This window comes from Thiomicrorhabdus sediminis, from assembly GCF_005885815.1.
Taxonomy (GTDB): Bacteria; Pseudomonadota; Gammaproteobacteria; order Thiomicrospirales; family Thiomicrospiraceae; genus Thiomicrorhabdus; species Thiomicrorhabdus sediminis.
Window position 1 is genome coordinate 980,418 of sequence record NZ_CP040602.1, and the last position, 57,671, is coordinate 1,038,088.

General features: G+C 45.5%; 50 protein-coding genes and 1 other RNA gene (2 of these 51 cut by a window edge). 33 read left to right on the top strand and 18 right to left on the bottom strand.

The window, feature by feature from the left end; genetic code table 11:
- The 4 genes from FE785_RS04440 to FE785_RS04455 form a co-directional block, all read right to left on the bottom strand.
- Window positions 1-39, bottom strand: partial view of a CopG family ribbon-helix-helix protein gene (locus FE785_RS04440; RefSeq protein WP_138564612.1) — the 5' end (the start) only. It extends 435 nt beyond the left edge of the window; 39 of the gene's 474 nt are visible here — the first part of the coding sequence; the start codon lies at window positions 37-39; its stop codon lies off the left edge, out of view.
- 26 nt (window positions 40-65) lie between these two features.
- Window positions 66-974: an ABC transporter ATP-binding protein gene (locus FE785_RS04445; protein ID WP_138564613.1), complete on the bottom strand. Its 909-nt coding sequence runs from the start codon at window positions 972-974 to the stop codon at window positions 66-68.
- Between the two features lie 22 nt (window positions 975-996).
- The gene (locus tag FE785_RS04450; RefSeq protein WP_138564614.1) at window positions 997-1,971 is read right to left on the bottom strand and encodes an ABC transporter permease; all 975 of its coding nucleotides are present in this window, start codon (window positions 1,969-1,971) and stop codon (window positions 997-999) included.
- A 219-nt stretch (window positions 1,972-2,190) separates the two neighbouring features.
- Window positions 2,191-2,922 carry a biotin--[acetyl-CoA-carboxylase] ligase gene (locus FE785_RS04455; RefSeq protein WP_168188910.1) on the bottom strand — a complete coding sequence of 244 codons (732 nt, stop codon included), beginning with the start codon at window positions 2,920-2,922 and terminating at the stop codon, window positions 2,191-2,193.
- 270 nt (window positions 2,923-3,192) lie between these two features.
- Between FE785_RS04455 and FE785_RS04460 the strand changes: the two genes are divergently transcribed.
- From FE785_RS04460 to FE785_RS04490, 7 genes are all read left to right on the top strand, one after another.
- Window positions 3,193-3,744: a peroxiredoxin gene (locus FE785_RS04460; RefSeq protein ID WP_138564616.1), complete on the top strand. Its 552-nt coding sequence runs from the start codon at window positions 3,193-3,195 to the stop codon at window positions 3,742-3,744.
- Between the two features lie 15 nt (window positions 3,745-3,759).
- The gene (locus FE785_RS04465; protein WP_138564617.1) at window positions 3,760-4,647 is read left to right on the top strand and encodes a TIGR01777 family oxidoreductase; all 888 of its coding nucleotides are present in this window, start codon (window positions 3,760-3,762) and stop codon (window positions 4,645-4,647) included.
- Between the two features lie 323 nt (window positions 4,648-4,970).
- On the top strand, window positions 4,971-6,338 hold the full coding sequence (locus FE785_RS04470) for a magnesium transporter (RefSeq protein WP_138564618.1): 1,368 nt from the start codon (window positions 4,971-4,973) through the stop codon (window positions 6,336-6,338).
- 13 nt (window positions 6,339-6,351) lie between these two features.
- Window positions 6,352-6,783, top strand: a complete 432-nt coding sequence (locus FE785_RS04475; protein ID WP_138564619.1) for an ATP-dependent zinc protease family protein — start codon at window positions 6,352-6,354, stop codon at window positions 6,781-6,783.
- Window positions 6,780-7,691, top strand: a complete 912-nt coding sequence (gene rimK / locus FE785_RS04480) for a 30S ribosomal protein S6--L-glutamate ligase (RefSeq protein ID WP_138564620.1) — start codon at window positions 6,780-6,782, stop codon at window positions 7,689-7,691. Before FE785_RS04475 ends, rimK begins: the two co-directional genes overlap by 4 nt.
- Window positions 7,692-7,751: 60 nt before the next feature.
- On the top strand, window positions 7,752-8,828 hold the full coding sequence (locus FE785_RS04485) for a succinylglutamate desuccinylase/aspartoacylase family protein (RefSeq protein ID WP_138564621.1): 1,077 nt from the start codon (window positions 7,752-7,754) through the stop codon (window positions 8,826-8,828).
- A gap of 57 nt (window positions 8,829-8,885) precedes the next feature.
- Window positions 8,886-9,506: a mechanosensitive ion channel domain-containing protein gene (locus FE785_RS04490; RefSeq protein ID WP_238696372.1), complete on the top strand. Its 621-nt coding sequence runs from the start codon at window positions 8,886-8,888 to the stop codon at window positions 9,504-9,506.
- 92 nt (window positions 9,507-9,598) lie between these two features.
- Here the strand turns inward: FE785_RS04490 and FE785_RS04495 are convergent, their stop codons facing one another.
- Window positions 9,599-10,645, bottom strand: a complete 1,047-nt coding sequence (locus FE785_RS04495) for an NADP(H)-dependent aldo-keto reductase (protein ID WP_138564622.1) — start codon at window positions 10,643-10,645, stop codon at window positions 9,599-9,601.
- A gap of 235 nt (window positions 10,646-10,880) precedes the next feature.
- On the opposite strand from FE785_RS04495, the gene doeB2 reads away from it, so the two are divergent.
- The 8 genes from doeB2 (at window position 10,881) to FE785_RS04535 (ending at window position 22,087) form a co-directional block, all read left to right on the top strand.
- On the top strand, window positions 10,881-12,044 hold the full coding sequence (gene doeB2 / locus FE785_RS04500) for a N(2)-acetyl-L-2,4-diaminobutanoate deacetylase DoeB2 (protein WP_138564623.1): 1,164 nt from the start codon (window positions 10,881-10,883) through the stop codon (window positions 12,042-12,044).
- Between the two features lie 90 nt (window positions 12,045-12,134).
- A complete protein-coding gene (gene ectB, locus FE785_RS04505) occupies window positions 12,135-13,385 on the top strand; it encodes a diaminobutyrate--2-oxoglutarate transaminase (RefSeq protein ID WP_138564624.1) in 1,251 nt (416 codons plus the stop codon).
- A 13-nt stretch (window positions 13,386-13,398) separates the two neighbouring features.
- The gene (gene doeA, locus FE785_RS04510) at window positions 13,399-14,679 is read left to right on the top strand and encodes an ectoine hydrolase (protein ID WP_138564625.1); all 1,281 of its coding nucleotides are present in this window, start codon (window positions 13,399-13,401) and stop codon (window positions 14,677-14,679) included.
- Between the two features lie 19 nt (window positions 14,680-14,698).
- Window positions 14,699-16,072: an NAD-dependent succinate-semialdehyde dehydrogenase gene (locus FE785_RS04515; protein ID WP_138564626.1), complete on the top strand. Its 1,374-nt coding sequence runs from the start codon at window positions 14,699-14,701 to the stop codon at window positions 16,070-16,072.
- A gap of 47 nt (window positions 16,073-16,119) precedes the next feature.
- The gene (locus FE785_RS04520) at window positions 16,120-18,315 is read left to right on the top strand and encodes an HAD family hydrolase (RefSeq protein WP_138565787.1); all 2,196 of its coding nucleotides are present in this window, start codon (window positions 16,120-16,122) and stop codon (window positions 18,313-18,315) included.
- A complete protein-coding gene (locus FE785_RS04525) occupies window positions 18,312-19,169 on the top strand; it encodes an HAD-IIB family hydrolase (protein WP_138564627.1) in 858 nt (285 codons plus the stop codon). The genes FE785_RS04520 and FE785_RS04525 overlap by 4 nt, the downstream gene beginning before the upstream one ends.
- 7 nt (window positions 19,170-19,176) lie before the next feature.
- A complete protein-coding gene (locus FE785_RS04530; RefSeq protein WP_138564628.1) occupies window positions 19,177-20,073 on the top strand; it encodes a PfkB family carbohydrate kinase in 897 nt (298 codons plus the stop codon).
- Between the two features lie 58 nt (window positions 20,074-20,131).
- Window positions 20,132-22,087: an alpha-amylase family glycosyl hydrolase gene (locus FE785_RS04535; protein WP_138564629.1), complete on the top strand. Its 1,956-nt coding sequence runs from the start codon at window positions 20,132-20,134 to the stop codon at window positions 22,085-22,087.
- Between the two features lie 113 nt (window positions 22,088-22,200).
- On the opposite strand, the gene FE785_RS04540 is transcribed toward FE785_RS04535, so the two are convergent.
- From FE785_RS04540 to FE785_RS04560, 5 genes are all read right to left on the bottom strand, one after another.
- Window positions 22,201-23,436, bottom strand: coding sequence for an L-lactate MFS transporter (locus FE785_RS04540; RefSeq protein ID WP_138564630.1), 1,236 nt, complete (start codon window positions 23,434-23,436; stop codon window positions 22,201-22,203).
- A 211-nt stretch (window positions 23,437-23,647) separates the two neighbouring features.
- A complete protein-coding gene (locus FE785_RS04545) occupies window positions 23,648-23,977 on the bottom strand; it encodes a P-II family nitrogen regulator (protein WP_138564631.1) in 330 nt (109 codons plus the stop codon).
- Entirely contained in the window at window positions 23,974-27,087 is a 3,114-nt protein-coding gene (locus FE785_RS04550; protein ID WP_202978324.1) for a DUF2309 domain-containing protein, read from the bottom strand. The genes FE785_RS04545 and FE785_RS04550 overlap by 4 nt, the downstream gene beginning before the upstream one ends.
- Complete coding sequence (locus FE785_RS04555) at window positions 27,084-27,830, bottom strand: hypothetical protein (protein ID WP_138564632.1); 747 nt, start codon at window positions 27,828-27,830, stop codon at window positions 27,084-27,086. The genes FE785_RS04550 and FE785_RS04555 overlap by 4 nt, the downstream gene beginning before the upstream one ends.
- A 1-nt stretch (window position 27,831) precedes the next feature.
- Entirely contained in the window at window positions 27,832-29,511 is a 1,680-nt protein-coding gene (locus FE785_RS04560) for an NADH-quinone oxidoreductase subunit 5 family protein (protein WP_202978325.1), read from the bottom strand.
- A gap of 565 nt (window positions 29,512-30,076) precedes the next feature.
- Here FE785_RS04560 and FE785_RS04565 point away from each other — a divergent pair.
- Both FE785_RS04565 and FE785_RS04570 read left to right on the top strand, forming a co-directional pair.
- Window positions 30,077-31,039: an ABC transporter substrate-binding protein gene (locus FE785_RS04565; RefSeq protein WP_138564633.1), complete on the top strand. Its 963-nt coding sequence runs from the start codon at window positions 30,077-30,079 to the stop codon at window positions 31,037-31,039.
- A 10-nt stretch (window positions 31,040-31,049) separates the two neighbouring features.
- Complete coding sequence (locus FE785_RS04570; protein WP_138564634.1) at window positions 31,050-34,208, top strand: bifunctional diguanylate cyclase/phosphodiesterase; 3,159 nt, start codon at window positions 31,050-31,052, stop codon at window positions 34,206-34,208.
- A gap of 191 nt (window positions 34,209-34,399) precedes the next feature.
- Here FE785_RS04570 and ssrA read toward each other — a convergent pair.
- From ssrA to FE785_RS04585, 3 genes are all read right to left on the bottom strand, one after another.
- Window positions 34,400-34,756, bottom strand: a transfer-messenger RNA (tmRNA) gene (gene ssrA / locus FE785_RS04575).
- Window positions 34,757-34,904: 148 nt separating this feature from the next.
- A complete protein-coding gene (gene smpB, locus FE785_RS04580) occupies window positions 34,905-35,381 on the bottom strand; it encodes an SsrA-binding protein SmpB (protein ID WP_138564635.1) in 477 nt (158 codons plus the stop codon).
- A 147-nt stretch (window positions 35,382-35,528) separates the two neighbouring features.
- Window positions 35,529-36,272, bottom strand: coding sequence for a hypothetical protein (locus tag FE785_RS04585; protein ID WP_138564636.1), 744 nt, complete (start codon window positions 36,270-36,272; stop codon window positions 35,529-35,531).
- A 201-nt stretch (window positions 36,273-36,473) separates the two neighbouring features.
- Between FE785_RS04585 and FE785_RS04590 the strand changes: the two genes are divergently transcribed.
- A complete protein-coding gene (locus tag FE785_RS04590; protein ID WP_138564637.1) occupies window positions 36,474-36,905 on the top strand; it encodes a type II toxin-antitoxin system RatA family toxin in 432 nt (143 codons plus the stop codon).
- Window positions 36,906-36,933: 28 nt separating this feature from the next.
- Entirely contained in the window at window positions 36,934-37,251 is a 318-nt protein-coding gene (locus FE785_RS04595; protein WP_138564638.1) for an RnfH family protein, read from the top strand.
- Between the two features lie 135 nt (window positions 37,252-37,386).
- Here the strand turns inward: FE785_RS04595 and FE785_RS04600 are convergent, their stop codons facing one another.
- Both FE785_RS04600 and FE785_RS04605 read right to left on the bottom strand, forming a co-directional pair.
- A complete protein-coding gene (locus tag FE785_RS04600) occupies window positions 37,387-37,743 on the bottom strand; it encodes a truncated hemoglobin (RefSeq protein WP_138564639.1) in 357 nt (118 codons plus the stop codon).
- A gap of 201 nt (window positions 37,744-37,944) precedes the next feature.
- The gene (locus tag FE785_RS04605) at window positions 37,945-38,373 is read right to left on the bottom strand and encodes an outer membrane protein assembly factor BamE (RefSeq protein WP_138564640.1); all 429 of its coding nucleotides are present in this window, start codon (window positions 38,371-38,373) and stop codon (window positions 37,945-37,947) included.
- A 257-nt stretch (window positions 38,374-38,630) separates the two neighbouring features.
- On the opposite strand from FE785_RS04605, the gene fur reads away from it, so the two are divergent.
- Window positions 38,631-39,041: a ferric iron uptake transcriptional regulator gene (fur, locus tag FE785_RS04610; protein WP_138564641.1), complete on the top strand. Its 411-nt coding sequence runs from the start codon at window positions 38,631-38,633 to the stop codon at window positions 39,039-39,041.
- Between the two features lie 101 nt (window positions 39,042-39,142).
- Here fur and recN read toward each other — a convergent pair whose 3' ends face one another.
- Window positions 39,143-40,813, bottom strand: a complete 1,671-nt coding sequence (recN, locus tag FE785_RS04615; protein ID WP_138564642.1) for a DNA repair protein RecN — start codon at window positions 40,811-40,813, stop codon at window positions 39,143-39,145.
- A 60-nt stretch (window positions 40,814-40,873) separates the two neighbouring features.
- On the bottom strand, window positions 40,874-41,752 hold the full coding sequence (locus FE785_RS04620; RefSeq protein ID WP_138564643.1) for an NAD(+) kinase: 879 nt from the start codon (window positions 41,750-41,752) through the stop codon (window positions 40,874-40,876).
- 344 nt (window positions 41,753-42,096) lie between these two features.
- Here FE785_RS04620 and hrcA point away from each other — a divergent pair, with 344 nt between their 5' ends.
- The 5 genes from hrcA to dapB all read left to right on the top strand — a co-directional run bounded on the left by hrcA (window position 42,097) and on the right by dapB (window position 48,299).
- Window positions 42,097-43,122 carry a heat-inducible transcriptional repressor HrcA gene (hrcA, locus tag FE785_RS04625; protein WP_138564644.1) on the top strand — a complete coding sequence of 342 codons (1,026 nt, stop codon included), beginning with the start codon at window positions 42,097-42,099 and terminating at the stop codon, window positions 43,120-43,122.
- A gap of 136 nt (window positions 43,123-43,258) precedes the next feature.
- Window positions 43,259-43,819, top strand: coding sequence for a nucleotide exchange factor GrpE (gene grpE / locus FE785_RS04630; protein ID WP_138564645.1), 561 nt, complete (start codon window positions 43,259-43,261; stop codon window positions 43,817-43,819).
- A gap of 234 nt (window positions 43,820-44,053) precedes the next feature.
- The gene (gene dnaK / locus FE785_RS04635; protein ID WP_138564646.1) at window positions 44,054-45,967 is read left to right on the top strand and encodes a molecular chaperone DnaK; all 1,914 of its coding nucleotides are present in this window, start codon (window positions 44,054-44,056) and stop codon (window positions 45,965-45,967) included.
- Window positions 45,968-46,284: 317 nt separating this feature from the next.
- Window positions 46,285-47,451: a molecular chaperone DnaJ gene (dnaJ, locus tag FE785_RS04640; RefSeq protein ID WP_138564647.1), complete on the top strand. Its 1,167-nt coding sequence runs from the start codon at window positions 46,285-46,287 to the stop codon at window positions 47,449-47,451.
- Between the two features lie 47 nt (window positions 47,452-47,498).
- Complete coding sequence (gene dapB / locus FE785_RS04645) at window positions 47,499-48,299, top strand: 4-hydroxy-tetrahydrodipicolinate reductase (protein ID WP_138564648.1); 801 nt, start codon at window positions 47,499-47,501, stop codon at window positions 48,297-48,299.
- Window positions 48,300-48,369: 70 nt separating this feature from the next.
- Here the strand turns inward: dapB and FE785_RS04650 are convergent, their stop codons facing one another.
- Entirely contained in the window at window positions 48,370-49,410 is a 1,041-nt protein-coding gene (locus tag FE785_RS04650) for a GGDEF domain-containing protein (protein ID WP_138564649.1), read from the bottom strand.
- Between the two features lie 195 nt (window positions 49,411-49,605).
- Here FE785_RS04650 and FE785_RS04655 point away from each other — a divergent pair, with 195 nt between their 5' ends.
- The 8 genes from FE785_RS04655 to FE785_RS04690 all read left to right on the top strand — a co-directional run.
- Window positions 49,606-50,115 (top strand): C40 family peptidase, encoded by a 510-nt coding sequence (locus FE785_RS04655; RefSeq protein ID WP_168188911.1) that lies wholly within the window; start codon window positions 49,606-49,608, stop codon window positions 50,113-50,115.
- Window positions 50,116-50,502: 387 nt separating this feature from the next.
- Window positions 50,503-51,636 (top strand): glutamine-hydrolyzing carbamoyl-phosphate synthase small subunit, encoded by a 1,134-nt coding sequence (carA, locus tag FE785_RS04660; protein WP_138564651.1) that lies wholly within the window; start codon window positions 50,503-50,505, stop codon window positions 51,634-51,636.
- 15 nt (window positions 51,637-51,651) lie between these two features.
- Window positions 51,652-54,864, top strand: a complete 3,213-nt coding sequence (gene carB, locus FE785_RS04665; RefSeq protein WP_138564652.1) for a carbamoyl-phosphate synthase large subunit — start codon at window positions 51,652-51,654, stop codon at window positions 54,862-54,864.
- Between the two features lie 148 nt (window positions 54,865-55,012).
- Window positions 55,013-55,489, top strand: coding sequence for a transcription elongation factor GreA (gene greA / locus FE785_RS04670; RefSeq protein ID WP_138564653.1), 477 nt, complete (start codon window positions 55,013-55,015; stop codon window positions 55,487-55,489).
- A gap of 130 nt (window positions 55,490-55,619) precedes the next feature.
- Complete coding sequence (locus FE785_RS04675; protein WP_138564654.1) at window positions 55,620-56,090, top strand: DUF4149 domain-containing protein; 471 nt, start codon at window positions 55,620-55,622, stop codon at window positions 56,088-56,090.
- 120 nt (window positions 56,091-56,210) lie between these two features.
- Window positions 56,211-56,567: a hypothetical protein gene (locus FE785_RS04680; RefSeq protein ID WP_138564655.1), complete on the top strand. Its 357-nt coding sequence runs from the start codon at window positions 56,211-56,213 to the stop codon at window positions 56,565-56,567.
- Between the two features lie 68 nt (window positions 56,568-56,635).
- Complete coding sequence (locus FE785_RS04685) at window positions 56,636-57,433, top strand: ferritin-like domain-containing protein (protein WP_238696373.1); 798 nt, start codon at window positions 56,636-56,638, stop codon at window positions 57,431-57,433.
- Window positions 57,433-57,671: the beginning of a class I SAM-dependent methyltransferase gene (locus FE785_RS04690; protein WP_138564656.1), read on the top strand. It continues 430 nt past the right edge of the window; only the first 239 of its 669 coding nucleotides appear in the window; the start codon lies at window positions 57,433-57,435; its stop codon lies beyond the right edge, outside the window. The genes FE785_RS04685 and FE785_RS04690 overlap by 1 nt, the downstream gene beginning before the upstream one ends.

Below are 57,671 nucleotides of genomic sequence, written 5' to 3' on the forward strand. Positions count from 1 at the left end.
AAGAGACGCACTTGTTCTAACTAAATTACTTTGAGACATCGTTGTCTTCCTTCTGTTAAATGGCGTTAAAAAATATCCGGTACTTCGGAATTAACCGGAACCATACGAACCATGCTGAGCTTGTCATCCATATCAATCTCTTCATGTTCGGGATGAACCAGCTTTTCCAAATAAGCTTTGGTCGCTAAAAATTCAGGGCTAAGCAAAGTGTCGGCTTTTCTCGGACGAGGTAACGGCACTTCTAAGGCTTCAACGACTTGCCCCGGATTGGCTTCCAAAACCAGAATACGATCGGCGAGATAAATCGCTTCGTCCAAATCGTGGGTGATAAAAAAAATGGTGATATCGATGTTCTGCCAGATTTCCAATAGGTATTGCTGCATCTTCAAACGGTTTTGCGGGTCCAAGGCGGCAAACGGCTCATCCATCAAAAGGATTTTCGGTTGATTGGCCAAGGCGCGAATAATCGCGACACGCTGCTTCATCCCCCCGGATAACTGATGCGGATAAGCATCGGCAAACTTGGTCAAGCCGACCAGATCAATCCATTGAAACGCTTCGGCTTCGGCAGTGTTATAAGCCATGCCGGCCTGAGTCAGACCAAACATGACGTTTTGCTTGATGGTCAACCACGGAAACAGCGAATAACTTTGAAACACCATACCGCGATCAGGGCCAGGGCCTGTGACGGTGTTGTCATCGATGACAATCGCACCTTGTTCATGGGTTTCCAATCCGGCGATCAGGCGCGCCAAAGTCGATTTACCGCAGCCAGAAGGGCCAACCACACAGATGAACTCGCGCTTGTAGGCGGTGAAGTCGATCTCGTTCAATACCTTAACCGGCGTGCCTTTATGATCAAAGCTTTTATGTAAACCTTCGATTTTCAAAGCCGCAGGGCGTTTTAGAATGCGTGCGCTACGATCTGCAATTTCAGGAGTAAACCATTTGTATAACGGGTGTTCTGTATTCATCTTCGGGTTGCCTCTGTATTGCTTATTTTGCGTTGTGCCATGGGAACAGGCGTTTACCAAGTTTTGCCAGAATCAGGTCGGTAATCAGACCGATCATGCCGATAATCAAAATGGCGGCAAAGACATTGTCAAAATTCTTATAACGGGCTTGCTGAGTAATAAACCAGGTAATACCCGAGCTGGTTCCGATCAATTCGGCAACGATCAGGTAAGTCCATGCCCAGCCTAACAGAATGCGCATATCACGATAAAGGTCCGGCAGGATGCCCGGCAGGATGACGCGACGAATCATGGATAGACCGCGGCAACCTAAAGTTAGAGAAGCTTCGATCAGTGCCATATTCAATTTACGGGTAGTCGCTGCGACAATCAGTACCATCTGGAAGAAGGTTCCGATAAAGATAATGGCAACCTTCGGGGCATCGTAGATACCTAAGATCGCCACCGCGAGCGCCCCAAATGCCGGAGCAGGCAGATAGCGAAAGAATTCGGTAAAGGGTTCGATAGCGTGTGAAGCGGCATTATATGTCCCTGCCAAAACTCCTAAAGGCACACCAAACAACATCGCCCAAAAAAAGCCCCAAGCGATGATCTGAATAGAGTGCCAAAGACTTTCATGTAACCAGGGTTCATTGGCGCGTTTCGGTTCTGTGGTAAAAGCGGTATAGAATGCGGTGACTACCTCGTGTGGCGCCGGTAGATAGACCGGGTTGGACGGAATTCCTTGCGGCAGTTGCTCGGCAGTCAGTTCAGGGTTGGCTTCAAGTTTTTTATTTAATTCTCGTTCGAAAACTTCTTTATCGACCAGGTTGCCTTCTCTAAAAAAGCTCACACCACCAGAATGGGTGATCTCCATTTGCGGGTGCCAGATAAACGGCGCATAGCTGACCAAACACCAAAGCAGTATGGGTACAGCGAAACTCGCGAAAGTGAGAATGCGAACGGATTTTTTATCGAGTTGTGTTCTTGGGGTGGTCCAGCTTGAAGAGCTCTGCATCGTATCGATTCCATTTTTTTGTGTATTACAAAATTATAAAAACGTAATAAGCAGAGGGTGTGCCAGTATTTAAGGTGTATTGCTAAGCTGTTGTTTAATATGTGTTTTTTATGTTGATATTAGGGGTTTTAGGTGTTTTTAAAGCCACCTAAACCCATTTTAGTGGTTGGTGGTGCTCAAATGGTGCACTCTAGTGGTGCGCTGTGCCTTTTACATGGATTAATTGAGTTTTCGTAAAGAGGATTGTCCGGAAGAGAGCGTTTTTAATTGATGCTCGAGTAGCACTTGTGCGGCGCCTTGTTCATCAATGCCGATATATTGGACAAGCTGACTCTGTTGTTGTTCGATCAGTTGTAAAGTTTCTTGATAAGCGAAGTAGTCGTGCGCCTGCCAATAGCCGTGCAAGTCATCGTAATCGATCTCTGTCAGCGGTTGTGCGATGAGCTTGTCATGCAGGGTTTGAAAAAAGCGCTGGTCATCAAAAAACGCTACGGCACCGACTTGCTCGATTGCAGACAGCATTTGATGAGTTTGCTCGCTTTGGCGGTTGATGCCGACACCGATAATCAGAGCCTGATAGTCATTTTTAATGACTTGTTCGATGAGAATGCCGGCAATTTTACCCTGAGCGTTGTACAGGTCGTTAGGCCATTTCAGTTTGATCGTTTCAGTGGGATTAAGGCTCACTAAGGTTTGCTGAATCAAGCTGGCGAGATGCAAGCTTACCAATCCGTTAATCCTCTGTTTAGTGGCTAAAGGATAAGCAATGGAAAATATCAGCGAATCTTTATTGCTCGACCAACTGCGTTGCAATTGACCATAACCGGCGGTTTGTCGGTGGGTTTGGCAGAACAGCATTTTGTCGGGTAGTTGCTGTCGACAATAATCTTTTAAATAACGATTGGTGGAATCGACCGAATCGAGCTCGATGAGTTGATAATTTTCTGGCATGGTCATAGCGGTGGTTAAATCTATCTTGTGGGGTTTTTTATCTGTTCTGTCTGTTGGTCATTATATCGTTAACGCCAGCAAATAAACGTTTTATGGAGGCGTCTTAGCGGGTGAGGTTTTATCTATTTATGGTTTAATTAAGTCAGGGTTTCAATATTGTCCGCATGATTTTGATTTTAAGCTGTTTTATAGTGAAGCCTATTACGCTGTTGTAAACATTGAAATAATGGTTCAGGGTTTCAATGCATCGTTGTGCGAAGGGGAGATGATATGTTTTATTTAGGCCAAAAACTGCCTTTTTTATTGGTATTGGCATCGGTCATTTTATGGGCGCTGGTGTTCAGTCAAACTTCTCGAGCGGATACGTTAAAGGTTGGCGATCAGGCACCCTTATTCAGTTTGCCAAACCAGCAAGACAAACCCCTCTCTTTAGAAGCGTTTCGTGGTGCTTGGGTGGTTCTGTATTTTTATCCGAAAGACGAAACACCGGGATGTACCACCGAAGCCTGCAGTTTTCGCGATAATATCAATCGTTTGATTGCCCAGGATGCGAAAGTTTTAGGCGTTTCCTTGGATTCGGTGGAAAGTCATCGTAAGTTTGCCGCCAAACATAAGTTACCGTTTGACCTGCTTGCCGATGTGAAAGGCGAGGTGGCCTCCGATTATGGTGCTTTGCTGGATTTGAAGGTGATCAGGTTTGCCAAACGCCACAGTTTTATTATTGATCCACAGGGAAATATTGCCAAAATCTATCGTTCAGTGGATGCCGATAATCATGTACGTGAGGTGTTAAAAGATTTGCAGCTATTGCAGAGTCGTTAATTTTTCGGAGGTACCATGAAGATTGTTATTCTGGGGGGGACCGGATTTATCGGTCGACATTTACAGCAGTTTTTGATGCAGCACGGTCATCAGGTAAAAGCTTATGGCCGTAAAGTGTTCACAGACGGCGAGCAAGCTGGTGCCGCCCTGATTGATGCCGTTAATGATCAGGATCTGGTGATTATGCTGGCCGGAGAAAATATCGGTAAGCGTTGGAATAAAGCCTATAAACAGGCGCTGCTTGACAGTCGAATCAATACTGCGAAACAGTTAAAGGATGCGTTATCTTTATGTGCGAAACCGCCGGCACAGGTTTTTGCCGCATCAGCTGTCGGTATCTATCCGCAAACCGCTTGTGATGATTTATTGGATGAGTACAGCGCGACCAGTGATAGTGGGTTTTTAGCGCAACTCGGACAGGCTTGGGAAGCGCAGAGCAAAAACCTGGCGGATAAGGTGGTGATTTTCCGTTTTGGTGTGGTGCTGGGTAAAGATGGTGGCGCTTTGGCGAAAATGCTACCGGCTTTCAAACTTGGACTGGGAGGTCCGGTTGCTGGCGGTCAACAGTGTTTCAGTTGGATTCATATCGATGATTTGTGTCGTGCTTTGCTGTTTGCCATAGAGAAAACTGGCTCGGCCGAATGCGATATACACGGTATCTATAATCTGACGTCACCTAAGCCTGTCAGTAATCAAGTTTTTGGCCAGGCCTTAGCCAAGCAGTTGAAGCGTCCATTTTGGTTGCCTTTACCGCTGTGGCAGCTAAAAATAATGTTTGGTGAAGGAGCTCAGGTGTTGACGCATTCTGCGGCGGTCTACCCGACTAAGCTATTGCAGGCTGGGTTTACATTTGACTATGCCGATATTAACGATGCTTTGGCAAACTTATGTGCCGACAAGTGATGCTCTATCAGGCCGCTAACAGCGATTAAAGCCGGTTATTCAGCCTTCAATGAATGTGGTCAAAAGGCTTCGACAAAGGTAAAAACGCTGGAATTTTTCGGGTATAGTAAATTTATTATTAAAATTGTCTTTATTAGGGCTTTTCTTTCTGCAAATAACGGGTAGAATTCGCGCTTTCGCAAAGCGACCACCCTTGTCATTCCTTGACGATATTGCTTTTTAACAGGCCAGGCAATTGGCTAACGTGACTCACCTAGTGACGTGATGAAAGATTCGTTTAAATTTGATTGAATAAGAGTTGCTGTCTATATTGGGGAGAATAGATGTCTGCACAATTGATTGAAGAAGAGTTGTTTGAAGCGACTGACCACTTGGTGCAATTACAGACTATGGTGGAAGAGGCTGACGATAAGCAGACAGCAGATTTTATCAACGATTTGACCGCAGCGGAAATCGCGCGATTATTGAGCGCCTTCCCTCCCAAAGAGCGTGTCGCCTTATGGGCTCTGATCACTCCTGAAAACCGCGGTCATGTGTTGGTCGCCTCAAGTGATAATATCCGAGAACAGTTATTAAGCCAGATGGGCGCCAAGGCGGTGTTACGTATCTGTCGAACCTTGTCTTCCAGCGATATGGTCTGGATTCTATCGGTCGTTAACGACACCATTGCCGAAGCGGTGACCTTGGCGCTGGATAATGAGCAGCGCGAGCAGGTGCAAAGTGTGCTGGCCTACGATGAAGACCAGGTCGGTCGTTATATGAATCTGGATACGGTAACGATTCGCGCCGATGTACGTCTGGAGGTGATTCAGCGTTATCTGCGTATCAGCGGTGGTTTGAAGCACGGTAACCACGACTTGATGGTGGTCGATATTGACGGCGTATTGGTTGGAACCCTGAATGTGATCGATCTGTTGAACGGTGAGCAGAGTGCACAGGTCAGCGAATATATGAATGAACCGCAAAGCATTTTCGATACCGCATCGGTGGATGAGTTGATGGTCTATTCGCGTGCCGCCCATTTGAATTTTGTTCCGGTGGTTGATGGTGAGGGAGTTTTGCTTGGACAGATCAATGCCGAAGATATCAACGAATTGAGCATCGAACGTGCCGAAGCCACCATGATGAATATGGCCGGTATCGGTGAGAATTCAGAACTGTTCTCCGGGATTCGCAGCGGTGTACAGAATCGTTCCACTTGGTTGGGAATTAATTTAATTACCGCTTTTTTGGCAACCTGGGTAATCGGTCAGTTTGAAGAAGTCTTGGCCCAAGTGGTCGCTCTGGCGATTCTGATGCCGGTGGTGGCGAGTATGGGTGGCATTGCCGGTAGCCAGACTCTGGCGATTACCGTACGTGGTTTGGCGATGGGCCAGATTGTCGGTTCCAACCGCAGCTGGCTGCTTAATAAAGAGTTATGGATTGGCCTGATAAATGGTTTAGTATGGGCTTTGGTGGTCGCTTTGCTGGCTCACCTCTGGTTTGAAAACAGCGCTATCAGTACTGTAATAGGTGCGGCGATTTGGATTAATATGGCAATTGCATCAATTGCTGGTGTGATTATTCCAATGGTGTTGCATCGAATGGGACAAGATCCCGCTCTGTCGGGTGCGGTGATTTTAACCACCGTATCTGACGTGGTTGGCTTTATGTCTTTTTTAGGCTTAGCCACTGTGTTTATTTTGCAATAAGAGGCAAACAATAATGCAAAAGACAACCGTGGGTTGGAAAGAACATGTGGCTCTGCCGGGGCTGAATTTGAATTTGGAGTGCAAGGTCGATACCGGTGCAAAAAACTCCGCTTTACATGCTTTTGATGTGCATTCGTTTCGTAAAAAAGGCAAAAAGTGGGTGCGCTTTAGTATTCATACAAATCCTGATAACCTAGAAGAGTTTGTTGAATGTGAAGCTGAAGTGATCGACACGCGTCCGGTTACCAATTCAGGTGGTGTGGCGCAAAAACGTTATTTCATAAAAACCGAACTGCATATTGGCGAAGACCGTTTCCCGGTGGAAATGTCATTGACGCGTCGCGACAATATGGCGTTCAGGATGTTGCTAGGGCGTACCGCCTTGCGCAAAGGAAATTTTTTGGTGGATTCTTCAGCAGAATATTTAAAAGGAAAACCTAAATGAAAATTGCAATTCTATCCAGAGGACCAAAGCTTTATTCGACCCGTCGTCTTGTCGAAGCTGCTGAAGAACGAGGCCATGAGGTTCGTGTTATCGATGCGTTGCGTTGTTATATGAATATCAATTCGGTCAACCCGGAGATTCACTATAAGGGCGAGATTCTCGATGGCTTTGATGCGGTAATCCCACGTATCGGTGCGTCGATTACTTTCTACGGTACTGCGGTTTTACGCCAGTTTGAAATGATGAATGTGTTTCCGTTGAATGAATCGGTGGCGATCAGCCGTTCACGCGATAAGCTGCGTAGTTTGCAGTTGCTGTCGCGTAAAGGCGTTGGCTTGCCGGTAACCGGTTTTGCCCACTCTCCGGATGATATCGATGACTTACTGAAAACCGTTGGCGGTGCGCCGGTGGTGATTAAGCTACTAGAAGGTACCCAAGGTGTGGGTGTGGTATTGGCCGAAACCAAGTCGGCGGCCTCTTCGGTAATTCAGGCGTTTAACGGTTTGAAAGCCAATATTCTGGTGCAAGAATTCATTAAGGAAGCCGGTGGTGCCGATATTCGCTGTTTCGTAGTTGGTGGCAAGGTGATCGCGGCGATGAAACGCCAAGGTAAGGAAGGGGAGTTCCGCTCTAATCTGCACCAAGGCGGTTCGGCATCATTGATTAAAATTACTGCGGCGGAACGTGCCACGGCGGTGAATGCGGCGAAAATCATGGGCTTGAATGTCTGTGGTGTGGATATCTTGCGCTCCAATCATGGTCCGGTGGTGATGGAGGTGAACTCTTCGCCTGGCCTGGAAGGTATTGAAAAAGCTACCGCCAAGAATATTGCCGGTATGGTGATTGAGTTTATCGAGAAAAATGCCACCAAAGGTGTGAATCGCACACGTACCAAAGGTAAAGGTTAAGTCTTAATATTAGATTGGTGTGGCGCACTGGTCTGCGCCTTTTAGAGGGTTACGCTCAAAATGAGTGCTCAACGCATCAAAAACACATCCATCACAATCGGTGATGTCACCGTTAATCCCGGTGAGCGCAAAACCATCGATTTGCAGATCGGTCAGCTTTATACCCACAGTGAATTGATTATGCCGGTGCAAGTCTGGTGCGGCCATCAGGCCGGACCGGTTTTATTTGTGTCCGCAGCGATTCATGGTGATGAACTGAATGGAGTGGAAATCATCCGTCGCCTTTTAAAGGTAAAATCGCTAAAACGTCTTAAAGGCACCTTGATTACCGTGCCGATCGTGAATCTGCACGGCTTTATCAACCATAGTCGTTATTTGCCTGACAGACGTGATTTGAATCGCTGTTTTCCGGGTTCGAAAACCGGTTCGATCGCCGGGCGTCTGGCTTATACGTTTTTAAACGAGATCGTGCAAAAGTCAACGCATGGTATCGATCTGCATACCGGGGCGATTAATCGCACCAATCTTCCGCAGATCCGTGCCAATCTGGAAGACGACGAGACCCGTAAAATCGCCGAGGCTTTCGGCTCGCCGGTCATCTTAAATGCCGGTTTGCGAGATGGTTCTTTAAGAGCGGCGGCGGTCAAACAAGGCATTCCAACGCTATTATACGAAGCCGGTGAAGCTTTGCGCTTTGATGAGGTCTCCATTCGTGCCGGAGTGCGCGGCATTATCAATGTTATGCGAGAGCTGGGAATGCTGCGCCAGTTGAAAAACAAAGTTGAGCACAAGACCGTCGAAGCGCGCGCCAGTTTTTGGATCAGAGCCGAGCAGAGCGGTATCTTTCGTTCTCTGGTCAGTGATGGAACTCGCGTGGTTGCCAATAAAACCTTGATGGGGATGATTTCTGACCCGTTTGGTGAAACCGAGCTGGAAATCTATGCGCCCTATAACGGTTTGGTGATCGGGCAGATGAAAATGCCATTGGTCAATGAAGGCGAAGCTTTGTTTCATATAGCGCGCTTCCCGCGCAGTGATATTGCCGAAGGTTATGTCGAAGGTTTCCAGGAAGAGATTATCGCCGATGCCGATTTGCCTTATCCAACAGATGATATTCCTTCTTTAGAACGTAGTTAACAAAGTTTATATAAAAGTGCTTGCAACAGAGATTTAACCCTAAGGTTTGCAACGGATATGATGGATACGATAAAAGAGATTCTGCAACAATTGCCGGTAGTTCAGATTTTACTGACTTTGCTTTTGTTTGCCGTGTACCCAACGGTAAAGTGGAGTGTGTTCAATCTCGTTCAGCGTTTTGGCGACCAGAAACAGGTGACCATGAGTCGAGTGGAACCGATTCTGCGTTACTTTAGGATTCTAACCTGGATTGTCGCCTTACTGGTGGTGATGATGATCTGGGGTGCGGACTATAAAGGCTTGTTGGTTTTTGCCTCATCAATTGTTGCCGTATTGGGGGTGGCGCTATTTGCCCAGTGGTCGATATTGAGTAATATCACCGCCGGAGTCATTGTGTTTTTTGCCTTTCCCGCACGAATTGGCGATAGGGTCGAGATTATTGACGGTAATGCTTCGGTGCAGGGTGAGATTTTGGAAATCAATATGTTCCAAGTCATTTTGCGTGATGATCATGATGAGAAGATCATTTACCCGAACAGCCTATTGTTGTTGCGTCCGGTGATTAAGAAAAGCGTCGACTCGAAAACACGTTATAAGGGCGATAAGACGCCGGATTTTGATGCTAAAAAATCGCACGACGCTATCGGTTTGGCTCAACGGATGGCGAGTCGCCGCTAGGATTGTTGGATAGGTAAATGAAAAAAGCCGCTTGTTACTTAACTTAACAAGCGGCTTTTTTATGGTTTTTAATTTAAGTTTATCGCCTTCAACTAAGGTGATGGGTAGGTATAGCGCTGGTGAATCTGTTCCAGCTGCTCAAGCAGTTCATGGTTGAGCGCTACCTCGATCGATGCGATATTCTCTTTAAGTTGATCCATTGTGGTTGCTCCGATAATATTCGATGTCACAAACGGGCGCGAATTGACATAAGCCAGCGCCATGGTGGCAGGGCTTAAGTTATGCTCTTTGGCTAAGTCGACATAGGCTTGAGTCGCGCTGTCCGCCTGTTCGTTAAAGTAGCGGTCAAAACGTGAAAACAAGGTGATACGAGCGCCTTCCGGCCATTGGTTATTGAGGTATTTTCCGCTTAAAACCCCGAACGCCAGCGGTGAGTAAGCCAGCAGCCCGACATTTTCCTGATGGGCGATTTCCGATAGGCCGACTTCATAGCTGCGGTTCAGCAAGCTATATGGGTTTTGTACCGAAACGATTTTCTCCAAGCCCATTTTTTCCGCAATTTGGATAAACTTCATGGTCCCCCAGGCGGTTTCATTGGATAGACCTATGCTGCGGATTTTGCCTTTTTCAACCTGTTCAGATAAAGCCGCCAAGGTCTCTTCAATCGGAGTTAAATTGGTCGAGTCCTGTTCAGGGTAATCAAAACCCAGTTTGCCGAAGAAATTGGTTGGTCGTTCCGGCCAGTGGAGCTGATAAAGATCCAGATAATCTGTCTGTAATCGTTGTAAAGAAGCATCCAATGCCGATTCAATGGTTTTTTTATTGAAACGGGTTTGGCCGTTACGGATATGCTCGACAAATTCGGCGGGTCCGGCAATTTTAGAGGCGAGCACCACTTCATTACGGCGACCATGCTTGGCAAACCAGTTACCGATAATGGTTTCGGTCGCACCATAGGTTTGCGCTTTTGGCGGTACCGAATAGAGTTCGGCGGTATCCCAAAAATTAACGCCTCGATCCAAAGCGTAATCCATTTGTGCAAAACCTTCGGCTTGGCTATTTTGTTCGCCCCATGTCATGGTGCCCAAGCAGATTCGGCTGATTTTAATATCGGTGTGACCCAGTGTTGTGTATTGCATCGTAATGATCCTTATCGCTGTTTTGCTAGAGGGTAAAACAATCGCTCGTTTTTATAAAGTTTAACGTATGGTGAAACTATTAAATTTTCTCATTAGACTTTAAAGATGCGTTTTAAAACGCTAGGATGAAAAAAGGCTTTATCTTTTATCTGACAATTGTTTAGCTTGTCAGAATGGATTAAACCGGCAGCGAAATGACTTTAATTTCGTGTCGGTTTATTTGTAGGAGTATTGAGTGGATTGGCAAAAAGCGGTTAAGCAGGCGATTGAATTGCGCCATTGGTTTCATCAGTATCCCGAGCTGAGTTGGCAGGAAGAAAAAACCGCAGCGAAGATTCGTCAATGTTTGGATGATTGGCAAATCGCTTGGCGTCCTTGTGCCGAACTGGGCACGGTTGCCACCTTGAATGCCGATGCTGAGGGTGAGCATATTGCGTTAAGAGCCGATATGGATGCCTTGCCGATTAATGAGTTAAGTGAGCTGGGATTTCGTTCCAAGAATGCCGGCAAGATGCATGCTTGTGGTCATGATGGTCATATGGCGGCGTTACTCGGTACCGCTTTATGGCTCAAAAGTCATGAAAAGCAATTAAACGGTCCCGTTTCTTTATTGTTTCAGCCCGCAGAAGAGGGCGGGCACGGCGCCAAAAAAATGATTGAAGATGGGGCTCTAGAGCGGGTTGATAAGATTTTCGGTTGGCATAACTGGCCAGCCATGCCGTTTGGTAAAGCGGTCTGTCCGGATGGAGCGGTGATGTCGGGTAATGGTAGTTTCCATATTAAGGTGCATGGCCTTGGTGGTCACGCTTCGCAACCGGAGATCTGTCGAGATCCGGTATTGGCCGCCGCCGCCATTACTCTTAATCTCCAGCAGATTGTCAGTCGTCGTTTACCGCCGCAAGCCGCAGCGGTCGTCAGTGTCACCCATCTTTATGCGCCAAGTGAAGTCAATGTGATTCCGCAAACGGTTGAGCTTGCTGGCGGTATTCGACTTTCCGCGCCGCGCTGGCGCAAACAGATCAATCAATTGATTACCCAGATAGCCCAGGATACCGCCGCCTCTTATGGTGTTAGTGCCGAGGTGGATATCCAGTCTCGTTATGAGGCGACCGTGAATCATGCCGAACCTGCCCAGCAGTTTCGAAACTTATTAGTCGAAGAATTAGGGGAAGGGTTTGATAATGTCGATTTAATGGTGCCGATTATGGCCTCGGAAGACTTCAGTTATTACCTGAATGAAGTTCCGGGTTGTTTTGCCTTGATCGGTATGGCGGAGCAAGAGGATATCGATGCCAAATACCATTTTTCTTGCCATAACCCGAGTTATCAATTCAATGATCGCTTAATTGATTTGGTGATGCGTCTATTTTGTAAAACAGTAGGTCTAAAAGTGTCTTAGCATTGCCTTGGTCTATTTAGTGCTTTAATCCTATTGTTCGCCCTAAAAAGGAAAGAATCAACAGAAACCTACTCATATTAAGGAGGTATTATGGATTGGTTTGAAGCTTATGAGTCCGACATTAGAGCCTATAGTAGAGCTTATCCTGCTGTATTTGTATCAGGAGATAACGCTCGTCAAGTTGATGAGGAGGGCAAAGTCTATATAGACTTTTATTCTGGTGCAGGAGTGCTTAATTTTGGACATAATAATTCCAAAATGACTGATGCCATGGTTGATTACCTGCAATCCGGCGGCGTTATCCATACTTTGGACATGATGACGCCCCCGAAACGAGAGTTTATCCAAGCTTTTGTTGAAACCATTCTTAAACCCCGCAATATGAATTACAAGCTCCAGTTTATGGGGCCAACCGGAACCAACGCCGTTGAAGCGGCACTCAAGTTAGCACGTAAGGTCACAGGTCGCGAACAGGTGGTCGCTTTTACCCAAGGTTTTCACGGTATGACTCTGGGGGCACTGGCTTGCACCGCGAACCGTTATTTTCGCAATGCCGCCGGTGTTTCTCTAGAAAACGTTTATCGATGGCCATTTGAGACACATGATGGCGGCGGTGTTGAAAGTATCGAGACCTTAGCTGCTATTTATAAAAACAGCTCTTCCGGTACCGAATTGCCGGCGGCCTTTATTGTCGAAGTGGTTCAAGCCGAAGGCGGTGTCAATGTCGCTTCAAGCGAATGGCTGCAAGCCTTGCAAAAACTCGCCAAAGAACTCGGTGCCTTATTGATTATTGATGATATTCAAGCTGGTTGTGGTCGTACCGGACATTATTTCAGTTTTGAAGAAATGGGGGTAGAGCCTGATATCATCACCCTAGCCAAAGGTATTGGTGGTATGGGAACGCCGATGGCGATGAACCTAGTTAAACCGGAACATGATAAACACTGGCAGCCGGGGGAACATACCGGCACCTTTAGAGGCCAGAACTTGTCGTTTGTCGCCGGTCGTGAAGCGCTGCGTTATTTTGAAGATGATGATTTGCTTGATGAGGTGCATCGTAAAGGCGAAGTGATGCGCAATGCATTAGAGGCCATCGCTGAAAGATATCCCAATGAAAACATGCAAGTTCGCGGTAAAGGCATGATGCAAGCCTTGGATATCGGCGATGGCACCTTGGCTAAGGCGGTCGCCAAAGACTGTTTTGAACACGGCATGCTATTTGGCCCTTGCGGTATAGGTGGTGAAGTGATGAAGCTGATACCACCTTTGACTATCCCGGATGAAGACCTTTATGAAGGTCTTGAGATTTTTGCCCAGTCTATTGAACGTCAACTGAATTGAAAAGGAGAACACTATGCGTGAAAGAGATGATATGACTTTTCCTTTTTCTGAATATCAGCGTCGCGTCAATGAGCTAAGAGGCCGCATGGCAGAACGTCTATTGGATGCGGTGATTATTTCCGATGCAGAAAATATTTTATACTTGACCGATTACCAGACCACCGGTTATTCATTCTTCCAAGCCTTGGTTGTACCCTTGGAAGGCGAGCCCTTTATGGTGACTCGTAAGCTCGAAGAATCCAATGTTATTCACCGTACCTGGGTGGAAATCACCCGTCCTTTTCCAGATACCGGTGATGCGATTCAGGTTTTGATCAGCTCTTTGGTCGAATTCGGCTTAGCCGGCAAAACCATCGGTTATGAACGCAATTCCTACTATTTTAATGCCTATCACCAGGATGTATTCCGCACCTCGTTTGTGCGCAGCCGTTTAATGGATTGTTTCGGGATTGTCGAGCAGAGCCGTATCTGTAAATCCGAATACGAGCTTGAGGTCATGAGAAAGGCCGCGCTAGCCACCAAGGCGGGAATGAAAGCCGGGCTGGATGCGGTGCAAGCCGGTGTTACCGAAAACGAGATTGGCGGGGCGATTAGTCAGGCGATGTTTGCTGCCGGTGGCGAAATTCCGGCGGTGATGCCTTATGTGACCTCCGGGCCGAGAACCATGATCGGTCATGCTTCCTGGGAAGGGCGTACCGTCCAGCCCGGTGAACATGTGTTTATTGAAATAGCCGGTAGTTACCGTAAATACCATACGGCAATGATGCGCACCGCGATCTGTGGTGAACTTTCCGATAGTATGTATGAAGCGCAAGAAGTCATGAAAAAAGCGCTCAGTTGGCTGAGAAGTGAACTGCGTCCGGGCATGACGGTTTCCGATGTCGACCGCATGGTGCGCAGCATCCTGCATGAAAATAAAGTCGGCGCGCGTTTGATTACCCGTTCCGGCTATTCGATCGGCATCGCTTTCCCGCCGTCTTGGGATGAGGGGTATATCCTTAGTCTTAACCAGGGGCAATCCGATGTCTTAAAACCGGGCATGACATTTCATGTAATTCCTTGGTTATGGGGCGTTGATGGCGATAAGACCTGCGGTATTTCCGATACCTTCTATATTACCGAAGATGGCTGCGGTTCTTTCTTTGATGATTTTGATCAGGATTTTGTTATTAAACCTTCCGGTGCCTCGGCGTCTTCCGGCAAAAAAAGTTTGGAGATTGCCGGCAAAATTGAGCCCAAAACCAAGCTGGTGAACAAAGATTCTGCTGACAAAAAACACAAGAAAGTGAAATAAATCCTAAAAGGAGAGGTCGATGTTAATAGCAACCAATCCAGCCACCGGTGAAGAGGTGCATCGCTTTGCACCAATGGGTGACAAACAACTGTTACAAGCGGTGGAAAAATCCGCACAAGCCTTTAAATCATGGAGGCGTACCCGTTTTGCTGAACGTGCCGAGGTTTTGCAAAAAGCTGCGACCTTTATGCGTGAAGACAAAGAACGTCTGGCTCGTTTAATGACCATCGAGATGGGCAAGCCGATTAATGAAGCCTATGGCGAGGTGGAGAAAGCGGCCTGGTGCGCCGAGCATTATGCACAAAATGCCGAGCAATATCTGTCAGCCGTCAGTTTGCCTTCCGATGCCAGCGAGAGTTATGTGCAGCATTTACCATTGGGGCCTTTATTAGGGGTGTTGCCGTGGAATGCGCCTTTCTGGTTAGCGTTTCGTTTTTGTGCACCAGCGCTGATGGCGGGCAATACCTGTTTAATGAAACATGACGAACATGTTCCGGCTTGTGCCATCGCCATTGCCGAGGTGTTCGATAAGATCGGTGCGCCGCCAGGCATTATGCAGAATTTGCCGATTCATCGTGACCAGGTGGAAATGGTGATTAAGCATGATGCGGTGCAGGCGGTCTCCTTAACCGGTTCGAGCCGTGCCGGTTCTCAGGTTGCCGCTTTGGCGGCTTCGCAAATCAAACCGGCGGTATTGGAGCTTGGCGGCTCCGATCCGAGTATTGTGTTGGCTGATGCCGATATTGATGCGGCGGTCGAAGTATTGGCTCTGTCGCGTATTATCAATGCCGGGCAATCCTGTATTGCGGCAAAACGTCTGATTGTCGAAGCGCCGGTATATGATGAGTTTATTGCCAAATTGCACAGCAAATTAGCACTATTGAAAATGGGCGATCCAAGTGACCCGAGCACGCAGGTTGGCCCTATCGCTCGTCCGGATCTGCGTGATGGCTTACATCGCCAGGTGAAAATGAGCATTGAACAAGGTGCTAAGTGTCTGCTTGGTGGCGAGATACCCGATATGCCGGGTTATTTTTATCCGGTGACTCTGTTGGTCGATGTCACTCCAGAAATGCAGGCGTCTTGTGAAGAGACGTTTGGCCCGATTGCGGTGGTCATGAAAGCCGAGTCGGCGGAACAGGCGTTGGCAATCGCCAATGATACGCCTTATGGGTTAGCGGCATCCATTTGGACAGCCGATATTAGCAAGGCACGGGAGATGGCGACGCAAATCGAAGCCGGTCAGGTGACCATTAACGGTATCGTTAAAACCGATCCGCGTTTGCCTAGTGGCGGCATTAAACGTTCCGGTTATGGTCGTGAATTGGGTCCTCACGGCATTATGGAGTTTGTCAATGTCCAGCAAATCTGGATAGGGCCTAATACGCAATAGAAAATAGCCTGAGGGGGTATGGTTTGAGTGACAATTTGAAAGACAATTTGCATTCCGAATCCGAATCGAAATACGGCTCAAAAAATGGATTTCATATCGCTTTGATAAGCGTGCATGGCTTAATTCGTGGTAATAACTTGGAACTGGGTCGTGATGCCGATACTGGCGGGCAGACTCTGTATGTGGTGGAGTTGGCGCAAGCCTTGACCGCGCGTCCTGAAGTGGCCAAGGTTGAGCTTTTTACACGTTTAGTCAGGGATGAAAATGTTGATTCGGACTATGCTCAACCGGTTGAGCAACTCAACGATAAATTATCGATTGTCAGGATTGAAGCAGGTCCTGACGAGTATATATTCAAGGAACAGCTTTGGGATTATCTCGATAGTTTTACCGATAACATGATGGATTATTTTCGCGAGCAAAAATCCTATCCGCATATCTTCCATAGCCATTATGCCGATGCCGGTTATGTCGGTGGTCAATTAGCCAATCAACTTTCCATTCCTTTAGTGCATACCGGGCACTCTCTGGGACGGGTAAAACGTTCGCGGCTGATTGCCAACGGTTTGTCTTCAATAGAGATTGAAAATGTCTACCATATGAGTCGGCGAATAGATGCCGAAGAATTTGTTCTTGCCAGTGCCGAACGGGTGATTACCAGCACCAATCAGGAGATTGAAGAACAGTATGAAATCTATGATTTCTATCAGCCCGAGCAGATGCGAGTGATACCACCCGGTACCGACTTGAGTCAATTTCAGCCACCTGATTCGAATAACGCTGAGGAATTGCATTCGGAGTTACACCAGCGTATGACCTATTCTTTAACGCAACCGGATAAACCGATTATCCTTGCGCTTTCGCGTCCCGATCCGCGTAAAAATATCGCCTGTTTAATAAAAGCCTACGGAAAATCCAAAGCGTTGCAGCAGTTAGCCAACTTGGTGATTATTGCCGGTAATAGAGATAATGTCGAAGACTTGGAAAGTGGTGCCCAGCAGGTATTTAACGATATTTGGAGGATGATCGATCGTTATGATCTGTATGGCAAGGTGGCGATGCCTAAGCACCACTCACGCAATGAAGTCAGTAATATCTATCGGATTGCCGCAGCCTCCGGCGGGGTTTTTGTCAATCCTGCCTTGACCGAGCCTTTCGGTTTGACATTAATCGAGGCGGCCGCTTCCGGGTTGCCGATTGTCGCCACAGAAGATGGTGGGCCAAGAGATATCACCAAAAATTGCCATAACGGTATTTTGATCGATCCACTTGAAGCCAATACGATTGTTGATGCACTGTTAGAGCTTTTCCAGCAGCCGCAAAAACGTCAGAAGATGATTGAAAACGGCTTGCAGGGCGTGCATAAATATTATTCTTGGCAGGCTCATGCCGAGCAGTATATGACATTGATTACGCCATTGATTGAAAACTCTGAACGACTTGAGCGTCAGGTTATCGAGCGGCGTTCGGTACTTTATCGAGACCGCGCGATTGTCACCAGTCTTGACCAGAACTTGATGGGAGATCCGCAGTCGCTGCAGAAATTAATGGCGATGATCAAGCAGCACCGCAAATCGACTGCGTTTATCGTTTCCACCTCCCGGCGCCTGGATTCAGCGTTGCGCTTATTGAAGCATTATCAGATTCCCGAGCCTGATGTATTGATTACCAGTCTGGGAACCGAAATCAACTATGCACCGAAACTGACTAAAGATGAACATTGGAATAAACATATTGATTTTCATTGGCAACCCCATAAAGTGCGCGCCTTACTCGATGATCATCCCGGGTTGTACCTGCAACCGCGCTCTGAACAGACTCCCTATAAATTAAGTTATTACCTGAATGCCGATATTACCGATGTCGAGCATATCAAAGGCATTCTGCATGAAGAGGATCATGCCGTGCATGTTGAGTTCTCCTTTGGTAAGTACCTCGATATCGTGCCAATTCGTGCCTCCAAAGGGCAGGCGTTACGCTATGTGGCGGATTGCCGCCAGATTCCATTGGAGAGAATTCTGGTAATCGGCGGTTCCGGTGCCGATGAGGATATGATGCGCGGCAATACTTTGGCTGCTGTGGTGGCTAACCGTCATAACGAAGAGTTATCGCAATTGCATGATATTGAACGTATTTATTATGCCAAAAACAGTTATCAGGACGGCATTATCGAAGCGATCGAATACTATGATTTTTTCGGTGAATGTCGCGTCCCTGAAGAGAGTAGAGAGCAGAGCGCGTGAATAAAATCTTATTGTGTACCGATATGGACAGAACCGTGATTCCTAACGGTTTACAGCCCGAATCAAGCAATGCTAGGCAGCGCTTCAAAGAGTTATGTGCATTGCCATCCTTGCAGCTGGTTTATGTCACTGGCCGGCATTTGCAGTTGATGCAACAGGCGATTAGCGATTATGACTTGCCAGCGGCGGATTATGCCATCACCGATGTGGGAACACGTATCTATTATCGAGAGGATAGCAACTGGTGTTTATTGCCATCGTGGCAAGAGGAAATCGATCAGGATTGGGCGCATATCCAACCTAAGGAGGTATTTGACCGTTTAGCGTCAATAGTTGGAATGACGGCACAGGAAAGCGCAAAACAGAATAAACATAAAATCAGTTTTTATATCGATTTAAGGGTTTGCAATGAAAAGGATTGTTTGGCGCAAGTGGCGCAGCGCCTAGCTGACTTGAATATGCGAAGCAATCTGATTTGGAGTATCGATGAATTCACCGGTACCGGTTTATTGGATATCCTGCCGGCAACAGCCAATAAGCTGCACGCCATTAGATTTTTACAGCAACAACTCGGTTATGCTGATCGAGAGCTGGTTTTTGCCGGTGATAGCGGTAATGATTTGGAGGTTTTGAGTAGTTCGGTGCAAGCGGTCCTGGTGGCCAATGCCAGCGATGCGGTCAAATCCCAGGCACAAGCTTTGGCCGCTCGGCAGCAAAATGGCAATAGGCTGTATTTGGCGACCAATCAAAACGATGCTTGCGGTAACTACAGTGCCGGTGTGTTACAGGGGGTGTTGCATTATATGCCCGCATTGAAAAAGCAATTGGAAAATCATTTTTTGTCTAAAGGGTAAGGATGCAATGACGGCTATTACGATTTTTGGCGAGGTTTTATTTGACTGTTTTGATGAGGGCGATAAAGAGCTTAACGTGCTCGGCGGCGCGCCGTTCAATATCTGTTGGCACTTGCAGGCCTTAGGCGATAAGCCCGTTTTTATTTCCAGAGTCGGTAATGATGAACTGGGCCATCAAATTATCGAAAAAGCGTCTAACTGGGGGATTTCGGTTGACGCGATTCAGATAGATAAAAGCCATCCAACCGGGCAGGTAAAGGTCAATTTTATCGATAATGAACCGGATTACGATATCAAAACCAATAGTGCTTATGACTATATCGAACTGGGTGATCTGGACGAATTAAAGCAAAACCTGATGCCACAAAATAATGATAAGCCGATTTTTTATCATGGCTCCTTGGCATTACGAAGTTCGGTGGCGAAACAGATTTTCCAGCAATCCGTTTCGGCCGAGCAGTGGGATATTTTTCTGGATGTTAATCTTCGCCAACCCTGGTGGGATACGGTATCGCTTTTCAAATGGATCAAACAGGCACGCTGGGTCAAACTCAATATCAACGAATTGCGAGAACTGGGTTTTGCCCATCAAGATCTGCAGCAAGCGATGCTTGCGTTTCAACAGCAGTTTAATAATGAGCAGGTTATTGTCACCCAAGGAGAGGAAGGCGTGACCGTGCTCGCAGGCAACCAATTTTATGCGTGCAAGCCACCCCAAATCAGTCATTTTATCGATACGGTCGGTGCCGGAGATGCCTTTACCGCGGTTTATATGCATGGCCTTGTCAATGACTGGCCGATCGACAAAACCCTACAAGAAGCGCAAGCGTTCGCCGCCAAGGTTATCGGTATACGCGGTGCTATCGCAAAGGATAAAGGTTTTTATACAGAATTGATGTCTTGAATTAACAGGACAATCAAAAAACGCCAACCATTACTAAAACAAGGTAAGAAGAATCGCCATGTACGAGCAAATTTCTCACTCGCTGTTGAATGAAATATTGAACCAGATCAAACCGGATATCTACACCCAGGATTTACGCCATTTTTATACCCGTCTCGGAGCCAACTTTTATGCTATCCATGGCTTGTTTGCCAAATTGTATGGCAATCGTGACGACTTTGAACAACAGGCATTGCGTCTGGTTGAGACCATGGCCCATAAATATATCGAGCGTTCAGAAGAACTCAGGCAGTTGGATATCGATCGTGAGCGAGACCATAACTGGTTTGTTCACCAAAAATGGGTCGGTATGGCGCTTTATGCCAACGGTTTTGCCAAGGATCTAAACGATATTCAAGATCATCTGGGGTATTTGCAGGAGCTCGGAGTCAATCTGGTTCATATTATGCCGATCATGAAGTGTCCAGAAGGCCAAAGTGATGGTGGTTATGCGGTCAGCGATTTTCGTCAGATAGATGAACGTACCGGAACCCTGGAAGACTTACAGCGTTTATCTGAAGGGATGCGCGAGCGTGATATGTTGTTGGCATTGGATGTGGTTTTGAACCATACCTCACACGACCATGAGTGGGCTGAAAAAGCCGCTCAAGGTGACGCCAAATACCAAGATTATTATTACACCTTTAAAACCCGCGACATTCCGGATATGTTCGAGCAGAGCATGTTGGAGGTCTTTCCGGAAACGGCACCGGGAAACTTCACCTGGGATGACAAAATGCAGCGTTGGGTGATGACGGTATTCAATAATTACCAATGGGATCTCAACTATAAGAATCCGGCGGTATTTATTGAAATGCTTGATGTGATTCTCTATTGGGCCAATAAGGGCGCGGATATCCTACGCTTGGATGCGGTCGCCTTTTTATGGAAAAAACTCGGTAGTACCTGCCAGAATGAGCATGAATCACATTTGCTTTTGCAGCTCTTTAAGGATTGTTGTCAGGTCACAGCCCCGGGTGTTTTATTTATTGCCGAGGCGATTGTCGCGCCATCGGAGGTGACCAAGTATTTCGGCGAGGATGCGATTATCGCCAAAGAGTGCGAAATCGCTTATAACGCCACCTTTATGGCATTGCTTTGGGATGCGGTGGCGACCAAAAACACCAAATTGCTGACACAGGGCATTAAGAGTCTGCCCAATAAGCTGGAAAGGGCGACTTGGCTGAATTATATTCGTTGTCATGACGATATCGGTTTGGGCTTTGATGACAAGGATATTATCCAAGCCGGATACGATCCTCAGTCTCATAGACGTTTCTTAATCGATTATTTGACCGGTCGCTATGCCGATTCCAATGCTCGAGGTTTGCCGTTTGCAGAAAACGTCAAAACCGGAGACGCTAGAATATCGGGCTCCCTCGCATCTCTGGCCGGATTGCAGTACGCCATTGAAAGTGAAGATTTTTCGGCGCAAGAAAAGGCGGTTAAAACCATTATTCTGCTCAACAGTATGATTTTGGCATTCGGTGGTATTCCGCTTTTGTATTATGGTGATGAAATCGGCACCCTAAACGATGATTCCTATCTGAATGATCCGGATAAGATGGATGATAACCGTTGGGTGCATCGACCGAATATCAACTGGCAAAAAGCGCAAAAACGCCATACGCCGGGTACGATTGAATATGATATTTTTAACGGTATTAAAAAACTCATCACCATTCGCAAGGAAATCAATGTGTTTGCCGATTTCAATAACCGGGAGATGATTGATGTTGATAATGAAAACCTGTTTGTCTTCAGTCGTTTTAATCCAAGGCAGTGCAATGACAGAGTATTGGTGGTCGCCAATTTCAATGACCAGCCGCAAACGCTCGATCTGCAAGGCTTAACAGGGTGGGGTAATTATGAAAACGGAGATGTGTTTGATTTGCATACCCGTCAGGAACCGGAGATATTCAATCATACACTGGTGATTCCGGCACTGGGCTTTTATTGGCTCAGAGAAATGTAAGCGCCAAACAAACTTAGCTTGGTTTATAAAAAAAGGTGCCGGGCTTAATGCCTGGCACCTTTATAGCAACAACCGGATTGTATTTTCCAAATGCGTTCAAATGGAAATGGTGATCAGTGTCCCAATTGTTTACGGATGGCCTTGACATTGATTAACATGGCGATGGAAATCAATAACGCGACCACGAAGAATCCCGAGAACACATACAGGGTTTCGGCATAAGAGCCGGTGGCATCCTTCACCATTGATATAATCAAAGGTCCTACCAAGCCGGCCGCCGCCCAAGCGGTTAGGATATATCCGTGAATCGCGCCCAGTTCCTTGGTGCCGAAAATATCACCGATATAGGCCGGAATAGAGGCAAAGCCGCCACCGTAACAGGACATAATAAAATACAGGATGATCTGGAAAATAATGATTTCGGTAATCGATGGCAGCATATAAAACGCCACGGCCTGAGCGGCAAAGAAAATCACATAAACAACCGGACGCGTCAGATAATCGGATAAAGATGCCCAGAAAATACGTCCGGCACCATTAAATATCCCCATTAAACCGACTGCCGCCGCCGCAATCAATGCCGACACGCCCAATACTTCCTGCAGTAGCGGTGAAGCTACACCGATAATCGCAATACCGCAGGTTACGTTAATAAACAGCATCAGCCATAGGCCGTAGAATCGAGGCGTTTTAACCGCCTCATGAACACCTAGCATCGCCAAATCGGGTTTGATTTTCTTATGACCGGCTTCCACTTTTTTCTTGAAGCCTTCAGGCATATAGCCTTCTTCCGGTTTTTCCAGATACATCGCCGAGGCGAACATGATAATAAAATAGCTAATCCCTAAAACGATAAAAGTCGAACCGACACCAATCGAGCTAATCAGCACCTTGATGGTAGGCCCCCAAACCGCTGAAGCGAAACCGAAGCCCATAATCGCCAGACCGGTCGCCAAACCTCGTTTATCGGGAAACCACTTCACCAGGGTTGAGACAGGAGAGATATAACCGATACCCAAACCACAGCCGCCGAGTACGCCGTAGAAGAAGTAAAGCAACAGTTTCGATTCCATAAAGATGGCTAAACCGGAACCGGCGGTACCCAAACCAAACAAAACCGCAGCAATGATTGCCGAGACCTTAGGGCCGTTTTTCTCAACGAATTTGCCCATTAAGGCGGCAGACAAACCTAAAAAGAAAATCGCGATACTGAATGCGATAGTGACATCGGTCAAAGTCCAGTTCATGGAATCTTTAATCGGATTTACATAAACACTCCATGCATATACCGAACCGATACAGATATGAACACCAACAGCCGCTAAGGCCATCAACCATCTATTTTTCATCTATTAATCTCTCCAAATAAATTCCACAAAATTATAGCGGAAATTGATCGTAGATGTTTGTTATTGCAGGGGCAAAATTTTAGGGTAGACAAGTTGTATCGGAAGGTTGAAAGAGGAAGAGAAAAAAAGTTTCTGAAATAAGGTTAATGTCCTTATTTAGTGAGCCTTGGATGCCTACCTAGAAGTAAGGCATCCAAAGGACAAGCAGCGCTTAGTTTTTATTGAATTTTTCCAAGCGTGTCACTTGGATGTCGGAGACAAAAACCACCCCTGAGTGTTTATTGAAGAACGGTGCAAAGCCTTCCATAATCGGGTTGACCAAATGTTCAGGCACGGCGGTGATAATCATATTCAATACCGCATCTTCATTGAACATCAAGTGGCCCTCATGAAAGCCCTGGCTGCCTTTACCTGAAAGGTTATTGACAATGGTATAGCCTTTGACGCCAGCATGATCCAGCAGGTCGGTAACAAACTCCTGATGCTCACCTTCAAGGATGATCTCTAATTTCTTAAGTGGGCTGAACTTCAAGTTATTCATGATGCTTGTTTCTCCTCAGCAAGGGTTTGTTGAAGTTGTGGTGCCGAAATTTGCTGCCATGCACCGTCTTCAAATGAGTAAATGTTTTTGTCTTCAGGATCGATGACCAGCATACGAATCCATGCATTGGTCACCAGTTTTTTCACCGATACCACGCTTTCAATGGCATCTTTGGCTTTTTCAAACGGTGCTTCGATGACAGCAATCAATCGTAACGGTTCGTGATAAGGTTTACCATCTTTTAATACAGTTTGCGATGGCAGACCGGTGCGCAAATCACCTAGGTTTCCCGTCATAACCCCAAATCGGCCGGCGACGTTGTGCGATACCTTGGAGCCACTACCGAAGCTTTCATTATCAACCGCCGAGAAATAATGTTCCATATTGATCCATTGACCGACCACAAGCGGGCCGGTCAGGATATTTTCCAGCAGGCGGTTTTTATGGTCTACGCGGTAATCGTAGGAGTGCAGGAAGGCTCGGCTTTCCAATGAGAAATCCTGAGTCAATTGGCGGCGTCCAATAATGAAATAGGCGTTACGCGACAGACCCCATTCAGGGCGAACCTGAGACCAGTCCATCGAGTTGCGTTGTGCCAATTTATAGGCTTTGGCCGGATGACGTTGAATCTCTTTGGTCACCTCAAGCGATGGCATACGCTCCTGAGCACTTAGTCTCGATGCCGCATTCAAACCGCTGCGCAAACGATCCAGATAAACCAGATGTGAAGGTGGAATCAAATCAAGGTTATAGAGTTGAACTTCATCCGTGGTGGTATTGTGCATAGCCGGCACAAACCAAGTATCGTCAGGGATATCAATACCTTTGGTACGTAACTTACGACGAACATTAGGGCGGTTGGCCATTTGCGCCAGCACCTTGGCGCTGACAATACCGTGGTTACCACCGCAGGCACCGCAATCCAACGCCGACTCATAAGGGTTGTTTTCCGACTTACTGCCGTGACCGGTTATCAAGACAAAGCGTGAGAAATTGTCGGTTAAACCGATCGCGCTCAGCGCCTGTGCCACATAGTTGACCTGTTCATCGACGGTAAAGCCGATTCGACCTAATCTTTCCAACTGGTTGTCGGCAAAAGATTCATTGATACGATAAGCGGTTTGCAGACGCTGAATGAACTCTTTGGCTTTTTGCGCATCCAAACCTAAGTCGTCAGCGCATTCCAGCTCATAGTGGTTATTCATTGCCGCTTCACGCAAATCTCGAACCATGGCATCGTTGATGTCTTCGGTTTCTAGGCCTAAATCCTGTTCAATGGCTTTTTCAATCACCGCACGCTGCACCGCACGCAGAATCGAATCGGCCTGTTCACGGCTAAGCTTATCGACCAATAGACGAGTATGTGGCTTATGGTGATGCAGGTGTTTGCGTACATGATGATAGCTTTGTGGTGCGATGGTTTTACCGATCATGTCAAAACCAAATAGCAGACCAATCGCCTCAACGGTGACAAACGGTGTCAATACCGACTCTTTTAATTCATGCAGAGCTTTTTCCAAGGCGCTTAATGCCGGCGCATCCTGGGGGCCTGCAGCGGTAATTTCCGGTACCAGGTTGCGTGGGGTGACAATCACCGGAGCCAAATGGTTTTCACTGCCTTTGCCCAACTCCATAAAACTTACCGGCACACCGAAGAAACCGGCGATACCATAAGTTTGGTATTCACCCATACCTTCAAGGTGGCGACGGATCGGTTCAGAACGAGTATCGATACAGAACATCGCTTGCGCAAAAGGGCGTTGCTGCTCGTTTTCTTTAGGCGCATAGTTGATATTGCCCAGTAGCTTATCAATCGCCTTGCCTTCCATGGCTTTAAGCCACAGCATGCCTTCTTGCTCTTCAAACTTGGCCAGTAAACCAATCATTTCAGCCAGTTGTTCGGCGCTTAATTGCATCAGTGCGTCTTGCTGGTTGGCTTGAATTGCTAAGTTATTCAGGTTTCGTGCAAGCTGTTGCGCTTCTTGCACGCGTTTTTGTTGCACATATTTGGCAAAGGTTTCTTCAATCGTTTTTTGTTTGCCTGATGCGAGCGCTTTTTCCACTGCGAATGCCATTGCCGGTAATGTTTGTTGACTGAACATCTCCTGACGCAAATAGGTTTCAGCGGTATTGCTTTGAATCGCATTGCGAATGCCGTCGGTGGTGTGTTCATAATGCTTATGACCACGTTCATTAAGCAGTGCCAAAGCAAGCGTTAGGCGAATCGCCATCAAATCAACCAGATCACCCGGGAAGCGTTGGCTCCAGTGGTAACTCTTGGCGTTGGAACGCCAGCGAATAAATCCGGTCCAGCCGTGTAGGTGAGACAGTTCACGAGTGAAATAATCCATCCACATCTCTTCAGGTACACCAAGCGTTTGTAGTACGTGGCTAATCATGTCTTCGGCGGTATCGGCATTTTCCAGAATATGACCGATTTCCAGACCACGGATGATAAAAGGCACGTTGCGGCTGGCGATATTACGCCAAGCCATAAAGAAGCCTTGTTCGCGTTCAGGCATTTCCCAAACCGATTGACCTTCATCGAAGAAATCAAGGCAGCTTTTAACCACCAGTTCATCAAGCTCTTTACCGATATTGCTGCCATAAAGGGCATCCACCGCCTCATAAATAGGGCGGTCGGCCAAAAGCGTTTTTTCCAATTCATCGGCTACAGCGGTTTGACTGATTGCAGCGTGTTGTAACGTCTGGTCATGTAAGGCTTGATAAACCGCCTCGCTATCTGCCAAGGTCAGTTTGCTGATCACCGGGTTTTGGACTTTTGTTAGCACGCTCATAAACCAAGCCGACAGATTCAGGCCTGTCTGGTTTGAGTTGTCAGCGATAAATGTGTCAACTCCGTTTTGCAGAGCATTGTGCTGAATCTTACCGTCTTGTAGATATTCTTGATAAAGATCGCGTGGCAAAAAAGAGCGGCCATGAAACAGTTTGGCACCTTTTTTGGCGGCTTCGGCAAAATGCAAGTGTTCCAAACCGTGTAAAGGATTATGGTGAATAAAGGTACGCATTGGCCAGAAGAACGGGATCGGTTCTGCGGCAACGTGAATCATTGAGCGAATTTTTAGGCTATGACCTAGCGAAATCTTCATAATAATCCTCCAATGAAGAAGCTACCAGCAAGAGCTAAAACAACCAGTACTACGGCATAAAGCCAAGTGGCCTGAAGACTGATGTCAGGCTGTTTGTTTTCCGGTTCGGTACCGACAATCATGCCTTGGATAAAACGGGCCGCTGACCAGCTCCAGAGTAACCAAGTCAAACCGAGCATGACCATCAGCAAAGGTGTTGAAAGAACGCTTGCCTTAATCATCATAAAAAAGTTCGGAAAGCCTGGTGTCGCCGTAGCGGCCAATACTGTGATGACCAATACGCCGGCAAAACGCGGCATATTTTGTGCTAAACCGCCAAATAAACCGGCATAAGCGGCACCGTAACGAGTGACCAGAGCGTGAGCCAATAGCGTTAACACCACTAGCGGAATACTCATGGTCAAAGCGATATAAATCGCTTGCTCTGCCATTGCGGAGGCACTGAAAATCCATAGCAATGCCCAAGTGGATGTGGCCAGAAAGCTTGTCCATAAACCGACATCGCGGATTACCGTTAAACGGAAGGCATAGAACATTGCTGTCGCAGCGGCCCAGATAATAATCCACTCAGGAATATCAATCTGGCTGCTGGCTAGAATCAGCAGGCCGATTTGCGGCCAGATGACAAACAAAGCCATTCGCAGGTAAGGTTGGCTGATTTTTGCCATGATGGCGTTAAACAGCATACTCATTGGAAACAGCGGTAAAAATACGGCTGCAAGAAGAATCATTAGATTTGTCATATCAGCACCACTTGAACCATACATTGAGTTTTGCCGCTAATGCCAGCAGCTTTCGGTTTAGGCTGGCAAACAGGTCGGTCATATAGAACTCACGAGAAACCAAAGCATAGAAATTCATCCAAACATGGCTCTGTTTCGAGCTCTTGTTGGCATAGGTGCTGTGAGTGTAATAGACACGCAGCCAGCCAATAATAATGATGATTGCAAGTACACTGATTAGGGTGATAAACCATCCTAGATCGATACCGGCAGCGGCATATAGCTGATCACCGAATTGCTGATCAGGGTATAGGAATGAATCAAATGCATGACTGATTACCGTATAACCGATTACCACGACTATAAACGAGAACACGATCAGGGCAATCAAGCGCCATGGATTGCTGGAGCGCATGCTGTAGGTACTGAACAGCAATTGGGCACCGGTGACCCAGCCGAAGAACAATAGGATGATGGCACCTTGTTTCTGAATAAAGTCGGCAGAAACGAAATAGTGGGCGGCAAATAACACTACTACCGGAACTATTAAAGTGATCATCGCCATAATCAACCAAGGCTGGCGAACTTTAGGCGAGCGTCTTTCGACAATAAAGGTGTAGAGGTCGTCTTTTGGTATACCGTCGTTATTACGCGCTTCACCAATGACATTACCGGCACTTAAGAATAGCGTGCCTTTGAATAGACCATGCGCAATCAGATGGAAAATCGCCAAAGAGAAAGCCCCCAAGCCAACTTCCATAATCATAAAGCCCATTTGTCCCATGGTTGAGTAGCCCAAAGCCTTTTTAATATCGCTTTGGCTCAACATCAATACAGAGCCGATAACGGCGGTAATCAAACCGACGATAAAGAGCCAGTGAAGGATATCGTTGGTGTGCACAAAAATCGGTGCGAAACGGTTGATAATAATCCCACCGGCATTAACAATACCGGCATGCATCAAGGCCGAAACCGGGGTTGGCCCTTCCATCGTATAAGGTAACCAGATATGCAGGATAAATTGTGCGGAACGGGCAAATGCCGAGACCGCAATCAAAGAAGAAACGGTTTCGGTTAAAGAGAGTCCGAAGTAGGTGGTCGCATCTGGGTTTTGCGCGACAAAATCAAAGATAACATTCAAAGACCAGCTGCCGGTCGCTTGGAACAACAGCACTGCCGCAATCACCATGGGTACATCACCGAAACGGTAGGTGATAAATGTCCAGAAGCTATAACGGAAAGCCGAGTGGCTGCGGTTATCATGACCGAGAAGAAAATACAGAATGACCCCGACCAAATGCCAGGCAACCAAAAGCATAATCAAATCACCGGCAGCAACCATCAATATCAGTGACGCGGCCATCAGATCAAGCAAGACAAAGAAACGGCCATAACCGGCTTCTTCGGCCATATAGCGCACTGAGTAGACACGGACAATCAAGCTGATCCCGGAAATCACCATTGCCATCAAGGTGCTTAAAGGGTCAAACATCATGCTGCCCCAGTTACTACCCCATGAATAAACGGCGTTTGGCGCGCCCGACACATTCAGCGCAAACAGCACAACAGCAATGACAAATGTCAGCGTCGCTATACCGATACTGATTTGAGAAACCGCTCTGCCCATATTCTGGCTCAGCAGGTGCGTGAGTATGGCAGAGACCAAGGGCAATGCCGGTAAATATTTGATTAACTCTTCCAAGGTATGTAACCCTTTTCTAGTATTTATTTTATTAGTGGTTTAATCATTGAATTGGCCTAATTTTTTCGACGAATTAGGTTCAAAAATTAACAATCTCTAGACAAAGATGACACGAAGATAATGGCTTTCAATAGTCATGTCAAGCCATAACTAAAAGGTTATGCACGGACTGGAAAAAACGCAAATAAGCAAAGAAAAAAAGCTTATGTGTCCATTAGTTTTTTACTGTAGAGAGGGTGCAGTTTGTACTCATGTTTTATAAGGTGTTTTCAAGGCCAAGAGTATTTTACAGTTATTGCAGATATTCTGGTGTTTTGCGGCTTTGATCAAGCTGATAAGAAGTGAGTGGTTTTATTTTTTGCAAATATCAGGGGTTGGTTTGTCTAATTGTCCATGTATTGCAGTTCGCAGCCAATCTAAAAACGGTTTTTTGAGTAAGTCTAAGTTTGCTAGGTATAGGTGAGCCTTTATTCAATTTAACGGTTTTATCACACATTTTAAGAAAAAATGGTTTAATGAAAGCCAATCGTTTATTTCTACCTTCCAAAAGAAGGGGGTCAATATAGTGAGATATGTATTTGGAATTATTTTAATAGCGTTGACTGTTAGTTCTTGTTCGAAAACAGAACAGACAATAAATATCGCTGGAAATAACTGGCTGGGTTATCAGCCATATTATGTCGCGAATGCCTTTCTGAGAACAGCTCAAAATATCGATGCTCCGGAACCTGAGAGTGAAATTCAGGCGTTAAGAAGCAACTTTAATATCACCTCACTCAATTCTACCACTTCGGTAATGCGACTGATGTCTAATGGTATGTTGGATGGAGCCCTGCTGACTCTGGATGAGGCGATTCGATTTATCGACGAGACTGACATGGAGCTATGTATTGCTCAGGTGGTTGATTACTCATCTGGTGGTGACGCAATGGTTTCCAAGCAGGGTCTTTTTGAGAACAATCATAACGGTAAAATAAGAATTGGCCATGAGTCTAGTGCTCTTGGAGGTTATATGTTGAGACGAGCAGTCGAGCATCTAGGGCTGTCATGGGACGATATCGAACCTGTCCTTGTCGAACCAGTTGATCATGTCATGATGTTTGAGAAGGGGCAAGTGGACGCAATTATCAGTTTCGAACCTTTTTTGACTAAGCTAGTTGATGCTGGGGGGGAAGTTTCTTTTTCCAGCCGACATATCGAAAAAGAAATTATAGATGTTTTCGCAGTGCTCAAGGATTCATGGAAAAGTAATCGTAATCAATATATCAGTTTCATTGAAGTCATGTGGGCTTATGGGATGGAGCATGTGCTGCAAAAAAAACCTAGTTCATTGAATTTAATTAGAAGTAATACAGGCATGGACAGTGAACAATTTGACAACGCTTTGCAAGGGATTCACTTGGTCTCTGTTGAAGAAAATAAAGTGATACTTGACAGTCAATTAAGTGACTCTATTGAGAAAATGAGTGACTATCTTATCGAATCAGGCATGATCAACAATCGGGTTGAGCTAGGCAGGTGTGAGTAGGAATAATAATATGCAGCAAAAACCTCTTTGGTTTCTGAAGAGTATTCGTAATCGCATAACTCTAGCAGTATTGATCTTAACCATATCTCTTATGGCTTTGTTTACTTATGTCTTTGTGGATGATTTGCGTTCTGAATCAAGAGATAAAGCCTATAGTGAATTGGTGACCACGGGAACCCTTTTACAGGGCACTCTAAACCGAATGCTTAGACACGGCGGTCATAAATATGTCAATCAGGTGTTGTCTGAACTCTCTGTAAACCCTCATTTTAGTAATATCTCAATCACTGACAAAAAATGTAAATTATTATTCACGCCTCACTCTTACGATTTGGGAAGATGTCTCGGTGATATTCTTATTGGTGGAAGCACTTCCACCATTGAAAAAGTTGCTCGAAGTGGAGTCAGTGAATATGTTTTTCTTGATCAGTATGAAAAGTTCATAGTCTATGTGCCCTTGATTGCTCCAAAAGGCAATTTGTTAGACAAAGAAAGATATGTTTTGGTCATTGAATATGTACTTTTGGATCAGGGAATTCAGGCATTTTTGGATCATTCAAATGAATTGTTTGGTTTGATTTTAATAATGCTGTTTGTCAGTTTAATGCTTTGGCTTTATTTACACAACAGGCTTACTCAACCGTTAAAACACCTCTCCAATGCGGTAGAAATGATGAGTAATGGAGACGTTGTTGAAAACATCCCTTTCAAAACCGCTGATGAAATTGGTTTATTAGCTCGGGCGCTTGAATCGATGTCTATTGAACGTTCTCTTAACGAGCGTAAACTCCAACGTCTTTCAATGGCTGTTGAACAAGGTTGGGACAGTATTATCGTAACCAACTTAGATGCAAAGATTGAGTTTGTGAATGCGGCTTTCACGCGAAATACAGGATATTTGGCAGAAGAAGTTGTGGGGCGAAACCCGCGTATTCTTCAAAGTGGCGAAACTCCCCAAGAAACTTATGATGAAATGTGGCAAACCCTGATGAGAGGTGATGTCTGGAAAGGTGAATTAATAAATCAGAGAAAAAATGGTGATAAATTTATCGAGTATGCAACCATTAGCCCTGTTCGCGATAAGAATGGCGAGATATTTAGTTTTATTGGCATAAAACAAGATATTACGGAATTAAAGCAGCTTGAAAAACAAAGAACTGAGGCTGAACGCGCGGTCAATAGCTTTTTCAATCAAAGAATGTCGCTAAATATGATTGCTACCATGGATGGTAGGATTCAACGTGTAAACCCCGCTTGGGAACGGGTCTTGGGTTACAGCGTTGATGAGATGGAGGGGAAGCCTTTTATAAATTTTGTACACCCGGATGACAGGGAAAATACTGCAACCGAGCACCAGAACGTCATACTGGGTGAATCGACTTATGAATTTGAGAATCGATACAGAGATAAAGAAGGCAATTACCATACTTTTATTTGGACCTCGACGATATCTAAAGAAGACAACATAATATATGCCGTAGCAAATGACATTACTGAACGAAAAAAAGTCGAAGACAAGCTGCGTGATATTGCTGAAGTATTCCACAGCTCTGGTGAAGGCGTAATGCTTACTGATGAAAACTGCCTGATCAAGGATGTTAATAATGCCTTCATCAATATCACCGGGTACAGCAAAGAAGAGGTAATCGGAAAAAACCCAAAAATTCTAAGTTCTGGCCATCATGATCGAGCTTTCTATCAGTCAATGTGGGAGGTTTTAAAGAAGAGTGGCCATTGGAGCGGCGAAATTTGGAATAGACGCTGTAACGGTGAAGTTTATCCAGAGCTTCTTACTATCAGCAGCGTACTTGATGAATTAGGGAGTCTAAAAGGTTTTGTCGGTGTATTTTCTGATATTACGAATATAAAAGAGTCAGAACGAAAAATCCGATTTTTAGCACATCATGATCCCTTGACAGAGCTGCCCAACAGACTGTTGCTTGACGCAAGGTTAGGTCACAGTATCAATCACGCTTCTCGTAATAAACGAAAGCTTGCTGTGATGTTTATTGATGTTGACCGTTTCAAGTATATTAACGACAGCATGGGGCACTCTGTTGGCGATGAATTACTTCGAGAGTTGGCTTCAAGGTTGATCGGTTTGGTGCGTTCTGAGGACACGGTGTCGCGCATCGGTGGTGATGAGTTTGTCATTATACTGGAGGATGTTTCAGGAGCGGAAAGCCTCGTTAATATTACTAATAAAATTATGTCGGAAATCAGTTCGCCATTTGAGCTTTCAGGTAACGAAATTCGAATTACAGCCAGTGTAGGTATCGCTTTTTATCCTGATGATGGAGCAGATAGTAGTCAATTGATGAAAAATGCCGATGCGGCAATGTACCGTGCAAAAGATGCTGGCCGAAATATGTATCAGTTCTATACAGAAGATTTAACCAATATCGCATTTGAGCACATGTTTATCGAAAATGCTTTACGTGGGGCTATAGAGCGTGAAGAATTAAGATTGTTTTTCCAGCCTCAAATCGACTTACATAATAATGAATACGTAGGTATGGAGGTGTTGTTAAGATGGTTTCATCCTGATCAAGGTTTGATCTCCCCAGCACGCTTTATCCCAATTGCGGAGCAGACAGGAATTATTCGGCAAATAGGCTATTGGGTGTTGTTTAATGCGTGTAAACAAGGCAGGGAATGGCTTGATAGAGGTATTGATTTTGGGCGTATTTCTGTAAATGTTGCTGGCCCCCAATTGCAGCACCATGACTGTGTGGCACGACTTATTGATGTTCTTGAACAAACCAGATTTCCAGCGGAGCTTCTTGAGATTGAGGTTACTGAGGGGTTTGTAATGCGCAACGCAGAGGAGGCAATTGAAAAGCTCAATGTTTTCAGAAAAATGGGTATCAAAATCGCTATTGACGACTTTGGTACCGGTTATTCTTCTTTAAGTTACCTGAAAAGGTTGCCTATAGACAAGCTTAAGATAGATCAGTCGTTTGTCCGCGACATTTTGGAGGATGAAAACGATTTGGCGATTGTGCAGTCTGTTATAGCTTTAGGAAAAGCCATGCAGATGAATGTAATAGCCGAGGGTGTAGAGTCTGAAGAACAGGCAGAGCTTTTAAATAGTAAAGGGTGTGATCAGGCTCAAGGCTATTTATACGGTCACCCTGTTCCGCCGGAAAAACTTTGGTTTAATATCTGATTTGTGCAATGTTTTTTGCAGTAAATTGAGACGGTTTACAAGAACGTCGTTAACTCTTTTTACATTGGTTAGTCATGCAAGTTGTTAAGTAAATTGATCTTCAGATTGAAGATATTACAACCAAGAAAACGGCCGGTTGAAAAAAAATGGCAGAGTCTGTTTCACATTTTATTGCTGAATTATTGAAAATTTGGTGGAGCTGGGAGGAGTCGAACCCCCGTCCGCGGAGCCTCCATCTAAAAATCTACATGTTTATTTGGTCTATTAATTTAACCTGAATGCTGCCCGACCAGCAGGGATCACATTAGGCGAGTTTGTAAAGTTTAATGCCAACTACCCAAACACGCAGCGGACACGGTTCTGTGAGATATGATACAGCGTTAGGGGCCACAGACAGCTTTCCTAGGCTGCACCAGCGGGATTAAGCCGCTAGAGCGTAGTTATCGTCGTTTGCAACTATAACAAAATGAAATAAAGATTTACGTGCATCATTCAGGCACGACATGCATTTTAAACTTTGTACTCCCCGTCGAAACCAGTGCAGCCCCGAATAGGAAAAGTTTGTTTGCAAAGATATACAAACCAGACTTTTAAAGAACGTTTAATTCAGTGGGTATTATTGGGGCTAAGTCAGTAAAATTCAAGGGCAGGGTGCGATTATTGATGAAATAATTCGCCCTGAGGACGGGGATGCTTTTAGCGCGTCATTTTCATTAGGCGCTGTTTGTCACGATTCCAGTCGCGTTCTTTGATGGTGGCGCGTTTATCGTGCTGCTTTTTCCCTTTGGCGAGACCGATGGCCAGTTTGACCTTACCTTGTTTCCAGTATAGCTCTAGGGGTATAACGGTGGTTCCCTGAGTATCGACCAAACCACGCAGACGATTGATTTCACGGCGGTGCAGTAGCAATGGGCGAGTACGTAAAGGGTCGTTATTGGTATGAGTTGAGGCGGTAATCAACGGAGTAATCAAGGCGCCAAATAGAAACGCTTGATCGTCTTTGAAAATCACATAGCTTTCGCCGAGCTGTATTTTACCGGCCCTCAGGCTTTTCACTTCCCAGCCTTGAAGACTTAGTCCGGCTTCCAGAGTCTCTTCGATAAAATAGTCGAAACGCGCTTTTTTATTGACTGCAATAGAATTTGGGTTTGCGCCTTTTTTCTTTTTTGCCATGGTGTTCTTCTAAATCCTAAACTGAAATAAAACGATACTTGATTGTTTTAGCCTGTTATTGCTCAATGCGCAGGCATTATAGCAAAGATATCGTTATGGATTGCTTTGTTAAACGCTCGGTTTCAGGCAAATAACAGGTCGAGCCTTTTATTTGATTTTTCGTTTGGTCAGGCAAAACTCCATCACGTTTTGCGGTACCGCTTTTAGCATACGTTGGGTGTCTAAGTTGAATTGGCGCTTATGGCCGTTATCGCTGATTAAAGTGATATCCAGGTTTTCTTGGTTGGCGATCGCTTCATTCAGCTGTTCAAAGAAATCCCTGGCCTCGTCATTCGTTGTCGCTTGTCTAAAGCTGGGCATCTCTTCAAAGGTAAAAGAGAAGAATCCACTCATTCCCAGCAAACCTTCGCTTTGTTTGAGTTCCGTTTTAAACAGCTTGCTTAGGTGGTTGGTTTGTCCGCCAATGGAAAGACGATAACTCTCCGAGCTTGATTCGCTTTTGACTTTTAATGTTTGTTTGCTGTCATAGATATAGCCGTGTTTGGCATATTTTGACGAGGCATTGGGCAGTTCGCCGTCTTCCATTAAGTTTTTTTGTTGTTCGGTGTATTGTATGCTGAAGTTGGTGAAGAAAGGGTTGCAGCGCAAGAAAAAGGCCGCTTCTTGACTGAAGTCAGCGGGAATAAACAACACCTTGGCGGTATCGAGTTTTTCGCTAAAATCATCGCCTTCATAATTAACCACCCAAGTATTCTTTAATGGCTTGTGGGCTGGGTTTTCGATTAACTTTTCCTCAAAGGCGAGGGTGTTACCACTAATCAATATGGCTGAGATCAATAAGCCAAAGCAGAACGGAGTGGTAAATTTTGTCTGATGAGTGTTAGCTGCCATTTTCTTTTCCTGTTTGATCACCGGTTACAAGTCATGTGCAAATGCTGATTCATTCTAACATTGTTAATCAATAGGTTTGCAGCGCTTAAATTTATTCTCTCTTTGCTGCTTTAATAACGGTTGAATCAACGGGTTTGTTATAATGCCGCTAGTTTCAAATTGTTCAGCCCTATTGAGGCAATCAGATAATTTAGTTAAGTTATGAAAAAAATCGCAAGAACGGCACTGCTACCTTATTCGGCGCAACAAATGTATGACTTGGTAAACGATGTGGCCGCTTATCCGGAGTTTTTGCCGTGGTGTGGCAATGCAAAAGTCGTGAGTCAAACTTCTATGACCATGCAGGCTCAGGTGACCATCAGTAAAGCGGGTATCAAGCAGACGTTTGAGACCAAAAACCATTTGGTTCCGGCAGAAAGAATCGAGATGCATTTGGTGGATGGTCCTTTTAAGCATTTACGTGGCGAGTGGGTGTTTAAACCTCTGGATATTGATGCCTGTAAGGTAATGTTTGAGATTGAGTTCGAGCTTAATAGCGGTTTGTTAAATGCGGCCATTGGGCCGATATTCGAAAATATCACGACAACCTTGGTTGACTCTTTTTGCGAACGCGCCAAACAGGTGTATGCTTAATTTATTGTTATAGGACGTCGGGAGAATCATGTCAGAGCAAATCAATATTGAAGTCGCTTATGCTTTAAGGGATGAACAGTATCTTTTTACTGAAAAAGTCGCGCCCGGCACTACTATTGCCGAAGCCTTGGCGCAATCACGACTGCTGCATGAATTGCCTGATTTGAATATTGATAAGGTGGGGATTTTCGGTCGCTTGGAAAAGCCGGATACGGTTTTAAGAGAGGGCGATAGAATCGAGGTGTATCGTCCTTTAAAAGCCGATCCAAAGGATCGTCGCCGCAAACAGGTGGAGCAGGAACGCCAAGCGGAAAAACAATCGAAAGAAAACGCATCTAAAAAATAAGTCTCTCTCCTGTTAACAAGCTATTGAGGCTATGAATTTTTTCATCGGTCTCAATAGCTCGTTAATCTCTGTTTATCGAAGTTAAATCCAGTCAAGCTTGAATGGTTATCAGTGACTTCAGGCCAAAGCTTTGCACTAATTCAAGGTAAAGCTGTGTTTTAACTGGTAGAGCATATAAAGCACTTCTTCTTGTTCTCGTTGCGCGACCTGGTTGCGTTCTAATGCAAGCAGAACATCGTCTAAAATACTGGTGAATTCAGCCTCTTCCATGGCTAAATCCTGCTTCGTTTGAGCCAGCGTATTGTTATTGAAACAGTGCGGGCCGCCGGTAATGGTGGTAAAGAAGTTGGTGGTTTCCCTTTCAACTGTCGGGATATGTTTTGCCGAATAGCGGTGATGGGTATAAGGGTGCTGATAATGAATAGCAACAACGTCCGACGCAATTTGCCTAATCACTGCTTTGCCGCCCAATCTTTGATACAAGGTTGTCATATCTTTCTCCTTTATAGATTGCCAAAGTAGAAAGTGAACGGTAACGCTGAAAAAGGGATTCTCAGAGTACCGACGATTTCATTGTAGACCTCAACCAGTTGGTTGGATATGGCAGTTTGTCAGCCGAAGGGATCGCTAAAATGCCTACAAAAAACCCGCATGATGCGGGCTTTTGTTTTTTGATGGTTTGCAGTATTACTGTTAAAACCAACCTAGACCTAACCAGGATTTATCTTCTTTTAGCTCAACCTGTAAATCTTGCTGTTTCCAGTTGCTGAGAAATTTATTCTGATCAAAATTCAGCACAAGATGTTTGCGCACACGTTTTTTGTTTTTGGTTTCCGCGGTGCTGTAGTAGATGTATTCCCAGTGTAACGGATTGAACGGGTTGCTCCCCATTGGGGGCCCGAGTAGTTCTCTAACTTGTCCTTGGGTCAAGCCTACTTGCAATAAGTTGACCGATTCCGGAGTCATGATATTGCCTTGCACGGTTGGCGCTTTATAAGGTTCAAGGTAAGAACATGCGCTTAGGCTGGCTAGTCCAGCAGTGACAAATGCACCAATAAATAGAGTGCGCAAGGTGGTTTTGCATTTAGCGGTAAAACGAGTCAATTGCGTGAATTTCGCCATGGGTTCCTCAAGTTAACAAGCTCTTTTAGCGAGCTAGTGTAATATGTCTAGGAAATTTTGTGTAGTGATAAACGAATCTAAATTCTCGTTATCAGTGTTTTAAGGTATTATACACACTAAAATTCGTATAATGAGATTGGCTGAAGGGCTGATGGATTCCATTAAAGTGTCCATTCCCCGGTCATTTCTGGCAAGAATAAAATAATTAACGATAGAGCTTGTTTCAAGCGGCATAAATTAGGGCGTTAGAGGAATTTATGAGCGGAGAAGAGTTAAAGAAAGTCGGCCTTAAGGTCACTTTGCCAAGACTGAAGATCTTAGAGATTTTGGAAACTCAGGGAGAAGATCACCATCTGAGTGCTGAAGATGTGTATAAGATTCTGCTTGACCAGGGAGAAGAGGTCGGCTTGGCAACAGTTTATCGAGTTTTAACTCAGTTTGAACAAGCTGGCATTGTGCGCCGCTTAAACTTTGAAAACAATATCTCGATTTTCGAATTGGATACCGGTGATAACCACGATCATTTGGTATGTTTGAAAACCAGTCGAGTTAAAGAGTTTGTTGATCCGGTGATTGAAGAACGAATCAAAGAGATCGCTAAAGAAAACGGCTATGAGCTTTCAGGTCACAGTCTGGTGATTTACGGAACCTTTAACGGCGAACAATAACATACCGTTGTAAAAGACGATTAATAAGCCGGCAGAACTTACAGTTTGCGTCAAGTTCTGCCGGCTTTTTGCTTTCTGGATTTTTCTTTGCAGTTGTTGGTTTAAGCCACTTTGCCCTGGGCGACTTCAAGCATCTCTTTGGCATGGTTAAGGGTTTGTTCGGTGACTTTCAATCCACCGAGCATGCGCGCCAACTCCTCAATGCGGTGGCTGTTACTTAGTTGCGTGACCTGAGTTGTCGTCGAATCGTTTTGTGTCTGTTTTTCAATAAACAGGTGTTGATGCCCATGAGAAGCGACTTGCGCCAAGTGGGTGATCGATAATACCTGTTTGTGTTCGCCTAAGTTCTGCATTTTTTGCCCGACCACTTCGGCAATACCGCCACCGATGCCGACATCAACCTCATCGAAAATCAAAGTCGGCAGGCTGGCGACTTCGGCGGTGGCGACTTGAATAGCCAGACTGATTCGTGATAATTCGCCACCCGAGGCGACTTTGGCAAGCGGTTGCAATGGCTGACCTTTGTTAGCGGTGACCATAAACACGGCTTTATCAATTCCCAGTGCGGTCGCTTGTTCAGTGTTGTGCAATTCTATGGCAAATTGACCATTCGGCATACCTAGATTCTGCATGCCTTCGGTCACCAAATGAGCTAATTTTTTTGCCGCCTTAAGGCGTGAATCGCTTAGTTTTTTAGCCTCTTTTTGAAAGGCTTGCCAGGCATTGTTCAAGTCGATTTGCAGGCTTTCCAGAGAATCACTCGAGTGTTGTAATTGCGCTAGGTCATCATTGATCTGTTGATGCTTTTTCACCAGTTGGTCGGCATCCAAGTTGTATTTTTTGGCTAAGGCAAACAAGGATGAAAGTCGTTCTTCAACCGATTCAAGCTGCTGTGGGTCGAGTTCGATATGTTCGGCTTGGTGTTGGATTTCAGTGGCGGCTTCCTGCACTTCAATCAAGCTGCTATGGAGTTGCGCCAGTACCGATTCCAGTTTTGGGCTGAAATGGATAATGCTTTCCAAGCTGTGAATGGCTTGGTTGAGTTGATCGATGGAACCGTTTTCCCCTTCAATCGCATCGTAGGCCTGTTGGCAGGCAAGTTTGATTTCGCTGGCGTGAGACAGTTGTGATTGTTCCTCTGAAAGCTGTTCAAACTCTTCAGCCTGTGGATTGACCTGTTCAAATTCGTTTTGCTGGAAACTTAAAAGTTCCAATTTGCTCTGGTAATCGGCTTGGGCTTCTTCCAGAGTTTGCAGCTCTTTTTTAATGGCTTGCCAAGCTTGATAGCTTTGTCGGGTATTGGCCAATAAATCGTTGTGATTGGCATAAGCATCAAGCAGTTCCAGTTGATTGTTTGCCGTTAATAATCGCTGGTGTTCGTGTTGACCGTGAATGTCGATAAGAAAGCTGCCTAACGTTTTCAGCTGATTGGCGGCAACCGGGTAACCATTGATATAGGCTTTTGAGCGACCTTCGGCGGTAACGGTACGGCGCAGATAACAGCTATCGTCATCTTCAAGATCATGCTCTTGCAGCCAAGCTTTAACCTGAGCCAATTGCTTCACATTGAACTGCGCGGTGACATCGGCTTTAGGTGTGTTGTGACGAACCAGGGAGGTGTCTGCACGCTCACCTAAAGCGAGTCCTAAAGCATCCAATAAAATCGATTTACCGGCACCGGTTTCACCGGTAAGAGTGGTGAAACCGCTTTCAAAGGACAGGTTTAATTTTTCGATGAGCGCGAGGTTTTGAATCGTCAGTTCTTGCAACATATTTGAATACGCTTTGTTAAATTTCTCAATTCAGTGGTCTTTAATGGCCTCAAGTAGTCCTTAAGACAGTTTGTCGCCCCAGTGTAGCTTGGCTCGAAGCAGTTCAAAATGATCATGGCCTTTAGGGTGCAGCATTTTGACCATCTTTTTGTGACGCTTGACGGTGGTGCTGTATCCGAGGCTGATTTGGAACGACAACTGACCGTCACAGATCACTTGGGCTTTACCGGCACAGTTTTCATGTGGTCGAACTTCCACCACACTGTTTCCCGGGACCACATAAGGGCGTGTGCTCATGGTATGAGGGTTGATCGAAACCAGACTCATAACATCGAGACGCGGGTCCAAAATAGGACCGCCGGCGGAAAGCGCATAGGCGGTCGAACCGGTAGGGGTGTTGATAATCATCCCGTCTGAACGCTGGCTATTAAGAAAACGCCCGTCGACAAAGGTTTCAAATTCGATCATGCGTGGCGAATCGGTTTTATGGATCACCACATCATTAAAGGCGAATTCATTGAATAGTTCATTCTCGTCTTTACTGATTTTTACATGAATCAAATTACGTTCTTCGCACTCGTAATTGCCGGCTAATATATCGTCCAGCGTGGTCAGCATCTCTTTCGGTGAGATGTCGGCAAGAAAACCGAGACGCCCCAGGTTGATCCCTAAAATGGGTGTTTCGGAATCAACAATGGAGCGAGCCACATCCAAAAAGGTACCGTCACCGCCGACAACAACAGCCAGATCGATCTGTTGTGCCAATTGCTGACGTTCGATGACTTCAACGCCATAGCGCTCAACCGGAAAATCATGACAGGAAGCATCGTCCAACATAACCGTTTTATTGCTGGAGATAAGGTGTTGCAATAATTTGTCGATACTTTCCCAGGACTCGATGCCGGAGTATTTTCCAAAAATGCCGATGCGTGTAAACATAGATCTGCCTGTATTCTGGGTGCGCCGTTGCGTCAAAAATAAGTGGTTAAATTTAACCCATTAGTTTGCTTAATAACTCGATTTTACGCAACCATTATTTCGCTGTCAGCTTAATTGACAAATAATTTTCAGTCACAAATTTGTAACCAGTCATAGGATTGTCGAATTTAGCGCTTGAATAAGCCGCTAAAGCCTATCTATAATTTAGCACTCTAATTGTAAGAGTGCTGATTTAGACTTGAAATGAATTGAATCGGCACTATGTATTTTCCATGACATATTGAATTGAATGGCAGTCAAATCAGGCTGTCATTCGCAAACCACCCACAAGCCAGAGTGTTGCTATGTTAAATGACCGTTCACAGTTGTTGTTTAAAAACTTAATGGGGTTATACCTTAATGACGGTAAACCGGTTGGTTCGAGCACCTTGGCAAAACTGCCGGAAATTGGCTTGAGCTCGGCCACGGTGCGCAATGTCATGGCCGATTTGGAACGTATGGGGTTGATTCATTCGCCGCACACTTCGGCGGGGCGAGTACCGACAGACCAGGGATATCGCCTGTTTCTCGATTCGATTCTTACCTACAAGCCTTTGTCTAATCAGCGTGTCGAGAGTATTCGCAGTGAGCTGACATTGGGGTTGAATCAGGATGAACTGCTGGAAAACGCCTCCAAAGTGTTATCGGATTTGACCGGTTTGACCAGTTTGGTCTTGATGCCCAATAAGGAGCGTGAAGTATTACGCCATATCGATTTTATTGCCCTGAGCGACAAGCGTGTCTTGGTGGTATTGGTTTTTAATGATCAGGATGTACAGAACCGAATTATTGAACTGGATGGTGGTTTGTCGATTGATGAGTTGCAAAAAACCGCCAATTTCTTAAATGAGAATTGCCTGGGCAAAACCTTGTCCGAGGCCAAAGGCATGCTGGTATCGCGCATGGATAAGATTCGCGCCACTGCGAATGAGTTTATGTCATCGATTGTTGAGGCCACCGATTTTATCCTCACAGAGCAGCTGGAGAAGAAAGTGCCGTTTCTGGTGTCGGGAAAAACCAATTTATTGAATTACAAGGAACTTGCCGACTCGGAAAAGCTCAAAGCTTTGTTTAATGCTTTTGACCAGCATAATGAAGTGGTCAATTTGCTTGATAAAAGTATGCAAGCGCAAGGTGTTCAGGTATTTGTCGGTGGCGAGTGTGGTAATCCGATTTATCAGGATTGCAGTATTGTGACCACGCCTTATATTTCCGATGGTGAGATTCTGGGCGTTCTGGGTGTGGTCGGGCCAAGCCGAATGAATTATGAAAAAGTGGTGCCAAATGTTGATGTGACGGCGAAAATTTTAGGTTCGCTCTTGAAAAAATAGTCAATCATCACCACTAAAATCAGCATTAGAAGTATTACATCGGCTGAAATTTTGAGTCAGCCATTAACCGTTTTTAATTTAAGTGTGGCGGATTTATTGTAAATTCCGTCAGGAAGTAAACAGATAGGGAAACCTTATGAGTGAAGCAAAAAATCAAGAAACCGTAAACAATGAAAACGAAGCGGTGGTACAACCGGAAGAAGAGACGCTGGAGCAAGCTCAAGAAGCGGTAGAACATGATGTAGAAGCGTTGTTGGAAGAAGCGCGTGCTGAAGCGGAAAAGCATAAGGATATGGCGTTGCGTGTGCAGGCGGATATGGAAAACTTGCGTCGCCGTACCCGTATGGATGTGGAAAGCGCACATAAATTTGCATTGGAAAAATTCGTCAATGCTTTGATTCCTGCATTGGATTCAATGGAGATGGGGATTGATGCGGCGAATAAGGAAGATGCCAGTATCGATAGTATCCGCGAAGGTTTGGATATGACTTTCAAGCAGCTATTGGATGTTTTAGGGGAATTCAATGTCGAGCGCGTCAACCCGACCGGTGAAAAGTTTGATCCGCAATTGCATGAAGCCATGACAATGGTGCCATCACCGGACCACGAATCGAATACGGTCATTGAAACCTTCCAAAAAGGTTATACCTTGAATGAACGTCTGGTTCGCGCCGCTCGCGTGGTAGTGGCTCAGTAAGTTGATTGGGCTGTTGTTTGTCGATTAAAAGCGTTGCCAAGCAAAAAAATCCAAAAAAAATGTGGATTTTACTTGAAAGACAAAATAGCACCCTTATAAAGAATTCAACTTATAAGAAACAGCATTTAAATAATTAAGAATTTAATCAATTTTAAAACGACTTTGACAGCATTGTATGTCAGCATCACAAACGCTTGTTTGAAAGTCCGTTAGCAATTTTGGAGAACTAGACAAATGGCTAAGATTATTGGTATTGACTTAGGAACAACAAACTCTTGTGTTTCGGTCATGGAAGGTAAAGAAGTAAAAGTTATTCCTAACGCGGAAGGTGCGCGTACCACGCCATCTATCGTTGCTTACACAGATGACGAAATCCTGGTTGGTGATTCAGCCAAGCGTCAGGCGGTAACTAACCCTGAAAACACGTTATTCGCAATCAAGCGTTTGATCGGTCGTCGTGCAGATGACGCGGTTGTACAAAAAGATAAAGACATGGTGCCTTATGCGATCGTGGCTGCCGATAACGGTGACGCTTGGGTATCGGTTAAAGACAAAAAATTGTCTCCACAGGAAGTTTCTGCGCGTACTTTGATGAAAATGAAGAAGACTGCAGAAGATTACCTGGGGCACGAAGTCACAGAAGCGGTTATCACCGTTCCTGCATACTTCAACGATGCGCAGCGTCAGGCGACTAAAGATGCCGGTAAAATCGCTGGTCTAGAAGTTAAGCGTATTATCAACGAGCCGACAGCGGCGGCGTTGGCTTACGGTATGGATAAAGTGACTTCTGACAGCAAGATCGCGGTTTACGATTTAGGTGGTGGTACTTTCGATATCTCTATTATCGAAGTAGCTGACCTAGACGGTGAAAAGCAGATCGAAGTATTGTCGACTAACGGTGATACTTTCCTAGGTGGTGAAGATTTCGATAACGTAATCGTTGAATACATCGCCGAAGAGTTCAAAAAAGATCAGAACGTTGATCTAAAGCTAGACAAACTGGCACTACAGCGTGTGCGTGAAGCGGCTGAGAAGGCGAAGATTGAATTGTCATCTCGTGAGCAGACAGATATTAATCTGCCTTACGTCACAGCGGATGCAACAGGTCCTAAGCACTTGAACATGAAGATCACTCGTGCCAAGTTTGAATCTTTGATTGACGATCTAGTTACGCGTTCAATCGAACCTTGTAAGGTGGCGTTGAAAGATGCGGGGCTGTCTGCATCTGAAATCGATGACGTTATCTTAGTTGGTGGTTCGACTCGTGTACCTATGGTTCAAGCGGCGGTTAAAGAGTTCTTCGGTAAAGAGCCACGTAAAGACGTTAACCCTGATGAAGCGGTAGCGATGGGTGCTGCGATTCAAGGTGGTGTATTGTCTGGTGATGTCAACGACGTTCTTCTGCTTGACGTAACACCTTTGTCTCTAGGTATCGAGACAATGGGTGGTGTGATGACTAAGTTGATTGAGAAAAACACAACGATCCCGACTCGTAAGTCTCAGGTGTTCTCAACGGCTGAAGACAACCAGTCTGCGGTAACGATTCACGTTCTTCAAGGTGAGCGTGAAGTGGCAAGCGGCAACAAGTCTCTAGGTCAATTCAACCTGGATGAAATCGCCGCGGCACCACGTGGTACTCCGCAGATCGAAGTAACTTTCGATATCGATGCTAACGGTATCCTGAATGTTTCTGCGAAAGATAAGAACACTGGTAAAGAGCAGCACATCACTATCCAGGCATCTTCTGGTCTATCTGAAGAAGAAATCGAAGCAATGGTTAAGGATGCCGAAGCGAACGCTGAAGCCGATGCTAAGCTGAAAGAACTTGTTGAAGCGCGTAACCAGGCTGATGGTATGGTTCACGCAACCAACAAAATGATCAAAGATGCGGGTGACTCGGTGACAGCTGAAGAAAAAGCACCGGTTGAAGAAGCGATCAAAGCGGTTGAAGAGGCAATCAAAGGCGACGACAAAGCGGCAATCGACGAGTCTGTTCAGAAGTTGATGGAAGCGAGCCAAGGTATTGCTCAAAAAGCGCAAGCTCAGCAGCAGGCTGGTGGAGAAGCGCAACAGCAAAGTTCAGCAAAAGACGATGACGATGACATCGTTGATGCGGAGTTTGAAGAAGTTAACGACGACAAGAAGTAATTATTTTACGCGCTAGTCTTGCAGCCTCTGTGTTGGGAAATGGTCAGCTACTCATTGTAGCTTCACATTTCCCGCCTTGATTCTGCAAGCTATCGCAAAAAATAAAAGAACTTCTTAAGTCCATATCAGAAGAGTTTTAGAAGTTGTTTTTAAAACTCGGTATAATTCGGGCGATTCCAAACAGGGTTGCCCGTTTTTCTTTGTAAGAATTGATTGATAAAAGCTGAATGGCTATTTAAAAAACTGCTTGGTGAAGCGATTTTTTAAATAGTGATTTTAAGATTAAGTAAACGCGATAAAGCACAGATGAGAATTCAATGAGTAAAGCTTGCTACTATGAAATTTTAGGCGTCGCCAAAACCGCCTCCGAGGGGGAAATCAAAAAAGCCTACCGTAAAATGGCCATGAAATATCACCCGGATCGTAACCCGGATGATGCTGAGGCGGAAAACAAATTCAAAGAAGCTTCGGAAGCTTATGAAATTCTTTCGGATTCACAAAAACGTTCGGTATACGATCAGTTTGGTCATGCAGGTCTAGACGGCCAATCCGGAGGTGGATTTGGCGGTGGCGGTTTCGGCGATGCCTTTGGTGATATCTTCGGCGATATCTTTGGCGGCGGTTTTGGTGGTCGTCGAGGTCCGCAACCGGGTGCCGATCTGCAATACGATCTGGAAATCTCGCTGGAAGATGCGGTTGCCGGTACTACGGTCGATATCCGTATTCCAACCAAGGATGTTTGTGATGCCTGTGATGGAACAGGGGCAGAGTCTGGTAGTGATGTGGAAACCTGTCCAACTTGTCATGGTGCCGGTCAGGTTCGGATGCAACAAGGGTTCTTTGCGGTAAACCGTACTTGTCCAAGTTGTCACGGTAGCGGTAAGCTGATTAAGACACCTTGTAAGTCATGTCGTGGCGAAGGCTATACTCATAGCCATAAGACCTTGTCGGTTAAAATTCCCGCCGGTGTCGATACCGGTGATCGTATTCGTCTGCAAGGCGAGGGGGAAGCCGGTGAACCAGGTGCGCCACGTGGTGATTTGTATGTCCGCATCCGCGTCAAGCAGCATTCCATTTTTGAGCGTGACGGTAATAACCTTTATTGTGAACTGCCAATCAGTTTTGCCAAGGCCGCTTTGGGTGGTTCGGTAGATGTGCCGACCTTGGGCGGTAAAGCCAGCTTGAAGATTCCGGCCGGTACTCAGTCCGGTCAGCGCTTTAAAATGAGCGGAAAAGGGGTCAAGTCGGTTCGTTCATCAATGGTTGGTGATATGATTGTTCTGGTTCATATCGAAACACCGGTTAAACTCACCGCTCGTCAAAAAGAGTTGTTGGAAGAGTTTGAACAAAGCCTGCAGGGCAAGCACTATAAACAGCACAGCCCGAAATCGCACAGTTTTTTTGATTCGGTAAAAGCTTTTTTTACCGGTGATGATGACGATACGAAAAAAGACAAAAATAACAAGGATGAGCCTTGGAATTAAATTTCCGTTTATCTATTATTGCCAGGATCAACTAAAGGAATTCATTAATGAGAGTAGCAGTCATCGGTGCCTCAGGCCGTATGGGAAAAAATTTATTGGATGCGGTCAATCAAACTAATGGTTTAACGGTGAGCGCGGCGATTGAACGCCCTGACAGTTCCTTGATCGGTGCCGATGCCGGTGAGCTAGCCGGCCTTGGAAAACTTGGTGTCACTATTGTCGGTGATATTGCAACGGTGGTGGATGATTTTGATGTGTTAATCGATTTCACTACTCCGGAAACCACGCTTAACAACCTTAAGGTTTGTGCCGAACACAATAAGAAGATTGTTATCGGTACTACCGGTTTTGATGAAGCGGGTCTGCAAGCCATTAAAGATGCAGCGCAAACCACGGCGGTGATTTTTGCGGCCAATTTCAGTGTCGGAGTTAATCTTTGTTTGAAGCTGTTAAAGCAAGCGGCAGAAGTGCTGAATGAAAACTATGATATTGAAGTCATTGAAGGTCACCACCGCCATAAGGTTGATGCGCCATCCGGTACAGCCTTGAGAATGGGTGAGGTGGTCGCTGAAACGCTGGGGCGCGATCTGAAAGAGTGTGCGGTTTATGGTCGTGAAGGCATTACCGGTGCGCGTGATCCGAATACCATCGGTTTTGCTACGGTGCGTGCCGGAGATATTGTCGGTGATCATACCGTATTGTTCGCTACCGAAGGCGAGCGTGTCGAGATTACTCATAAAGCCTCAAGCCGTATGACTTTTGCCATGGGCGCGGCGCGCTCTTGTAACTGGATCGCTGACAAAGACAAAGGCTTATTCGATATGCAGGATGTATTGAATCTGCGTTAAGGCTTTTCTTATTCAAAACAAAAAAAAGGCGCTTTATGGCGCCTTTTTTATTGGTCGATGATTCTCGCAGTTAAGTCATCATCTGTTCATGGACAACTTGATTGCGACCGAATTCTTTGGCGCGGTACAAGCTTTTATCGGCACGGTTGATAAATTCATCCAGCGATTCAATTTTTCCTTTAAACAGGGCGACACCAAATGAAGCGGTAATTGGCTTGATCGGTTTTTTCTCACCTTTTAAAGTTAAACGGCAGCTGGCGATTTTCTGACGAATCTGTTCTGCGCGCCGAGTAGCTTGTTCAATGCTGGTGTTTTTCATTAAAATGGCGAACTCTTCGCCACCATAGCGACAAACTGTTTCATTTTCCTCTGCTTCTTGGGTCATGATCTTGGCAAAGTAGCGAAGTACACTGTCGCCAACCGGATGGCCATAGGTATCGTTAAAGCTTTTAAAGTGATCAATGTCGGTCATAATCAAGCATAACGGCTGTTCGGTTTCGCTTTGCTCGATGCTTAAGTATTGTAGCGCCTTGTTAAAGGCTTTACGGTTGCCCACTTGAGTCAAGTCATCGGTATGCGCTTCGGCACGAGCTTGTTCAAGCTGTTTACGCAACAACTTAACCTGTTGGCTACTGCTTTGCAGGTCATCACAGATCTTATTGGTGTCGCTTTCCATCAGCTCTGTAACACTGCGGATATTCTGCGCCAGGTTTTCAATGTCATTGCCTTGCAGGTTAGGTACCGTTAAGTTGTCGGCATAGCTTTGCATGGTTTTCGAGTGTTGCGCCATGTTCTGTTTCAATACGTCCATTTGATGGGAAGTTTGTTGAACATGAGAGGCCACTGCCGCATCATATTGAGTTTGCGCGTGAGGTTCGTCTTTTTCAATATACTGTTCGTATAGACGTAAGCCTAATCTGTCAGGAAAGTGTTTACTGTTTCTGAGAAGGTCATTGATTTCCGCATTCAAATCGAGATTGCTGCCAAGAAAATATTCGTACCAGACTGTGTAGTTAATCGGTGTCGGGTTGATTTTGATTTGACTGAATTTTTCAGTGATGCTTTGATAGATATCACGAGATTTGTTTACAGGCTGACTGTATTGAATCATGCGGTAACCTCTGTTCAGGCTTAAAGAGTGTAATCCTGATGATGAATGAGAATTACATAATGCTTATATTATAAAGTATTCGAGGCAAGTTTTGATATAGGCATTTATCTAAATAATGTGAAAAAACGGGTAAAAATTCGGGTCTAAACGCTATATGTTGGGTTTGGTGTTTAAAATTAATTTATGGTGATATATTTGTCGAATGCATTAAGACATCTATGGTTGCTAAGTCTTTTAGTTAGCCTGATTGGCTGTAGTTCAACCACTGAGAGAAGTGAAAGCGCATCATTTGCGTTGCAATTGAAATCGACTGGTATTGATTTACAAGATTCTCAGCAAGTCCGAAATGAACTTTTGGCACAGTTTGATCTATGGCGGGGCGCGCCATATCAGTATGGCGGCACAAGTCTGCACGGCGTGGACTGTTCCGCCTATGTGCAAAATACCTTTGCCAACCGTTTGGGATTGATGTTGCCCAGGACTACCAGAACACAGATCAAGTTTGGGGTGCCTGTCGACAAAACCCAGCTGGAAGTGGGTGATGTGGTCTTTTTTAAGGTATCGAGAAATACTCTGCACAATGGTATTTATTTGGGGAAGGGAAAGTTTATGCATGCGTCTTCAAGCAAGGGAGTGACGATTTCATATCTGTCCAATCCTTATTGGCAAAAAACGTATCTGCATGCACGACGCTATTTTAACTAAACGGGATGTATCTTATCGACCGCATTGGTTTTAACTTGTCCAAACTGTTTTGGTCACCTTGTGGTTCTTGGGTAGTTTAATCAGTGGCTTTATTGCCCAGCGCGAATAAATCCGCTATTTGCCTGAATTTAAGCGCCATTTAATATAGACACGCTTGGCGAAATACAGTACAATCCGCGTATTAAATTTTTGCGACTGAAATTAAGCAGTTATTGGCAATTAACGGGGATTTTAGCGGGATGACACGGGTCATTTAGCATATTGGAAAACGGAGTGAGTTCTTTAACGGGACTGGCTCCGTTTTTTTATATACGCCCTTTAAAAAAATCGCCTCTTAGCTGTGATCCAGCATACTGCTTAATACTAGATTCATTGGATGGACATTACATGACACAGGCTTTGCTAGCATTAGAAGACGGTACATTATTTTGGGGTACCTCTCTGGGTGCGCAAGGGGAAACTGTTGGTGAGGTAGTATTTAATACCTCTTTGACAGGCTATCAGGAAATTCTGACAGACCCTTCGTACTTCAAACAAATCGTTACATTAACTTATCCGCATATCGGTAATGTTGGTGTTAATGAGGAAGATGAAGAATCGCCGCGTATTATGGCTCAGGGTCTGGTCATAAAAGATTGTCCTCCACTGATGAGCAACTTCCGCGCCCAGAAAACGCTACCGGATTATTTAACCGAACAGGGTGTGATTGCGATTGCCGATATCGATACCCGTAAGTTGACTCGAATCTTGCGTGACAAGGGGGCGCAATCCGGTGTGATTGTTGCCGGTGATAATATCGATGCAGAAGATGCAGTAGCCAAAGCCAAAGCATTCAGCGGTTTGAAAGGCATGGATCTTGCCAAGGAAGTCACCACGGCGGAAACCTATGAATGGACAGAAGGTTCTTGGCAGCTTGGTCAAGGCCACAAGGATTGCTCTGCAAACCAGCCCTATCATGTTGTAGCATTCGATTACGGTGTTAAACGTAATATCCTACGCATGCTGGCCGATCGTGGTTGTAAGTTGACGGTTGTACCCGCGAAAACGCCGGCTAAAGATGTGCTCGCACTGAACCCTGATGGTGTTTTCTTATCAAACGGTCCGGGTGATCCGGAACCATGTGATTATGCGATCAATGCAATTAAAGAAATTCTAGAAACAGATATCCCTGTGTTCGGTATCTGTTTAGGGCACCAGTTATTGGCTTTGGCCAGCGGTGCCAAAACGGTGAAAATGAAATTCGGTCATCACGGTGCTAACCATCCAGTACAGGATAGCGAATCTCAACAGGTCATGATTACTTCTCAGAACCACGGTTTTGCGGTAGATGAAGCCAGCTTGCCAGCGACTTTGAAAGCCACTCATAAATCATTGTTTGATGGTTCCCTACAGGGAATCTCACGTACCGATAAATCGGCATTCAGCTTCCAGGGGCATCCAGAAGCGAGCCCAGGTCCTCATGATGTTGCGCCATTGTTCGATCAGTTTATCGACAATATCAAAAGCGCCAAGAAAGCTTAATAATAGGAATTAGCAATGCCAAAAAGAACAGACTTAAAAAGTATTATGATTATTGGTGCCGGTCCTATTATTATCGGGCAGGCATGTGAATTTGACTATTCTGGTGTTCAGGCCTGTAAGGCACTGAAAGAAGAGGGTTACCGTGTTATTTTGGTGAACTCTAACCCAGCGACCATTATGACCGATCCAGAACTGGCCGATGCCACTTATATCGAGCCAATCGAGTGGAAAACCGTTGCCTCTATCATCGCCAAGGAAAAGCCGGATGCGATCCTGCCGACCATGGGGGGGCAGACGGCACTGAACTGTGCGTTGGATCTACACGATAATGGCGTTTTGGCAGAACATGGTGTTGAGCTGATCGGTGCCAATGCCGATGCGATCGATAAAGCTGAAAACCGTGACCGTTTCCGTCAGGCAATGACCAAGATCGGTTTGGATATGCCGGTTTCTGATGTGGCTTCAAATATGGAAGAAGCTTGGGCGATTCAAGAACGTGTCGGTTTCCCGACTATTATCCGTCCATCATTCACCTTGGGGGGATCCGGTGGTGGTATCGCCTATAACAAAGCCGAATTCGAACAGATCTGTAAGTTTGGTCTAGATCTTTCACCAACTAATGAGTTATTGATTGAAGAATCGATTCTGGGTTGGAAAGAGTATGAAATGGAAGTTATCCGTGATAAGAAAGATAACGCCATTATTATTTGCTCGATTGAAAACCTTGACCCAATGGGTGTGCATACCGGTGACTCTATCACTGTGGCGCCGGCACAGACATTGACTGATAAAGAATATCAAATCATGCGTAACGCCTCCTTGGCGGTATTGCGTGAAATCGGTGTCGAAACCGGTGGTTCGAATGTACAGTTCTCGGTAAACCCTGAGACCGGTCGTATGATCATTATCGAGATGAATCCGCGAGTATCGCGTTCATCGGCCTTAGCTTCAAAAGCGACAGGTTTCCCGATTGCCAAGGTCGCTGCAAAATTGGCAGTAGGTTATACCCTGGATGAATTGAAAAACGATATTACTAACGGTGCGACACCTGCATCGTTTGAACCGACGATCGACTATGTTGTCACTAAGATTCCTCGTTTCACATTCGAGAAATTCCCGCAAGCACAGCAGCGTCTGTCGACTCAGATGAAGTCGGTCGGTGAGGTGATGGCGATGGGTCGTAATTTCCAGGAATCTTTGCAAAAAGCGTTGCGTGGACTGGAAACGGACAAGAACGGTTTTGATGAAATCATCCCTGTTGAGATGGATGAAAAAGACATCAAGGATACTTTACGTCGTGAATTGCGCGATGTTGGGCCTGAGCGTCTATGGTATGTGGCGGATGCGTTCCGTGCCGGTTGGGATATCGAAGCGGTATTTGATGCATCGAAAATCGATCCTTGGTTCCTGGCGCAGATTAAAGAGCTTATCGACATGGAAGATGAGCTGAAACAGCGTGGTTTGGATGCCTTGGATGAAACTTATCTGCGTCAGTTGAAGCGCAAAGGTTTCTCAGATAACCGTCTTGCCAAACTGTTGAATACCGATGCGGCGTTTATCCGCAAGTTCCGTCATACCTTGAATGTACGCCCGGTGTTCAAGCGTGTTGATACCTGTGCGGCGGAATTCGAGACATCGACTGCTTATATGTATTCATCATACGATGAAGAGTGTGAAGCGAATCCGTCGGATAAAGACAAGATCATGGTATTGGGTGGTGGTCCAAACCGTATCGGTCAAGGTATCGAGTTTGATTACTGTTGTGTTCACGCTGCCATGGCGATGCGTGAAGACGGTTATGAAACCATTATGGTTAACTGTAACCCGGAAACGGTTTCTACCGATTACGATATTTCGGATCGTCTTTATTTCGAGCCGTTAACGCTGGAAGACGTATTGGAAATCGTTGAAGTCGAACAGCCAAAAGGTGTGATCGTCCAGTACGGTGGGCAAACGCCGTTGAAACTGGCTGAAGATCTTGAAGCGGCGGGTGTACCGATTGTCGGTACTTCACCGGAGTCAATCGATTTGGCGGAAGACCGTGAGCGTTTCCAGAAAATTCTGCAAGACAATGATTTGTTGCAGCCACCTAACCGCACGGCAACCAGTGTTGAGCAGGCGGTAACGCTGGCTAACGAAATCGGTTATCCGCTAGTGGTACGCCCATCTTATGTATTGGGTGGTCGTGGTATGGAAATCGTTTACGGTGAAGCGGATCTGGTTCGCTACATGAAAGCGGCGATTGGTGTATCGAATGATTCTCCTGTATTGCTGGATCGTTTCCTGGATGATGCGGTTGAGCTGGATGTCGATGCGGTTTGCGACGGTGAACAGGTGGTTATCGGCGGGATTATGGAACACATCGAACAGGCCGGTATCCATTCGGGTGACTCGGCCTGTTCATTGCCTCCTTACAGTATTTCTGCCGATGTACAGGATCGTGTCCGTGTTCAGGTTGAGAAAATGGCGAAGGCGTTGGGTGTTGTCGGTTTGATGAACACTCAGTTCGCGATCAAAGGTGATGATATTTACGTGCTAGAGGTTAACCCTCGTGCTTCACGTACCGTACCGTTTGTCTCTAAAGCGATCGGTCAGCCGTTGGCGAAAATCGCGGCGCGTTGCATGGTTGGGCAGAAGTTGGCGGATCAAGGCTTTACTGCGGAAGTTAAGCCGGAACATTTTTCGGTAAAAGAAGCGGTATTCCCGTTCATCAAGTTCCTGGGTGTTGACCCGATTCTTGGGCCGGAAATGAAGTCGACCGGTGAGGTGATGGGTATTGGTGAAAACTTTGCCCAAGCTTATGCCAAAGCGCAGTTGGCGGGTGGCACTGTATTGCCTCGTTCAGGTAAAGCGTTCTTATCGGTGCGTAAAGCAGACAGAGTACGTGTCGTCGATCTGGCCAAGCAGCTGATTGCTCGCGGTTTCGAAATCGTGGCAACTCGTGGTACCGCCACTTCGTTAATTGAAGCCGGCATTGAATGTGAAACGGTGAACAAGGTGACGGAAGGGCGTCCGAATATTGTCGACTCAATCGTCAATGAAGAGATTGCGTTGATTGTCAACACTTCTGACGGTTCGGTCAGTATTCAGGATTCATCGAGCATCCGTCGAGAAGCTTTGATGCATAAGACCTGTTATACCACAACCATTGCAGCCGGTTTCGCGATGGTTGCAGCAATGGATTATCTTGATGACCAGCCAGTGAATTGTTTGCAAAACGTTCACTAAAATTGGTACATTGAGTAAAAAGCGCCAAAGTTCATTCTGAGCTTTGGCGTTTTGATTTCTGATAGAAAAAATATAAAAGCGCTAGGTACTATGCAGGGTCATAGTGCTGGCTATGTTTGAGTTAGCGACACAACAAAGGTTGAAGTGTATGCAAAAACATCCAATGACAAAAGAAGGTGCTGATGCACTGCAAGCGGAATTGAATAAACTAAAAAAAGAAGAGCGCCCGCGTATTTCCGAAGCAATTGCCGTCGCCCGTGACCACGGTGATTTGAAAGAAAATGCCGAGTATCATGCTGCGCGTGAAGAGCAGGGCTTAGTTGAAGCGCGTATTAATCAGATTGAGCACATTTTATCGTTGGCGCAAGTGATTGATATCACCAAGTTACCGCAAACCGGAAAGATCGTATTTGGTTCTACGGTAACGGTGGTTAACTTGGATACCGATGATGAAATCACCTATAAGATTGTCGGTAATGAAGAATCTGATATCAAAGCCAATAAGATCTCGGTCAACTCTCCAATTGCGCGTGCTTTGGTCGGCAAGGAAGAGGGCGACGAGGTTGTGGTCCAGGCGCCAGGCGGAAATATTGACTATGAGATTGTTGAGGTTCAATATATCTGATAGTCGATAACAGAGAGCCAAGCGTTTAGAGAGCTAGGCTCTTTTGATATGGCGGTCAAATAAGCCGAAGTTTAGCTTCGGCTTTTTTGTTTCTGGTGATCATAAGCTAACAGATGGCAAGGTGATACGGATGATAAAAAATACCTGTTTTTATTGGCAAGCGCAGTTTAAAGTCTCTCTGATTTTAGCGCTGCTATTGATGGTGCTCGGTTATGTGGTTACGCCGATTTTATTTGCCAGTTTTAATGAACGCCAGGCCGGTGAGTTTGCCGCTGTTTTGTTTAATCTGATAGCAGTGGTGACTGTCCTGCTATTGTTAGGATTGTTGGTTATCGCCTTTAAGCTTCGATTGGTTTCACTTAAAACGCATTGGTCTGCGGGGTTGGCTTTTATGCTAATGCTCAGCTTACTGTTTTATTTTGCGCCGGAAATGGCTTCGATCAAAGTACAAAATTCCATGCAAAATTTAAGGGAATCGCTTGACTGGCCTAGGTTTGCCGCTTTGCATGGAATTTACCAGTTAGGCTATCTTGTTGTTATTGCTATGTTAATTTTGCAAACCTGGCAAAGTCGTAAAATGATTGAAAAAAGCTGTGCCTAGGGATAAAAAATATTTATAAGCATTTGCTTATTTTCTAACCCCTTTAGGCTTGCAATTTGTTGCGAAAAACGTCAGAATTGAATGGTTAAACGACAAATTAAAACCTCGGAGTTTATTTTAATGAAACAGTTAACACTAAAAGCATTATTCATTTCTGCTATCGCGGCAATGTCTATGAACACACAAGCAGCAGACGATGTATACGGTCAGTGTATCGCTGATGCTGAAACAGTAATTTCAGTAGCTAAGAAAGATGGCGGTACAGCTGCACGTGAAGTTGAGCAGAAAACAGATGTAGCTCAATGTATGGCTGAGCTAGCTAAGATTGAAGCTAAATACGGTGACAAAACTGTTGCTAGAAACCCATCTTCAGTAATGACTCCAGAAGATCGTGCAGCTTGGGCTAAGCTTTTCGACGCTATCGATGCTAAGCAGTACAAAGGTGTTCCATACCTACAGGCTGTATACTACCGTTAATTGGTGGCTATTTAGTCTAAGAAAAAACCGGCTCTTAGCCGGTTTTTTTGTTTATAAGGAATTTTATTATGACGCACAATCTTTTTCAGTCTGTTTATGACTGCTTGATGGAACCGGATATTGACCGCAAAATGCAACAGCTATCGGAACTGTTGAATCTCTGGTCGGAGCAACAATTCAGTTTCGATAAGCTCGATGTGATTCATCGCATTGCCGAACCTGGCAGACCGGAAAAGCCGATTTTGGTGTCGCCAAAAGATTTACCGCGCCGTCGCTTAGGCTCCGAGGAAGGCCATGCGGCTTTAATGCATTCGATTGCGCATATCGAATTCAACGCCATCAATCTCGCGCTTGATGCGGTTTATCGTTTTCAGGATATGCCTGAACGGTATTATGGTGATTGGTTGGGCGTGGCTGGTGAGGAATCGTTTCATTTTCAGATGATTCGTGAACATCTGGCGCATCTTGGCTATGAATACGGAGATTTTCCGGCCCATAACGGGCTTTGGCAAACCACCTATGAAACCGATCATGACCCGCTGGTACGCATGGCGTTAGTGCCCAGAACATTGGAAGCGCGAGGTTTGGATGTGACGCCGCCAATGATCAATAAATTACGTTCTATCGGTGATAAGCGCGGCGTGGAAATTCTAAAAATTCTGCTGCGAGATGAAATCGGTCATGTCGAAGTCGGTACTCGCTGGTTCCGCTATCTATGCGAGCAACAGAACCTGAATCCTTTTCAGCAGTTCCAGCATATTATCGAGCACTATTATCATGGTGATCTGAATGGCCCTTTTAATTATGAGGCGCGTCAGCAGGCCGGTTTTTCCGATGATGAAATTGCCTGGTTGAAAACACTGTAATGAGAGAGAGTCAAAGCTCAACCTTACTGAGCGATAAGCAGCGACAACGTATTCAATTGCGCCATAAGCATTCAATCGAACGCTTTGGTTATAGTGCGCAGGCGTTGCTTTGGAGCAGTAAAGAGGTGCAGTTCAAGCGCTTTGAGGTGTTGTCTCAGGTCTTGGCAGAGGGTGGCGATACCGTTTCCGTACTCGATGTCGGTTGTGGTTTTGCCGATCTGTATGATTATTTGCTTGC

Bases quoted from the DNA above. Each gene is read 5' to 3' on its own strand.
- FE785_RS04445 (WP_138564613.1), bottom strand. From the start codon at position 974: ATGAATACAGAACACCCGTTATACAAATGGTTTACTCCTGAAATTGCA.
- FE785_RS04450 (WP_138564614.1), bottom strand. From the start codon at position 1,971: ATGCAGAGCTCTTCAAGCTGGACCACCCCAAGAACACAACTCGATAAA.
- FE785_RS04455 (WP_168188910.1), bottom strand. From the start codon at position 2,922: ATGCCAGAAAATTATCAACTCATCGAGCTCGATTCGGTCGATTCCACC.
- FE785_RS04460 (WP_138564616.1), top strand. From the start codon at position 3,193: ATGTTTTATTTAGGCCAAAAACTGCCTTTTTTATTGGTATTGGCATCG.
- FE785_RS04465 (WP_138564617.1), top strand. From the start codon at position 3,760: ATGAAGATTGTTATTCTGGGGGGGACCGGATTTATCGGTCGACATTTA.
- FE785_RS04470 (WP_138564618.1), top strand. From the start codon at position 4,971: ATGTCTGCACAATTGATTGAAGAAGAGTTGTTTGAAGCGACTGACCAC.
- FE785_RS04475 (WP_138564619.1), top strand. From the start codon at position 6,352: ATGCAAAAGACAACCGTGGGTTGGAAAGAACATGTGGCTCTGCCGGGG.
- rimK (WP_138564620.1), top strand. From the start codon at position 6,780: ATGAAAATTGCAATTCTATCCAGAGGACCAAAGCTTTATTCGACCCGT.
- FE785_RS04485 (WP_138564621.1), top strand. From the start codon at position 7,752: ATGAGTGCTCAACGCATCAAAAACACATCCATCACAATCGGTGATGTC.
- FE785_RS04490 (WP_238696372.1), top strand. From the start codon at position 8,886: ATGATGGATACGATAAAAGAGATTCTGCAACAATTGCCGGTAGTTCAG.
- FE785_RS04495 (WP_138564622.1), bottom strand. From the start codon at position 10,645: ATGCAATACACAACACTGGGTCACACCGATATTAAAATCAGCCGAATC.
- ectB (WP_138564624.1), top strand. From the start codon at position 12,135: ATGGATTGGTTTGAAGCTTATGAGTCCGACATTAGAGCCTATAGTAGA.
- doeA (WP_138564625.1), top strand. From the start codon at position 13,399: ATGCGTGAAAGAGATGATATGACTTTTCCTTTTTCTGAATATCAGCGT.
- FE785_RS04515 (WP_138564626.1), top strand. From the start codon at position 14,699: ATGTTAATAGCAACCAATCCAGCCACCGGTGAAGAGGTGCATCGCTTT.
- FE785_RS04530 (WP_138564628.1), top strand. From the start codon at position 19,177: ATGACGGCTATTACGATTTTTGGCGAGGTTTTATTTGACTGTTTTGAT.
- FE785_RS04535 (WP_138564629.1), top strand. From the start codon at position 20,132: ATGTACGAGCAAATTTCTCACTCGCTGTTGAATGAAATATTGAACCAG.
- FE785_RS04540 (WP_138564630.1), bottom strand. From the start codon at position 23,436: ATGAAAAATAGATGGTTGATGGCCTTAGCGGCTGTTGGTGTTCATATC.
- FE785_RS04545 (WP_138564631.1), bottom strand. From the start codon at position 23,977: ATGAATAACTTGAAGTTCAGCCCACTTAAGAAATTAGAGATCATCCTT.
- FE785_RS04550 (WP_202978324.1), bottom strand. From the start codon at position 27,087: ATGAAGATTTCGCTAGGTCATAGCCTAAAAATTCGCTCAATGATTCAC.
- FE785_RS04555 (WP_138564632.1), bottom strand. From the start codon at position 27,830: ATGACAAATCTAATGATTCTTCTTGCAGCCGTATTTTTACCGCTGTTT.
- FE785_RS04570 (WP_138564634.1), top strand. From the start codon at position 31,050: ATGCAGCAAAAACCTCTTTGGTTTCTGAAGAGTATTCGTAATCGCATA.
- smpB (WP_138564635.1), bottom strand. From the start codon at position 35,381: ATGGCAAAAAAGAAAAAAGGCGCAAACCCAAATTCTATTGCAGTCAAT.
- FE785_RS04585 (WP_138564636.1), bottom strand. From the start codon at position 36,272: ATGGCAGCTAACACTCATCAGACAAAATTTACCACTCCGTTCTGCTTT.
- FE785_RS04590 (WP_138564637.1), top strand. From the start codon at position 36,474: ATGAAAAAAATCGCAAGAACGGCACTGCTACCTTATTCGGCGCAACAA.
- FE785_RS04595 (WP_138564638.1), top strand. From the start codon at position 36,934: ATGTCAGAGCAAATCAATATTGAAGTCGCTTATGCTTTAAGGGATGAA.
- FE785_RS04600 (WP_138564639.1), bottom strand. From the start codon at position 37,743: ATGACAACCTTGTATCAAAGATTGGGCGGCAAAGCAGTGATTAGGCAA.
- FE785_RS04605 (WP_138564640.1), bottom strand. From the start codon at position 38,373: ATGGCGAAATTCACGCAATTGACTCGTTTTACCGCTAAATGCAAAACC.
- fur (WP_138564641.1), top strand. From the start codon at position 38,631: ATGAGCGGAGAAGAGTTAAAGAAAGTCGGCCTTAAGGTCACTTTGCCA.
- recN (WP_138564642.1), bottom strand. From the start codon at position 40,813: ATGTTGCAAGAACTGACGATTCAAAACCTCGCGCTCATCGAAAAATTA.
- FE785_RS04620 (WP_138564643.1), bottom strand. From the start codon at position 41,752: ATGTTTACACGCATCGGCATTTTTGGAAAATACTCCGGCATCGAGTCC.
- hrcA (WP_138564644.1), top strand. From the start codon at position 42,097: ATGTTAAATGACCGTTCACAGTTGTTGTTTAAAAACTTAATGGGGTTA.
- grpE (WP_138564645.1), top strand. From the start codon at position 43,259: ATGAGTGAAGCAAAAAATCAAGAAACCGTAAACAATGAAAACGAAGCG.
- dnaK (WP_138564646.1), top strand. From the start codon at position 44,054: ATGGCTAAGATTATTGGTATTGACTTAGGAACAACAAACTCTTGTGTT.
- dnaJ (WP_138564647.1), top strand. From the start codon at position 46,285: ATGAGTAAAGCTTGCTACTATGAAATTTTAGGCGTCGCCAAAACCGCC.
- dapB (WP_138564648.1), top strand. From the start codon at position 47,499: ATGAGAGTAGCAGTCATCGGTGCCTCAGGCCGTATGGGAAAAAATTTA.
- FE785_RS04650 (WP_138564649.1), bottom strand. From the start codon at position 49,410: ATGATTCAATACAGTCAGCCTGTAAACAAATCTCGTGATATCTATCAA.
- carA (WP_138564651.1), top strand. From the start codon at position 50,503: ATGACACAGGCTTTGCTAGCATTAGAAGACGGTACATTATTTTGGGGT.
- carB (WP_138564652.1), top strand. From the start codon at position 51,652: ATGCCAAAAAGAACAGACTTAAAAAGTATTATGATTATTGGTGCCGGT.
- greA (WP_138564653.1), top strand. From the start codon at position 55,013: ATGCAAAAACATCCAATGACAAAAGAAGGTGCTGATGCACTGCAAGCG.
- FE785_RS04675 (WP_138564654.1), top strand. From the start codon at position 55,620: ATGATAAAAAATACCTGTTTTTATTGGCAAGCGCAGTTTAAAGTCTCT.
- FE785_RS04680 (WP_138564655.1), top strand. From the start codon at position 56,211: ATGAAACAGTTAACACTAAAAGCATTATTCATTTCTGCTATCGCGGCA.
- FE785_RS04685 (WP_238696373.1), top strand. From the start codon at position 56,636: ATGACGCACAATCTTTTTCAGTCTGTTTATGACTGCTTGATGGAACCG.